This window comes from Halomonas terrestris, assembly GCF_049166755.1.
GTDB lineage: Bacteria > Pseudomonadota > Gammaproteobacteria > Pseudomonadales > Halomonadaceae > Halomonas.
Genome location: NZ_JBMHFZ010000024.1, coordinates 1 through 57,671 on the forward strand (window position 1 = coordinate 1; position 57,671 = coordinate 57,671).

Below are 57,671 nucleotides of genomic sequence, written 5' to 3' on the forward strand. Positions count from 1 at the left end.
GGCAGCCGCCACCCGGGGGCTGACCCCATTCCCGGCTGAAGCCGGCGACACCGGCCCCTCGCCGACCCCGGCATCCCGGGGGTCAGACCCCCGCGGGGGAAGGACACCAACCCCGGCAGCCGCCACCCAGGGGTCTGACCCCGTGCCCGGCTGAAGCCGCCGACACCGCCCCCTCGCCGACCCCGGCGTCCCGGGGGTCAGACCCCCGTGGGGGAAGGACACCCCCGGCCGGGCCCGCGTTCAGCTCGTACGAAACCGCTCGGCCAGCCCCCGCATGGCGTTGGCCAGCAGCATCGTATCGATGCCCAGCCCGACGAAGGTGCAACCCGCCTCGAGATAGCGCCGCGCCTCGCCCTCGTCGACGGTGACGATGCCGGCCGCCTTGCCGGTGCCGCGGATCCGCTCGATGGCCTCGTCGATGGCCGCCCGCACCAGCGGATGGCCGGGATCGCCGAGATGCCCCATCGCCGCGGAGAGATCCGCAGGCCCCACGAAGACCGCATCGACGCCATCGGTGGCGGCGATGGCCTCCAGGTTCTCCAGCGCCGTCGGGCTCTCCACCTGCACCAGCAGGCACAGTTCCTCGTCGGCACGGGTCAGGTAATCCTCCACGTCCCCCCAGCGCGAGGCGCGCGCCAGCACATGCCCCACCCCGCGCATGCCGCGGGGCGGGTAGCGCATGGCGGCGACCAGCCCGGCGGCCTGCTCGGCGGTCTCCACCATGGGCACCAGCAGGTTCTGCACGCCGATATCCAGGTAGCGCTTGATCAGCACCGGATCCCCCGTCGGCGGGCGCACGACGGGCTGGCTGGCATGGGGAGCGATGGCCTGCAGCTGGCCGAGCAGGCTCGCCAGGTCATTGGGCGCATGCTCGGCGTCCAGCAGCAGCCAGTCGAAGCCCGCGGTGGCGGCGAGCTCCGTCGAGTAGGGGCTGGCCAGCCCGAGCCAGATGCCGGTCTGGGGCTCGCCGGCCAGCAGGCGTTGCTTGAAGGCGTTGTGCGGCATCTGCATGTCGTGACCTCGTCTCAGTGGGAGTGCCGGGGTACCTCGGCGCCTCGCCGGCCGACCAGGAAGTCGAAGTCGCACCCCTCGTCGGCCTGCAGCACGTGCTCGATATAGAGCTGGCGGTAGCCGCCCTGGCGGGCGATCAGCCGGGACTCCTCGGTCGGGTCGCGCTCGGCGAGACGCGCGGCGATCTCGTCGTCGCTCACCTCCAGGTGCAGCCGTCCCGACTCGCAGTCCAGCTCGATCCAGTCGCCGTCGCGAACCGCGGCCAGGGGCCCACCGGCAGCGGCCTCCGGGGCCACGTGCAGCACCACGGTACCGTAGGCCGTGCCACTCATGCGCGCATCCGAGATGCGCACCATGTCGGTGACCCCCTGCTCGAGCAGCTTGGACGGCAAGCCCATGTTGCCCACTTCGGCCATCCCCTGGTAGCCCCGCGGGCCGCAGTTGCGCAGCACCAGGATGCTGTCGGCGGTCACCTCCAGGTCGGGGTCGTCGATACGCGCCTTGTAGTCGTCGAAGTCCTGGAACACCACCGCCTGGCCACGGTGCCTCATCAGCTCGGGGGTCGCCGCCGAAGGCTTGAGCACGGCGCCGTCGGGGGCCAGGTTGCCACGCAGGATGCTCATGCTGCCATCGGCACAGAGCGGCGTGTCGAGAGGGCGCACCACCTCGTCATTGTAGATCGGCGCCTCCCGGACGTTGTCCCACAGCGAACGGCCGTTGACGGTCAGTGCCCCGGGATGCGGCAGGCGCCCCGCCTCGCCGAGCCGGCGCAGCACGGCCGGCAGCCCGCCCGCATAGTAGAAGTCCTCCATCAGGAAACGCCCGGAGGGCTGGAGATCGACGAGGGTCGGCGTCCCGCGGCCGATGCGCGTCCAGTCCTCGAGGTCCAGCTCGACCCCGATGCGCCCGGCGATCGCCTTGAGGTGGATCACCGCGTTGGTGGAGCCGCCGATGGCCGCATTGACGCGGATGGCATTCTCGAACGCCTCGCGCGTCAGCACCCGCGACAGGTCGAGCCCCTCCTCCACCATCTCGACGATGCGCATGCCCGAGAGATGGGCCAGCACGTAGCGGCGGGAGTCCACCGCCGGAATCGCCGCATTGTGCGGCAGGGAGGTCCCCAGGGCCTCGGCCATGGAGGCCATGGTGGAGGCCGTCCCCATGGTGTTGCAGGTGCCCGCGGAGCGCGACATGCCGGCCTCGGCGGCCATGAAGTCGTGCAGCGAGATCTTCCCGGCCTTGACGTCCTCGGAGAGCTGCCAGACCACGGTGCCGGAACCGATGTCCTTGCCCTGGTGCTTGCCGTTGAGCATCGGCCCGCCGCTGACCACGATGGTGGGAATGTCGCAGGACGCCGCCCCCATCAGCAGTGCCGGGGTGGTCTTGTCGCAGCCGACCAGCAGCACCACCGCATCCACGGGATTGCCGCGGATCGCCTCCTCCACGTCCATGCTCGCCAGGTTGCGGGTGAACATGGCCGTGGGCCTCAGGTTGGACTCGCCGTTGGAGAACACCGGGAACTCCACGGGAAAGCCCCCCGCCTCCAGCACCCCCTTCTTGACGTGCTCCGCCAGCTTGCGGAAATGGGCGTTGCAGGGGGTCAGTTCCGACCAGGTGTTGCAGATGCCGATGATCGGCTTGCCCTGGAACTCGTGGTCGGGAATGCCCTGGTTGCGCATCCAGCTGCGGTACATGAAGCCGTTCTTGTCGGTGGTACCGAACCACTGGGCGGAGCGCAGCGGGCGACGACCGTCCTTGTTGTTGTGTGACATGGGAGTTGCTCCTGTTCGTGCCGCCGGGGGAGTCCCGGGTGCCGGCCTCGGGTTCCAGACCCGTTCGACAGTAAGGCCTGGGACGGCAACTAGTCGACACATACGAAAGTATATGTTGAACAAATGCACGCCATGTTCGACATTTCACTGGCACCCCGTCCCGGTCACGAGGCAGTCCCATGACACAGCGCGTCAAGGTCGCCATCATCGGCTCCGGCAATATCGGCACCGACCTGATGATCAAGATCCTCCGCCACGGCGAGCACCTGGAGATGGGCGCCATGGTCGGCATCGACCCGGCCTCCGACGGCCTGTCCCGCGCCGCGGCGCTCGGCGTGCCCGCCACCGCCGAGGGCATCGACGGCCTGCTGGCCATGCCCGGCTTCGACGAGATCGGGATCGCCTTCGACGCCACCTCGGCGGCGAGTCACCCGCATCACAGCGCGCGGCTCGAGGCCCACGGCGTGAAGGTCATCGACCTGACCCCGGCGGCCATCGGCCCCTATGTGGTGCCGCCGATCAACCTGGACGCGCATCTCGATGCCCCCAACCTCAACATGGTCACCTGCGGCGGCCAGGCCACCATCCCCATGGTCGCCGCGGTCTCCCGGGTGACCCCCGTGCACTACGCGGAGATCGTCGCCTCCATCGCCAGCCGGTCGGCCGGCCCCGGCACCCGGGCCAACATCGACGAGTTCACCGAGACCACCGCCAGGGCCATCGAGGCGTGCGGCGGGGCGCAACGCGGCAAGGCGATCATCATCCTCAACCCGGCCGAGCCACCGCTGCTGATGCGCGACTCCATCTTCGTGCTCTCCCGCCCCGCCGACCGGGGCGCCATCGAGGCCTCCGTGGAGGCGATGGCCCGCACGGTGCAAAAGTACGTTCCCGGCTACCGCCTGAAGCAACGGGTCCAGTTCGAGGAGATTCCCGCGGAAGCGCCGCTGACGATAGACGGCATCGGCCGCGTCAGCGGGCTCAAGACCTCCATCTACCTGGAAGTCGAGGGGGCCGCCCACTACCTGCCCGCCTACGCCGGCAACCTGGACATCATGACCTCCGCCGCCAAGGCCTGCGCCGAGCGCCTCGCCGAGACCCGCCTGCTGGGCACCACCGTCTGAGGTGAACCGCCATGACATCCCCTGACCGGATCGACAAGACGCTCTATATCTCCGATGTCACCCTGCGTGACGGCAGCCATGCGGTTCGCCACCAGTACAGCCTCGATGACGTCAGGTGCATCGCCCGCGCCCTGGACGAGGCCCGGGTCGACTCCATCGAGGTCGCCCACGGCGATGGCCTCCAGGGATCGAGCTTCAACTACGGCTTCGGTGCCCATACCGATCTCGCCTGGATCGAGGCGGCGGCCGAGGCGGTCGAGCACGCCCTCATCACCACCCTGCTGCTGCCGGGGATCGGCACCGTGCATGACCTGGACGCCGCCTACGGCGCCGGGGCCCGGGGCGCGCGCATCGCCACCCACTGCACCGAGGCCGACGTCTCCCGCCAGCATATCGAGCACGCCCGCAAGCTCGGCATGGACACCGTGGGCTTCCTGATGATGAGCCACATGCAGACGCCCGAAGGCCTGGCCGAACAGGCCAGGCTGATGGAGCGGTACGGGGCCCAGACCATCTACGTGGTCGACTCCGGCGGTGCCCTGACCATGGACGGCGTGCGCGACCGCTTCCGGGCGCTCAAGGACGCCCTCGACCCGGCGACCCGCACCGGCATGCATGCCCACCACAACCTGGGCCTGGGGGTCGCCAACTCCATCGTCGCCGTGGAGGAGGGCTGCGACAGGGTCGACGCCAGCCTGGCCGGCATGGGCGCCGGCGCCGGCAATGCCCCGCTGGAGGTGTTCATCGCCAACGCCGACCGCCTCGGCTGGCGCCACGGCTGCGACCTCTACACCCTGATGGACGCCGCCGACGACATCGTGCGGCCGCTGCAGGACCGCCCCGTGCGGGTCGACCGCGAGACCCTGGCACTGGGCTATGCCGGCGTCTACTCCAGCTTCCTCCGCCATGCCGAGGCGGCCGCCGAGCGCTACGGTCTCAGGACCGTCGACATCCTGGTGGAGCTCGGCCGGCGCAGGATGGTCGGCGGCCAGGAGGACATGATCGTCGACGTCGCCCTGGACATGACCCGGGGATGAATCACCACCAGGCTTTCCTGGCTGCCGTCCACCGGACGACAGCCGGTCCACCGAGGCCCAGGCCTCTCCACCGCTGAACGTCGCAACGACCGTCACACCAACCAGCGTCACAACAACAATCGAGGACATTGCCATGACCCAACGCTTCGCACGCCGCGCCCTCACCGCCGCCATCGGCGGCCTCGTCGCCACCGCGCTGATCCTCCCGGCCCAGGCCGCCACCGAGGTCAACGTCGGCTACGCCATTCCCAGCGAATCCCACTACGGCGAGGGCTATCGCGCCTTCAAGGAGGCCCTCGAGCGCCTCTCCGGCGGCGAGTTCACCGCCGCCGAGCACCCCAGCGGCTCGCTGGGCGGCGAGCGCGCCATGATCGAGGGCCTGCAGATCGGCACCGTGGACGTGGTCATCACCTCCACCGGCCCGCTGGGCAACTTCGTGCCCGACACCTATGTGCTCGACCTGCCGTTCCTGTTCGCGGACTACGACCAGGCGCGCTGCGTCCTCGACGGCGAGATCGGCCAGGAGCTGCTCGACCAGATGGGCGAGCACGACCTGGTCGGCCTGGCCTGGGCCGAGAACGGCTTTCGCCACATCACCAACAGCCGCCGCGAGATCACCAGCCCCGACGACGTCAGCGGCCTGAAGATCCGCACCATGGAGAACCGCATCCACCAGGACGCCTTCGAGACCCTGGGGGCCAGCCCCACCCCGATGGCCATGCCGGAGCTGTTCACCGCCCTGCAGCAGGGCACCGTGGACGGCCAGGAGAACCCGCTGACGGTGATCACGGCGGCCAAGCTCTACGAGGTGCAGGACCAGCTGTCGCTGACCGGGCATGTCTACTCGCCGGCGGTGATGCTCGGCTCGCCGGTGCTGCTCGACGGCCTCAGCGACGAGCAGCGCGGCTGGTTCGTGGAGGCCGCCCGGGCCGGCGCCGAGGCGACCCGTGCCGAGGTCTCGCGCCTGGAGGACGAGGGCGTGGAGTTCCTGCGCGGCGAGGGCATGACCGTCAACACCGAGGTCGACGCGACGCCGTTCCAGGACGCCGTGGGCGAGGTGCACGAGCGCTTCGTCGAGCAGTATGGCGACGCCATGCTCGAGCGCATCCGCAACAGCGACTGCTGAGCCGCCTGCCCATGGGCCGGTCATTCGTGACCGGCCCCGACCGACTTGGGGACTCACACTATGGTGTCCTGGTTTCTACGCTTCGAGCACTGGTTGACCCGGCTGGCGATGGCGATCGCGATACTGATGCTGATCGTCTCGGTGACGCTGGGCTTCTACCAGGTGCTGACCCGGTTCATCTTCAATGCGCCTTCGACCTGGTCGGAGGTGCTGTCCCGCGCGACCATGATCTGGTGCGTGTTCCTGGGCGCCGCGGCGACCTTCCGCGGTGGCTACATGATGGCGGTGGAGGTGATCTACAAGCTGGTACCGCGGCGCATGATGCTGGGGCTCGAACTGGTCATCGGCCTCTGCTGCCTGCTGGTGCTCGGCGTGCTCTTCTATCAGGGCATCCTGATGACCGATCGTGTCAGCCGCCAGACCCTCTCGGCGCTGGAGGTGTCGATCTCCTGGGCCTATGCGGCGATTCCCGTGGGCAGTGCGGTAGCCATGGTGGCGGTGGTGGGGCGCCTGCTGGCTCAGGCCACGGCCCGCGAGGGGCTGGGGCCCCAGCATGACGAGGCCGCCGAACAGGAGACGCTGACCGATACCGACCGAGCCATTTCCGCTCCGGGGGCCGACGCGGTGACCTCGACGCTCCGGGGGGCGGCCTCCGGGGAGGCCGACGCCGACGTGCACCATCACACCCAGGGAGGGCCTCGCCCATGAACCTCGCCATCGGCCTCTCGCTGGTCATCCTGTTCGCGGTCGGCGTACCGATTGCCGTCTCCATCCTGCTCGCCTCGATCATCGGTATCGAGTACTTCTCGAGCCTGCCGCTGCTGATGGTGCCGCAGCAGATGTTCGTCGGCCTCGATCACTTCCCGCTGATGGCCATTCCGTTCTTCATCCTGGCCGGCAACCTGATGGCGGGGGGCGGCATCTCCAGCCGCCTGGTCGACCTGGCCAAGTCCATCGTCGGCGGCGTGCAGGGCGGCCTGGCCATGTCCTGCGTGTTGACCTGCATGATGTTCGCCGCGGTGTCGGGCTCCAGCGTGGCCACCACCTTCGCCATCGGCGCCATCCTGATTCCGGCCATGGTGCGGCACGGCTACCCGAAGCCGCTGGCCGCCTCCATCCAGGCCTCGTCGGCGGAGCTGGGGGTGCTGATCCCGCCGTCGATCCCGTTGATCCTGTTCGGCGTCAGCACCAATACCTCCATCGGCCAGCTGTTCATCGCCGGCATCGGCCCGGGGCTGCTGATCGGCGGCGCCCTGCTGGCGTTCCTCTACCTGTTCTGCAAGCTGCGCGGCTACGGCCTGCAGGATCGCGAGGACCGCAGCGAGTTCCGCGTCGCCTTCCGCCGCGCCTGGGCCGCCATGCTGATGCCGGTGGTGGTGATCGGCGGCATCTACGGGGGCATCTTCACCCCCACCGAGGCCGCGGCGGTGGCGGTGTTCTATGCCCTGGTGGTGGGCGGGCTGGTCTACCGCGAGCTGACGCTGGCCGACCTGGGCCCGATCCTGCGCCAGAGCGTGCTCTCCACCGCGGCGGTGATGCTGATCATCGCGGCCGCGGCACTCTTCAGCTTCCTGATCAGCCGTTCGGGGCTGCCTCGCGAGGTGGCCGGCTGGGTGACCACGGTGTTCGACAGCCCCTGGACCTTCCTGCTGGCGGTCAACGTGCTGCTGCTGGGGGTGGGGATGTTCATCGAGACGGGGGCGGCGATCCTGGTGCTGGCGCCGATCCTGACGCCGATCGCGGTGCAGTTCGGGGTCCAGCCGGTGCACTTCGGGCTGATCATGGTGGTCAACCTGGCGCTGGGCATGATCACCCCGCCGCTGGGGGTGAACCTGTTTGCCGCCTGTGCGGTGGCGAGGATCTCGATCGACCAGATGCTGCCCCACCTGGTGCGCTTCGTGCTGGTGGTGCTGACCTGCCTGATGGCGATCACCTACATGCCGTGGATCTCCATGGGGCTGGTCAACCTGCTCTATTGACCCGCCACAAGACAACGACAAGGAGTGCGACCATGTCACCACGACTCGCAATGCCGCCCCGGGGCGCCCTGATCGGCGGCGCCTGGGTCGAAACCCGCGACACCCTGGAGGTGGAGGCCCCGGCCCGTGGCGAGACCATCACCCGCATCGCCCGCTGCCGCCCCGAGGAGGTCGACGAGGCCGTCGCCGCCGCCGACCGCGCCTTCTCCGGCCGGCTGGGCGACTGGTCGGCGTGGAGCGCGCGCCGGCGCAGCGAGTGGCTGCTGGCGTTCGCCACCGCCATCGAGGCCGACCACGAGCGCCTGGCGGCGCTGGAGTGCGCGGACACCGGCAAGCCGCTGACCCAGGCGCGCGGCGACATCGCCGCCTGTGCCCGCTACTTTCGCTTCTATGGCGGGGCGGCGGACAAGCTGCACGGCGAGACGATCCCCTTCGACAACGACTTCGCGGTGATGACCCTGCGCGAGCCCTACGGCGTCTGCGCCCAGATCATCCCGTGGAACTACCCGGCGCAGATCTTCGGCCGCTGCGTGGCGGCGGCACTGGCGGCCGGCAACACCGTGGTGCTCAAGCCCGCCGAGGATGCCTGCCTGAGCGTGCTGCGCCTGGCCGAGCTGGCCGTCGAGAACGGTCTGCCGCCCGGTGCCCTGAACGTGGTGCCGGGGCTGGGCCGCGAGGCGGGGGCGGCGCTGGCGGCCCACCCCGGCATCCAGCATCTCTCCTTCACCGGTTCGCCCGAGACCGGCACCCTGGTGGCCCAGGCGGCGGCGGAGCAGCATGTGCCGGTGACCATGGAACTGGGCGGCAAGTCGCCCCAGCTGCTGTTCGCCGATGCCGACATGGAGGCCGCGCTGGAGGCGGTGGTGCGCGGCATCATCCAGAACGCCGGCCAGACCTGCTCCGCCGGCAGCCGCCTGCTGGTGCAGCAGGAGTGCGCCGAGGCGGTGCTGGCACGGCTCGCCGAGCGCTTCTCGGCGCTGCGCTGCGATGCCGGCGAGGCGGATGCGGATTGCGGGCCCCTGATCAATGCCCGTCAGCGGGACAAGCTCGAGGCACGGCTGGAGCGGGCCCTGGCCGACGGCATCCGGGTGGTGGCCCGGGGCCGGCTGGCCGAGGGGGCGCCGGCGGCGGGGCACTTCGTGGTGCCGCAGGTGCTGGCCGATATTCCCGCCGGCCATGAGGTGCTGCGCGAGGAGCTGTTCGGCCCGGTGCTGGCGGTGCAGTGCTTCACCGACGAGGCCGAGGCGCTGGAACTGGCCAATGCCACCGACTTCGGCCTGTGCGCCGGGGTCTGGACCCGCGATGGCGGGCGGCAGTTGCGCCTGGCCAAGGGCATCCGCAGCGGTCAGGTGTTCGTCAACAACTACGGCGCCGCCGGGGGCGTCGAGCTGCCCTTCGGGGGTGTCGGTCGCTCGGGCCATGGCCGCGAGAAGGGCTTCGAGGGCCTGAGGAGCTACACCCGTATCAAGACGGTGGCCATCCGCCATGGCTGAGCCACTCCTTCTTCAACCTGATAGTGGAGTCCTGCAATGAGTCACCCCCTTCGTGTCGGCATGGTCGGCGTGGGCCTGATGGGCCACGGGATCGCCAGCAACATCCTGCGTGCCGGTCACCGGCTCTGTTTCCTGGACCACCCCGGCAACCAGCCGGTGGAGGACCTGCTGGCCGCCGGCGCGGAGGCCAGGGCCTCGGGGCGGGAGGTGGCCGAAGCCGCCGAGGTGATCATCCTCTGCGTGACCGGCTCGCCCCAGGTCGAGGCGGTGCTGTTCGAGCCCGGTGGCGTGCTCGAGGGGCTGCGCGAGGGCAGCGTGGTGGTCGACTGTTCCACGGCGCTGCCGAGCTCCACCGAGCGGGTCGCCGCGCGGGTGCAGGAGGCGGGAGGACGCTTCATGGACGCGGCCATGACGCGAACCCCCAAGGAGGCGGCCGAGGGGCGGCTGAACCTGATCGTGGGCGCGCCCGAGGCACTGTTCACCGAGCTGCATCCGCTGCTCGAGAGCTTCGCCGAGAACATCACCCATGCCGGGCCGGTGGGCGCCGGGCATACCCTCAAGCTGGTCCACAACTACGTCTCCCTGGGGTTCTCGGCGGTGCTGGCCGAGGCCACGGTGGCCTCGCGCCATGCCGGCATCGACGATGCGGCCTTGCTCGAGGTGCTGGGCAAGGGCGGCGGTGGCGGGGTGATCCTCGAGCGACTGCGGCCCTTCATCGAGGCCGGCGACGCCTCCAGCTTCCGCTTCAGCGTGGCCAATGCCAGCAAGGATATCGGCTACTATCATGCCATGACCGACGAGCTTGGCGTGGCTCGCGGCGTGGCGGCCGCGGTTCGCGACCTCTACGGCACGATCGAGGACCAGGCATTGGCGGTGCCGGAGGTCATACGGGTGCTGGAGGAGGAGAAGGGGGGTCGATGAAGGCGACGCTGGCGTCCCGCCGCGGGCCGGGAGGATGAGGTGAACGCATTCCAGGCACTTCCCCACCGGCAGCAGGGGCTGCTGCTGACCGGGGGCGGGGCACTGATCATGTCCCCCGACGCCCTGCTGATCAAGCTGGCGGGCCTGCCGGACGCCGAGATCCTGATGTGGCGGGGCCTGCTCTCGGCACTGGGCTTCCTGCTGATCGTGGTGGCGCGCAACGGCCGCGGCACCTTCCATGCCTATCGGCGCTGCGGCTGGACCGGCATCGGCGTGGCCCTGCTGTTCAGCCTGACCACCTGCGGCTTCGTGCTGGGCAACCAGTACACCAAGGGCGGCAACGTGCTGATGATCCTGGCCGGCTCGCCGTTGATCGCCGCGGCGCTCTCCTGGCTCTTCCTCAAGGAGCGCCTGCCGCGGCGCACCTGGCTGGCCATCCTGCTGTGCATGGCCGGAATCTCGCTGATCGTGGTCGACGACGCCGGTGCCGGGTCCTGGGTGGGCAATGGCTTCGCGCTGATGGCGGCGACCACGCTGGCGATCAACTTCACCCTGTGTCGTACCCGACCGGGTGTCGACATGAGCCCCATGCTGACCTTCTCCGGGCTGATCGTTGCCGTGGGGGGCGGGCTGGTGGTGGGCGCGACCAGCGGCTTCTCGCTGCCGCCGCCCGACCGGCTGCTGCTGGTGGTGCTGCTCTGCCTGTTCATCGTGCCGGCCGGGGTGACGCTGCTCCAGCGGGGGCCGCTCTACCTGCCGGCGGCGGAGGTCGGGTTGCTGCTGCTGCTCGAGGTGGTGGTGGGCACGCTCTGGGTCTGGTGGATCCTGGCCGAGCGACCGGCGCCGCTGGCCTTCGTCGGCGGCGGCCTGGTGCTGGGGACGCTGGTCGCCAAGGGGCTCTACGAGCGGCGCCTGGAGCGCCGTGTGCTGCCGGCAATGGCGACCGATTAGTGCCCCAGGGGAGTCTTCAGCCCAGGGCCAGGTGCTTGCCCAGGGCGCTGTCGCCGGCTTCGATGCCGAGCGCCTTGGCGGTGCCGTCGAGGACCGCCTGGGCGGCGCGGAAGGCCTCCTGGGGCTGGCGGGCGCGGATGTGCTCCATCAGCAGCCGGTGCCGCTCCAGGCTCTCCTCGGGCTCCTCGGTGCTGACGTTGGACATCGAGATCAGCAGGTAGATGGAGGGGCGCAGGATATGCGAGAGCTGTGACCAGACGATGTTGTGGGTCGCCTTGAAGATGGCGGCGTGGAAGGCGACGTCGTGGTCGCTGTGCAGGCGCCGCTCCTCCTCGCTGTCACCATGCTGGAGATGGCACTTCATGCCCTCGAAGGCCTCCTCCAGGGCGACCAGGTCGCGGGCCGTGGCGCGGCGGGCGGCGGTCATCGCCACATAGGGCTCGACATCCAGGCGAAAGGAGAGGATCTCGCGCTGGATCATTGGGTTGGGGGCGGCGTAGCGGGTCATCCACTCGGTGACGGTGGGATCGAGGATGCGCCAGTCGGCGTACTCCCGGACCTTGGAGCCGTGGCCCGAGATCCGCTCGATGATGCCGGCGTCCACCAGCTGGCGCAGGTCGCTGCGAACCGCCGAGCGGTTGAGCCTGAACTGCTCGCAGAGGTCGAGCTCCCTGGGCACGAAGTCCCCCGGCCGATAGTGCCCCGAGAAGATGGCCTCGGCCAGGTACTCGCTGATGCTGGGACGGGGGTCGCGCTTGGGGGTCGCTTTCACGGGAGGCTCTCGACAGGATTCCGGGCAAGCTGCCACGGACGAGTTGGCAGGTCAACAGGGCAGGGCGTTGCGGCGCCGCAGTTCGCGGATCAGGGCGCTGTGGTCCAGTTCGCCGTCGCCGTTGGCGACCATGTCCTCGAACAGCCGGTTGACCAGCGTCGCCACGGGCAGGTCCAGGCCGAGCGAGTCGGCCTGCGACAGGGCGGTGCGGGTGTCCTTGAGCTGCCACTTGGCCGGCCCGCCGGGGGCGAAGTCCTGCTCGATCATCCGCTGCCCGTGGGCGCGCAGGATCGTCGAGTCGGCGAAGCCGCCCAGCAGGGCCTCGCGCACCCGGGCCGGGTCGGCTCCGCCGCGTTCGGCCAGCAGCATGGCTTCGGAGACGGTGGCGATGGTGCTGGCCACCACCAGCTGGTTGACCAGCTTGGCGAGCTGCCCGCTTCCCGCCGGGCCGATCCGCACCGGGCGCCCGAGTGACTCGAGGACGGGACGGGCCCACTCGAAGCTTGCCTCGTCACCCCCGGCCATGATCGCCAGGCTGCCGTCGATGGCACCTCGTTCGCCGCCGGAGACCGGGGCGTCCAGGTAGTGGATGTGGCGCTCGCCGGCGGCACTGGCCTGGTGGCGCGCGGTCTCCACCGGAATGGAGCTCATCACGATCAGCAGGCTGTCCGGCGGCATGGCGTCGAGCAGGCCGTGCTCGCCGAGGATCACCTCGTCACAGACCGGCCCCGAGCTCAGCATCACGATGACGATCTCGGCGCCATCGGCCGCCGCTGCCGGGGTTTTCGCGGGCGTGGCGCCCAGGGCCGCCGCCTTGGCGGCGGTGCGGTTCCACACGCGGACGTCATGCCCCGCGTCGATCAGGCGCCGCGCCATGGGCCCGCCCATGATGCCGGTGCCGATGAAGCCGATGGTACGGGGTTCGTGCATGTTGCCTCCTGGAATCCTGTCGCCTCGGGGTCGGGCGCCGGCCCCCGGGTGTCCGGTACCGACGTCTCGAAGCGTAGCGGGTTGCGTAGCGGGCGACCGTAGGCGGGCAGGCTGATCTCGCAGCGGCCGCCGTCTGCATGATCCGGCTCACGCCCTGCAGGTGCTGGTCGCGCTCGACCGGGGCAGCACGTGCCGGTCACACGGGATCGGTCGGGGCCGGTCACGAATGACCGGCCCATGGGCAGGCGGCTCAGCAGTCGCTGTTGCGGATGCGCTCGAGCATGGCGTCGCCATACTGCTCGACGAAGCGCTCGTGCACCTCGCCCACGGCGTCCTGGAACGGCGTCGCGTCGACCTCGGTGTTGACGGTCATGCCCTCGCCGCGCAGGAACTCCACGCCCTCGTCCTCCAGCCGCGAGACCTCGGCACGGGTCGCCTCGGCGCCGGCCCGGGCGGCCTCCACGAACCAGCCGCGCTGCTCGTCGCTGAGGCCGTCGAGCAGCACCGGCGAGCCGAGCATCACCGCCGGAGAGTAGACATGCCCGGTCAGCGACAGCTGGTCCTGCACCTCGTAGAGCTTGGCCGCCGTGATCACCGTCAGCGGGTTCTCCTGGCCGTCCACGGTGCCCTGCTGCAGGGCGGTGAACAGCTCCGGCATGGCCATCGGGGTGGGGCTGGCCCCCAGGGTCTCGAAGGCGTCCTGGTGGATGCGGTTCTCCATGGTGCGGATCTTCAGGCCGCTGACGTCGTCGGGGCTGGTGATCTCGCGGCGGCTGTTGGTGATGTGGCGAAAGCCGTTCTCGGCCCAGGCCAGGCCGACCAGGTCGTGCTCGCCCATCTGGTCGAGCAGCTCCTGGCCGATCTCGCCGTCGAGGACGCAGCGCGCCTGGTCGTAGTCCGCGAACAGGAACGGCAGGTCGAGCACATAGGTGTCGGGCACGAAGTTGCCCAGCGGGCCGGTGGAGGTGATGACCACGTCCACGGTGCCGATCTGCAGGCCCTCGATCATGGCGCGCTCGCCGCCCAGCGAGCCGCTGGGGTGCTCGGCGGCGGTGAACTCGCCGCCGGAGAGCTGTTCGAGGGCCTCCTTGAAGGCGCGATAGCCTTCGCCGTAGTGGGATTCGCTGGGAATGGCGTAGCCGACGTTGACCTCGGTGGCGGCCTGGGCCGGGAGGATCAGCGCGGTGGCGACGAGGCCGCCGATGGCGGCGGTGAGGGCGCGGCGTGCGAAGCGTTGGGTCATGGCAATGTCCTCGATTGTTGTTGTGACGCTGGTTGTGATGCGTGGGTGATGGGCCGTTCACCCGCCTCGGGCGGCACGGCCCCGGCTGCATGCCCGCCGGTCAGGGCGGGCGGCAAGTTCAGGAACGCTCGGCGAGGTAGGCATCGACGATCTCGCCGAAGTCGGCATCGCGCCGGAACCCCAGCCGGTCGGCCCTGGCGGTATCGAAGCGCGCCGGCCAGCTGGCGACGAGGGTGCGGATGCGTTCGTCCGGCTCGTGGCGAACCCTGGCCACCGCCTCGTCGCCGGCGACCTCACGCAGGGTCTCGAGCATCTCCGCCACGCTGACGGTGATGCCGGGCAGCATCAGGGCCCGGAAGGCGCCCAGGGCCTCGCCGGGCACCTCGGCCGCGAGGATGAGCGCCTCGATCACCCGGGTCGGCGACAGCACGAACAGCTCCTGGTCGAGCGGCACCGGGCAGATCGCCTCCTCGCCGTTCAGGGGCTCGCGCAGGATGCTCGAGGCAAAGCTCGACGCCGCGGCGTTGGGGCGCCCGGGGCGGATGACGATGGTGGGCAGGCGCAGCACGCGGCCGTCGACCAGCCCGCGCCGGCTGTAGTCGTTGATCAGCAGCTCGCACATCGCCTTCTGGGTCCCGTAGGAGTTCTGCGGCTGGACGGCGGTCATATCATCGAGCACCTCGGGCAGTTCGCCGCCGTAGGCCGCCACCGAACTGGCCATCACCAGCCGTGTCTCGGCGAGCCCGTGCCGGCGGCACCCCTCGAGCAGCGAGCGGGTGGCATCGAAGTTGACCTTCATGCCCAGGTCCAGGTCCGCCTCGGCCGCCGAGCTGACCACCGCCGCCAGGTGGTGGATCACGTCGGGCCGCTCGGCCAGCACCCTATCGAGGCCCCCGGGCGTGGTGATGTCCAGAGCCCGCGAGACGATCTCGATCCCGCCGGCATCGGGTGCGGGCGGCTCCACCTGGTCGATCAGCGTCAGGCGGCGAATCGCCCGGCCATCGAGCTCTCCGCGCTCGACCAGCTGCCTGACCAGGCGCTGCCCGAGGAAACCGGCGGCACCGGTGATGGCGATATGCATGGTTGTCTCGCTCCTGTTGTCCTTGTTGCGTTGTGTACCGCCCATGGGCCCGAGCCCGATCCTGGCGCGATGTCCGTCCTTGCCCCGCGGGGGTCTGACCCCGTGCCCGACAAGAGTCCGTGACACCGGCTCTCCTCGGTGACCTCGACAACCCGGGGGTCAGACCCCTGGGTGACTCGACTCGCATCCCGGCGGCTACCGCCTTGGGGTCAGACCCCTGGGTGGCTCGACTCGTATCCCGGCGGCCACCGCCTTGGGGTCCGCCCCCTGGGTGACTCGACTCGCATCCCGGCGGCTGCCGCCCTGGGGTCTGACCCCGTTCCCGATCGAAGCCGGCGACACCGGCCCCCTCACCGGCCCTGGCGCCCCGGGGGTCAGACCCCCGTGGGGGAAAGACTCCACCCCTGGCGGCTGCCGCCCCGGGGCTGACCCTTACGCCCTTGCCCCGCGGGGGTCTGACCCCGTGCCCGACGAGGGTCCGAGACATCGGCTCTCCTCGGCGACCTCGACACCCCGGGGCTCAGACCCCCGTGGGGGAAAGACTCCACCCTTGGCGGCTGCCGCCCCGGGGCTGACCCCCTGGGTGACTCGACTCGCATCCCGGCGGCCACCGCCCCGGGGTCTGACCCCATTCCCGATCGAAGCCGGCGACACCGGCTGCCGCCCCGGCCCTGGCGCCCTGGGGGTCAGACCCCCGTGGGGGAAAGACTCCACCCCTGGCAGCTGCCGCCTTGGGGTCAGCCCCCCTGGGTGACTCCGGGAGAATCCCTCAACCCGTACGCCCTTCCCCACCCCAGCCCCTCACGGGTGCCGCCGGCCGGGCGATACTCGCAGCCCACCCAGCCGCGGTAGCCCAGGGCCTCGAGCCGTTCGAACACCGCCGGGTAGTGCACCTCGCCGACGTCCGGTTCGTGGCGCTCCGGCACCCCGGCGATCTGCACATGGCCGATCCGATCGAACTGCCGCTCGAGGTGGCGGATCAGGTCCCCCTCCATCACCTGGCAGTGGTAGAGGTCGAACTGCAGCCTGAGGTTGTCGGCGCCCACCGCCTCCAGCACGGCCATGGCATGGGCCTGACGGGAGAGGAAATAGCGCGGGATGTCGCGGGTGTTGATCGGTTCGACCAGCACCTCGCGCCCCGCCTTCGCCGCCTCGCCGGCGGCGAAGCGCAGGTTGTCCAGGTAGGTCGCCTGGTGCGCCGCCCGGGTCTCGGCATCGGCGTCCGCCGGCAGCAACCCGGCCATGGCGTGGACCCGCGGGCAGTCGAGCGCCTCGGCATAGCGCAGCGCCTCGACCACCGAGTCGCGGAACTCCGCCTCGCGGCCCGGCAGGCTGGCCAGCCCGCGCTCGCCGGCCTCCCAGTCGCCGGGGGGCAGGTTGAACAGCACCTGCTCCAGCCCAGCATCGCGCAGGGCGGCGCCGATCGCCTCGGGGGAATGGGCATAGGGGAAGAGGTACTCGACGCCGCGGAAGCCGGCATCGGCCGCGGCCGCGAAGCGGTCGAGGAAGTCGTGTTCGGTGAACAGCATGCTGAGGTTGGCGGCCAGTCGGATCATGATCGTGTCCTGTTCGCGTGTCGTCAGTCGCGCGGAAAACGCGCCTCGAGCTCGGCGACCTGCTCGGGCGTCAGGCAGCGCGGATTCTGGCCGCGCAGCAGCAGGTAGAGCCGCGCGGTCTCCTCGAGCTCCTCGGTGGCATAGACCGCCGCCTCGAGCGACTTGCCGGCCACCACCGGGCCGTGGTTGGCCAGCAGCACGGCGCTGTGCCGGCCCGCCAGGCCGCGCACCGCCTCGCCCAGGCTCGGGTCGCCGGGCACGTGGTATGGCACCAGCGGCAGCCGGCCCACCCGCATCACGTAGTAGGCGGTCAGCGGCGGGATACAGTCGCAGGGGTCCACCTCGGGCAGGCAGGAGACGGCGACGGAGTGGGTCGAATGCAGGTGCACGATCGCCCCGGACTGCGGCCGCTCGCCATACATCGCCATGTGCAGGAAGCTCTCCTTGGTCGGCGCGTCGCCGTCGAGCCGTCGCCCGTCGCGATCGAGCCGCGAGATCCGTGCCGGGTCCAGCCGCCCCAGGCAGGCGTTGGTCGGCGTCATCAGCCAGCCGCCGTCGTCCAGCCGCACGCTGATATTGCCGCTCGAGCCCAGGGTCAATCCGCGGTCGAACAGCGACTTGCCCAGGGTGGCAATCTGCTCGCGCAGGCCGTTCTCGTCGTGTGCACTCATGGTGTCTCCTCCGTCGGCAGCACCTGAAAGGCGCGAGTGAAGAAGTCCTCGCCGCCGAAGTTGCCGGACTTGAGCGCCAGCGACAGCGGTGCCGCCCGGCCCGGCAGCGGCGCCTGGGTCCAGGGCACGCCGGGGTCGATCTGCTCGCCGATGCGCAGCTGGCGGACGCCGAGCGCCGAGACCACCGCCCCGGAGCTCTCGCCGCCGGCCACCACCAGCCGCCCCACGCCCTCGTCGACCAGCGTCCTCGCCAGTTGCCCCAGGGCCTCCTCGACCAGCCGCCCGGCGCGCTCGACCCCCAGCGCCGCCTGGGCCGCCCTCACCCGCTCGGGGTCGGCGGAGGCATAGACCAGCACCGGCCCGCCGCCGGCCAGGTGGCCGCGGGCGAAGGCCAGCGCCGCCTCCAGGTGCTCGCCACCCTCGGCCAGGGCCAGGGGATCCAGGGCGAAGCCGGGATGATCTTCGAGGAAATGCGCCACCTGGCCGAGGGTGGCCCGGGAGCAGCTGCCCGACAGCACCAGGGCACCGCCGACGGCCGGTTCGAGCCGGCCCGGCTCGGCGACGTCGGCCAGCCAGCCGCGGCGCCGGTAGTGAGCGGGCAGCGCCTGGCCCAGGCCGGAGCCGCCGGTGACCAGGGGGAAGTCCACCACCGCCTCGGCCAGCACCTCGAGGTCATGCTCGTCGAGGGTGTCGCAGATCACGTGGCGCACCCCCTGCTCCGCCAGGGCATCGAGATGCCGGCGCGTGGACTCGGCGCCACGCTCCAGCACCGGACGCGCCGCCAGCCCCACCGGGTGCGGCGTCTGCCGCGACAGCACCCGCACCAGGTCGGCATCGCGCATGGGGTTGAGCGGGTGATCCTGCATGCCGCTGTCGTTGAGCAGCCGGTCGCCGACGAACAGGTGACCCTGGTAGACGGTGCGGCCGTTGACCGGAAAGGCCGGCACCATCACCGTCCGGGATCCCCCCAGGCGCTCCAGCAAGGCGTCGCTGACCGGGCCGATATTGCCGGCGTCGGTGGAGTCGAAGGTCGAGCAGTACTTGAAGAAGATCTGCCGGGCGCCGCGGGCCTGCAGCCAGTCGAGGGCCGCCAGGGAATCGGCCACCGCCTCGCCGGCCGGGCAGGAGCGCGACTTCAGCGCCACCACGATGGCATCGACGTGCTCCAGCGCCTCGGCCTCCTGCGGCGACAGCGGGAGATCGGGTATGCCGATTGTCTGCACGCAGCGCATGCCGCCGCGCACCAGGTTGTTGGCCAGGTCGGTGGCGCCGGTGAAGTCGTCGGCGATGGCCCCGAGCACGATGGGCATGTCACGCCTCCCCGTCGTCGTTGGCCGCCTCGGGCAGGTCGATGCCGGAGAGCCGCTGGTAGACCTTGATCACCGCGGCGTCGTCCTCGCGGCCGAAGCCGGCGCCCCGGGCCGCGGTGAACTGCTGCAGGGCGCTGGCCGCCACCGGCGTCGGCAGGGCGAGCTCGCGCCCGGTCTCGTGCACGAGGTTGAGATCCTTGACGAAGATGTCCACGGCGGAGAGCGGGGTGTAGTCGCCGGCGAGGATATGCGGCACGCGGTTCTCGAACATCCAGGAGTTGCCGGCCGAATGGGTGATCACCTCATAGACGGTCTCGGGGTCGAGCCCCATGCGGATCCCCAACGCCATCGCCTCGGCGGCACTCGCGATATGCACGCCGGCGAGCAGCTGGTTGACCAGCTTCATGCTCGAGCCGACGCCCGGTGCATCCCCCAGGCGGTAGACGGTGCCGGCCATGGCGTCGAGCACCGGCGCCGCCCGCGCGAACGCCGCCTCGGCACCGGAGGCCATCACCGAGAGCTCGCCGCTGCGGGCCTTGGCCGCGCCGCCGCTGATCGGTGCGTCGAGCATCAGCAGGTCGCTGGCCGCCAGGCGCTCCCCCAGCCGCCGGGCGAAGCTCGGCGCCACGGTGGCGCACTGCATCACCAGCCCGCCGGGAGGCATCCGGCCGACCAGGCCCTGCTCGCCGAACAGCACCGCCTCGACCTGGTCGGCACTCACCACCACCAGCAGCACCACCTCGCACTGGTCGGCCAATTCCTCGGGGGCCGCGACGCAACGCCCGCCGCGGGCCTCGAACGCCTGGCGCGCCTCCGGCGAGATGTCGCAACCGACCACCTCCAGCCCCGCCTCCCGCAGCGCGGTGGCCGTACCCAGCCCCATGGCGCCCAGGCCGATCACGCCCACCCGGAGCCTGCCCCCCGTCGAATTGCTCACTCGTCCGTCTCCGCTGCTTGCATGGAACCGTTCGATGCATCGAAACGCTCGCTGCAACGACACATGCGATTCTGGATTGGTAGCGCTAACATGTTAGCGCTATCATTTGCCTCAGGACTGTTTTAGATGATCGCCCGACGGGCAGCAAGCATCGGACAGGGAGATGCGACCAATGTCTAACCGGACACCGCTGGAACCGCGACGCCGCCGCGGCTCGGCCCACCCCACGCTCAAGGAGGTCGCCGAGGCGGCCGGCGTCTCGACGATCACCGCTTCGCGTGCCCTCAACGCCCCGGAGCGCGTCAGCGAGGCCGCCCGTGCCCGGGTGCTGCAGGCCGTGGAGCAGATCGGCTATGTGCCCAACCTGGTGGCCGGCAGCCTCGCCTCGGCCCGCTCGCGCTTCATCGCGGTAATCGTGCCGTCGCTGGCCAACGCGGTGTTCATCGAGGTGATCCAGGGGCTGCAGGAGACCTTCGAGGCCCAGGGCTACCAGATCCTGCTCGGCAACACCGACTACGACCTGCAGCGGGAGTACCAGATGGTCCGCACCTTCTTCGGCTGGTCATGCTCGGCGCTGGTGACCGCGGGGCTGCGCCACAGCCCTCCCTGCCGCACCCTGCTCGAGGGCTGGGACCAGCCGATCATGGAGGTGATGGAGTTGGGCGAGGCGCTGGACCTCAATGTCGGCCTCGACCACCAGGAGGCCGGCCGCTGCATGGCCCGCCACCTGCTGGAGCGCGGGCACCGCGCCGTGGCCTATGTCGGCGCCGGCATGGCCGACGACTACCGTGCCGGGCTGCGCTTCGATGGCCACCGCGAGGTGCTCGAGGGCCGGGGGCTCGACGCTCCCTGCCTGGACATCGGCCGGCCGGGCGGGCTCGACGGCGGGGCCCGGGGGCTGGATCTCGCCCTGGAACGCCACCCCGGCATCACCGCCATCCACTTCGCCAACGACGACCTCGCCGCCGGCGCCCTCCTCCATGCCCGGCGCCTGGGCCTGGACGTGCCCGGCCAGATCGCCATCGCCGGCTTCAACGGCCTGCCGCTGGGCCGGCACATCACCCCGCGGCTGACCACCATCCTCTCCCCCCGCGCCACCATCGGTCGGCTCGCCGCCGAGGAGGTGCTCCGGCGCCTGGCCGGCAAGTCGGTACGCCGCCGCCAGCACGACGTCGGCTTCACCCTGCTCGAGGGCGAGAGTACCTGAGCCAGCGTCACCGCAGGCCATGGAACGCACGACGCCGCGGCAATGCCGCGGCGTCGTGGGGTGGCCCGATGTTCGGGGGCGATGGGTCAGCCGGTGGCCTCGTGCAGCACCGCCTCGACGGCGTCGGCCACGCGATGCATCGTGTCGATCGACAGGGTGTGATCCACCAGGAACATCAGGCTGGTCTCGCCGAGCCGGCGCGCCACCGGCAGCCGCTCGGCGGGCCTGAAGCCGGTGCCGTCGAAGGCGCGCTCCCGGTAGATCTCGCTGCAACCACCATGCAGGCAGGTCGCCCCCCGGGCCTGGATCGCCGCCACGATGGCGTCACGATCCCGGCCCGGCCCCAGCGCCCCGGGTTCGACGAAGGCATGGAACCGGTAGCAGGCGGACTCCGCCTCGGGCGGCGGCCGCGGTACCCGCAGTCCCGGCAGGCCGCCGAGCCGCTCGGCCAGCACGGCGGCGTTCTCGCGCCGGCGCGCCAGCCAGGCCGGCAGCTTGCGCAGCTGCACCCGGCCGATGGCCGACTGCATCTCGGTGAGCCTCCAGTTGGTGCCGAAACTCTCGTGCAGCCAGCGGAAACCCGGCGGATGCTCGGCATGCACCGCGTCCCAGCTCTTGCCATGGTCCTTGTAGCTCCAGGACCGGCGCCAGTGTTCCTCATCGCGCAGCAGCAGCATGCCCCCCTCGCCGCCGGTGGAGAGGATCTTGTCGGTACAGAAGGAGAAGGCCGCGACATCACCGACGCTCCCCACCCGGCGGCCGCGCCAGGTGGCGCCATGGGCCTGGGCGCAGTCCTCGACCAGCCACAGGCCATGGTCGTCGGCCAGCGCCCTCAGGCCGTCCAGGTCACAGGGCCAGCCGGCCAGATGCACGGCGATGATCGCCCGGGTGCGCGGGGTGAGCACCTGGCGCACGCTCTCGACGGTCAGGTTGCCGGAATCCGGGTCGACATCGGCGAACACCGGCCGCGCCCCCCGGGCCACCACGCAGGAGACCGAGGCCATGAAGCTGCGCGGCGTCACCACCACCTCGTCGCCGGGGCCGACGCCCAGGGCGTGCAGCGCCAGCTCCAGGGCCACGGTGCCGTTGGCCAGGGCGACGGCATGGGGCACGTCGTGGAAGGCGGCGAACTCGCGCTCGAAGGAGGTCCCCTCCTCGCCGCTCCAGTAGTTGACCCAGCCGGACCGCAGCACCCGGCTCACCGCCACCAGTTCGTCCTCCTCGAAACGCGGCCAGCCTTCCATTCCCTCCTCCCGGCGCCTGGGGCGCCCTTCCAGTCGCGACGCCTCAGGCATCCGTCTTCTCGCGATACGGCGCCGGGAAGACCGTGCGCCACAGATAGGCCAGGTCCTTGGTGAAGGACCAGTAGAGGACATACTCGCAGTTGAGCCTCACCTTGTCGGGGAAGATCACCTCGCAATTGTAGCGTTCCGGGTCGGCCACGCCGGCCAGCAGCGTCTCCTCGTTGCGGTACTTCAGCGTCGCCGGTCCGGTGATGCCGGGCCGTACCGAGAGGATGACCCGCTCCTCGCCGCCCAAGGCATCGGCAAACCCCGGCACGTCGGGTCGTGGCTCACGATCCGCACGGCATTGGCCCGCCGCACCCATTTCCAGGCCGACAGGGGGCGAGCTGCAGCCGGCCGATGGCGGCCCGCATCTCGGTCAGCCGCCAGTTGCTGCCGAAGCCCTCGTGCAACCAGCGAAAGCCGGAGGTCTGCTCACGCTCGTACACGGCGGCCTAGCTCACCGGTCCAGTAGTTGACCCGGTTGGAGAGCAGCACGGCACACACCGGCTCAGCCTCCCCCCTCTGAGTAGCAGGGCCAGGGGGAAAGGGGCCATCCAGCAGGCTCGACCTCTCGGAAACTTGCCGTTCAGTCCAGGCACCGCATCGGGCGTGCCGGCACACCCACCACAGTGGCGCCATCGGCCACGTCACGAACCACCGCGGCACCCGCGCCTACCGTCACGCCTTCGCCCAGGCACACCCCCTGGCGAACGGCGGCGCCAACCCCCACCCAGGTGAAGCACCCCACCGAGACGCCGCCGGCCAGGTTGGCACCGGATGCCACATGCACGCCGCGCGCCAGCTGGCAATCGTGGCCCACTGTGGCCGCAGTGTTGATGATGCAGCCCCTGGCCACCAGGGCGAAGGCGTTGATTACCGCTCCAGCGACCACCACGCAGCCGGGCGTGATGGTGGCGAAGGGACTGACGATGGCCCGAGGGTGGATCAGAGTCGCCAGGTTCCCGCCATGCTCCAGCAAGGTTTCCAGCCGCTCGTCGCGGACGCGGTTATCGCCGATGGCGACCGTCACTCCGGCGAAGCCGGCCAGGTTGCGCAACAAGTCCTCAAAGGTACCCGCCACCGGCCACTGTTCCACCCTGCCGAGAGCGGGATAGGCGTCGTCATAGAAGCACACCTCCTCCCAGCCATTCTGCAGGGCGATGTCGGCCACCACCTTGCCGTGACCGCTCGCACCCAGGATGGCCAGCCGCCCCGGCTTACTCATGGGGGCCGCCCCGGAAGCGCGGCATGGCAACGTCTCCCGCGTGGGCGATGCCCTCGCGCCGCAGGACCTTGCGCAGGGTCAGCATGAGGATACGCAGGTCCAGCCACAGCGAGCGGTGATCCACGTACCAGACGTCCAGCTCGAACTTCTCCTCCCAGGAGATGGCATTGCGCCCGTTGACCTGAGCCCAGCCGGTCACCCCTGGCTTGACCTCATGGCGCCGCGCCTGGCGGGGGGTATAGAGCGACAGGTACTCCATCAGCAGCGGACGGGGGCCCACCAGGCTCATGTCGCCCTTGAGCACGTTCCACAGCTCTGGGAGTTCGTCCAGGCTGGTGGCCCGCAGCCAGCGACCGAAGGGAGTCATCCGTTCTGCGTTGGGCAAGGAGACGCCCCGGGCATCGCACGCCTCGCGCATGGTGCGAAACTTGAGCATCTCGAAGGGACGCCCCTCCAGGCCCGGGCGAGTCTGGGGGAACAATACCGGTGAACCGAGATGCCAGCGCACCAGCAGCGCTACGCCCAGCAATAGCGGCGACAGCAGCAGCAGGGCCATTCCCGACACCAGGAGGTCGAGGCAGCGCTTGGCGCTCATAGTTCCATTCCCTCTAGCATGTCGGCATTCACCAGGTGTACGTCGTACTTGTGTTCGGCGATCTGCCGCGAACGGTCCCCCATGCGTCGAGCCAGCCCCGGCTCATCCAGAAAGCGCTGCATGGCCAGGGCCAGCGCCTCGGGCTCGCGCACCGGTACCAGGTAGCCGTTCTCCCCATCCTGGACGGTTTCACGGCAGCCCGGGGCGTCACTGGTGATGATGGCCCGTCCCATCGCCATGGCTTCCAGGACGGTGCGAGGCGTGCCCTCACGATAGTAGGTGGGCAATACGAAGACACTGGCCCGAGCCATGGCCGGCCTGACGTCGTCAAGCCGGCCAAGGTACTCGATCACACCTTCGCGACACCAGGCCTCCAACTCGTCACGGCGAATCGACTCGGGGTTATCATCCAGCCCGCCGACCAACAGAAAATATGCCTTGCCATGCAGCCGTTTGACCCGGCGTGCCGCCTCCACGTACTGACGGATGCCCTTGTCGGCGATCAGCCTGGCGATCAACAGGAAAACGGGCGCTCCCTCCGGCAGGGGTACGGGGGCAAAGTGGTCGAGGTCCACACCGGATCCGTTCACGACCTGTGACGGCACTCGCTTCGGCAGCAGTTCCAATTCGCGGCAGTGGGCCTCATCGTCGGGATTCTGGAAGAACACCCGGTGGGTACGCCGGAGCGATAGACCATAGAGAAACACCACCAGGCGTTGGACCCAAGCGCGTCGCCCGCCCGGCTCGTCGGTGAACGCATAGCCCATCCCCGTGATCAGCGCGAAGCGGCGTGGCACCCTGACTATCCAGCCCGCCAGGCTGGCATAGATCACTGGCTTGATGGTGTATGCCAGCAGCGTATCCGGCGCCACGCGCCGCAACAGCTGGCACAACGTCACGAGGCCTCGCAGGTCCTGGAACGGACTCAGGCCGGCGCGCTGCAACGGAATGTCGTGGCAGGTCACGCCCCAGTCGGCCAGGATCCGGAATAACGCAGGATCGGCGCTCAACTGCGGTGCCGCCACGTGCACCACCAGCCCCCTGTCCCGCAACGCACACAGCAGTGGACCGCGGAAATTCACCAGCGAGCGGGCATGGCCGGCCACAACCAGAACACGACTCGCTCGAGACCGAGCGAGCGTGAGTTCCTGCCGCCCGGCACGGCTCGCAGACACGGATTCCTCATAGATAGACATGGGCTTCCCTCATGCGGACTGATCAGGCAGGGTAAAGAGACGCCCGACGTCTCGATCGAAGCTGTCCGGCTCGAAGGCGGCATAGCCACTAGCGCTATAGAAGGTCAGCTCTCCAAAGTAGATTTTTCCAGACACGTTGTAGAGATCGACCCGGACATGCGGAAAGCCGTGGGACAGCCTGTTGGCAATCTCTACCATCTCCTCGAAGTGCTTCGGCCGCTCTGCCTCCTCCAGCGGCCTTATCCCCCTTCGCGAAACATTCATCCTGCGAAAATTCGAGTCGTATACGCCCAAGCGTATCCCATCTTCGGAAAACCTCCCCTGTATGACATACAGGAAAGAGGTCTTTCCATTGAAACAGAAAAACTTGTAATCCTCCGGCACCTGCCCCCCTTCCGATTCCAGGAGGGACTCGACGAGAAGGCGGGGCCTCACCCCATAGTAACTCCACTCCCGACCCAGCCGCCCTACCGGCTCCCGGAACCATGACCTGATCTCTTTCATAGCATGGGGCCAATCTAGACGACTCTTGTCATGACAGATGATATTCCACTTCGCCCCATTACTGAACTTAAGGGCAAACTTATTCGGCAAAGAATCAAGATCAATGTCGTCAGGGGTATCATAAACAGCATGGACGGGTATGAGGTGAGATGCCAAGCCTCGGTCTGCAACGAACTCCCTTACGGAGACCTTATCCACACACTGAGTCATCAAGTCAACTCTGTAGTTAAGCTTGTACCATTGCAGCTTCTCCGAAAACCTCACGGGATTATCCAAACTCATGGGGCGATAGAATTTCATAAAGTATTGACAATGAAGCATCACTGGATCAGGTATAAAATCAAGCGCATTAAGAATCTTCTTTCGAACGGACCTGAAGGGAATCAATGTCTTGTACATTACCGTCTCCCGCCCCCCTATAGAATTATCGAAACATGCGACGCCTGACACTTCTTGGCATATTGTTATAAACAAACTTGACAATGGGAAAAGGAAAATAGTAGAAGGGCGCCCCCAATTGCCGGAGCTTCCTTAGACTCAGCCTCATAGCATTGAATGTATACCCCAACCGCCTCCCTACCTCATAGCTCTGGCCATCATGGAGTCGCTTTACAGTGAGCGGAAGATCAACCCTATAGAACACATACCCTGTGCTAAGTGCACGGACCCAGAGGTCGATATCAACCTGCCGGGTCAATGTTTCATCATAGCCCCCTACCTGATCATGGAATCGCCGAGAAAAAAGGACGGAGCTATGGTTAATCGGGTTGCGAACATAAAAGCTATCAGGTCCCAGTGGTGTGACCGAGAAGGCTCCCTTGGCATCTAACTCCCCTTCCACTTCTCCGTAGACGATGTGGCTGGCAGTGACGACCAGTTCTGCATCTGGAAACAGCCTGACCGCAACGGCCTGCTGTTCCAGCTTTTCGGGTAACCAGATGTCATCCGCATCAATATTGGCCAGCCACGAATACTGTCCATGGCTGACGGCAAGGTTCAGTGCCCTCGAGCGACCGACCCCTTGCGTATTCAATAGCTGTACCGGCATAGGCGCCATGAGACGTAATTTCTGGAGTACTTCCCAAGTATCATCATCGGACCCATCGTCCACCACCACGACCTCTCTCGGAGGACGAGTCTGGGAAAAAACTGAAAAAAGGCTTTCCTCGAGGTACTTGGCCCCATTCTTTACAGTCATTATTGCTGAGACTTCAACCGGATCCATCGATCTTCTCCATGGCGTCAGAAAAGCTTACCGATGAAAATTCCCATGGTAGCCACATTGAAGAGGACGGCAACCACGAAAAGAAAAGTTCTATCGCAATTCATCAGAATCTTTGCAGCACAGCACGCAGCCACTGCCGAAACCATAAACCATGTAAAGACCAAAAGCCTGTCCGAGTAAGAAATATAACCAAACAGCAAGAAGGGAATTGAGGAAACAATCAAGATACGTGGCAATGCCTCCGTCACGACATTCCACCATGCTGCAACTAGCGACATCCCTACAAAAAACGTGGTAAACAACCAGAAATCAAACCGTACGCCGGACCGATAATAGCTGGTTGAAGCCCCATACTCGGATATCGACTCGAATGATGGAGTCAGATTAAGGATAGAAAACACCGGGCCCAAGACAATGCCTGACAAACTTGTCAGATAAATAGCCGACAAGGCCAAAAAAAGGAGGACCAGAAACCTAACATTAAAAACAAGCAAGGGTGCAAGCAACACATTAATCAAGGAGGATTGGTGAAACCCGAGGGAAGCAAAAAGGAGGGCCGTAGCCGCAAGATATCGCTTTTCCATTACCATAATATATCCCAGCAACAGGAAGGGAACAGCCATTCCATGACGAAGGATATTGACATGCATGTTGAAATAAAACGGCGAATAAAGAAGCAAACCAAAGGCGAGATAGGTAATATACCTGCCTCTATAGGGATCCATGACGACACGATCTATCAATCTATGGTTCGCATAGAGGCTGAATAACAACAAAATCATGGCACATACAAAAAGGAAAAACTTGTAATTCTCAGTCAGACTACCAACGGCCAAGGCAATCCCAACAAATAAGGGTTCCGATATCCTGGTCAAATGGCCGTAGTTAAGGCTATTAAACACATTGACATATGAATAAGTATCCGTACCTACGTGGAGCGGACGATTAGCCACGAATGAGCTCACCACTATGCTGATCAACAAGATAGCGGCAATCAGGAAAAGCCGGGAAGGTGGCAAAATTGGTGTTTCCTGCCTGACCGGTGCTCTCTCGATTCGCCAGTCATCGCGGGACAGTAGCATGGACCACCCGCTATTATCATTTGTATGCATAGTTGTAATAACCATAGCCATAGCGCGTCGCCGCCTTGCGCTCCATGGCATTGAGGATCACACCCTTGATGTTGACGCCAGAGATTTCCAGTCGACGATGAGCAATGCGCACTTCTCGCAGCGGATTTTGCTGGAAGCGCACTACCATCAGGGTGGTACCGCACAGCTTGGCGATCACTGCTGCATCGGTCACTGCCAAGACCGGCGGCGTATCGATCAGGACCAGGTCGTACCGCTCACTCAGCTCTTTCAGGTAGTGCCCCAAACGCTCATGCATCAGGAGCTCAGAGGGGTTGGGCGGAACCGATCCCCGACTGATGTAGTCCAGTGACGACACACTGGTGGACCGGATCACCTCATCCAATTCCCGTCGGTTCGAGAGCAGCTCGGACAACCCCATGGCGCCTCGCCCCCCGAAGGCCAGGTGCACATGTCCCTTGCGCATGTCAGCGTCCACCACCAGCACCCGCTGGCCAGCCTGTGCACACACGGCTGCCAGATTGAGGCTGATGAAACTCTTGCCTGTACCGGGACTGGGGCCGGTGATGGCCATGCGGTTGCAACGGCTGTCCATCATCGCGAAGTGCAGGCTGGTGCGCAGCGCACGTACTGCCTCCATCGCAACCTCATCCGGCTTGCGTTCGGCGAGAAGGCCCGCCGTGACCTCCTGATTATGGCGTTCACTCTTAAATCGTATACGCCTGTTAAGGCTCTTCTGCGCCTCGGAAAGGGGTACCGTGGCATACACCGACAGCCCAAGGGCCTCGATCTGTTCGGGGGTTTCAACTCCGCGCTGGAGAAGGCCGCGGAGCAGCACATAACCGGTTGCAACCACCGCCCCGAGCAAAGTGGCAATGACCAGACCAGCCTTCTTGGCTGGCTGGATCGGATTTTTCGGGACCAGCGCTTGATCGATGATACGAACATTGCCGACTGTCCCCGCCTTGGCCATCTCCAACTCCTGCATCTTGTTGAGGACATTGACATAGATGGCCTGGGTGACCTCGACGTCCCGGGTCAATCGGACGACTTCCTGTTGAGCGGCCGGCAACTCGTTGACCCGCATATCCAGCTCAGCCCGCTCACTCTGCAACTGCTGTCTCTTGCGCAGCAACGTCTGGTAGCTAGGGTGGTTAGGGGTATAGCGTTCGGCCAATTCGCTTTCAGCCAGGTTAAGATCGTTGAGTTGGCGATCTATTACGACGTACTGATTAATGGCCGCCTTAGATTCACTAGATAGGTCCACGCTGTTCATCTCGGAGCGGTAGTTATTCAAGCGCTCTTCAGCAGTAGATAACTGGTTCTTCAGCTCGGGCGACTGCTGCCGCAGAAACTCTAGGCCTTTTTCAGCCTCGGCCGATTGCCGCTGCACGTTCTGGGAGAGGAAAATCTCGATCACCGCATCCAGGGTGCTGCGAATCTCACCGGGATCGGTGCCGGTCAGTGTAAGGTTAAGGATACCCGTACTGGGTCCACGACGACCACCAACCTCTACCACGCCAAGCCGACTCTCAAGGGAACGGATGGCCGCCAGCCGACTTCGACGTACCAACCTGAACTCCACACCGGGTGCCGCCTCCAAAGCGGAGATACGTATAATAATGTCCTCCCCTATCTGCAGCAGGTTTCCCACCGAGCCCCTGCCCAATGGTTGCTTGTCGAGTAGAAGCTCATAATGGCCATTTCCTAGGGAGCGGAGTGTAAAGGTGGATTCCCTTAGGTGATCGGCCACTAGAAAGACCCCGACCGACAGTGACTCACCACCGAAGGCATACGGCTTACCCTGCATGAAGTCGGGACGCGGGATGTCATGGCGAAGGATGAACCCTCCGATCACCGGCAAAGTACGCGGGCTGATGGAAACATCGAGTTCCAGTCGGTCCACCACCTGTCCCAGCACCATGCGTGACTTGAGGATCTGGATCTCTGCCGAGGTAATTACCTCGGAGTCCTGGGCCATCTGACCAAAGAACTGCCCGACATCCCCCAGGGGACTGAGAGTCGAGCGGCGCTCTACCTGAACCAGTGCATCCCCCTGGTAGATGGGGGTAGCAAGCAGCACATATCCGAGGCCACACAGGCTGAAAAGCATCGTAATGAAAAAGATGCTCCACCGACGGTCGACCAGGATACCGTAGAGTCGACGAAAATCGATCTCTTCGTCTCGCGTCTGGGTGACAATAGAAGCTTTATTCATTACGGAAATTGAACCTCTACTTTAGAACCTCGATCTTGGGCTCCATGGCCATTCCCGGCCACCAATGCACCTTTACGTGCCCTTGAGTACGGTCACCGACCGGGATTACAAAAAACTACGTTAGCAACACTATTAGGCTACATCGTTACCAAACGGACACACTCTGTTTTTCCTAACAACCTAAAGATGAGAAACATAATCCTAAAGTGTGATGGCAATCACCCGACGCAGATCGGCGTGCCCCAGCTTGGGTACTAACTCCTTCAGGTACGCCTCAAAGTGGTCGCGAAGCTTGGAACGCGGTGTAGATCTCAACCGGTATCCCAAATGTCGAATGCCATCCCATCGCAACAAGCTAAATTATGACACAGTAGCACTCGCATACAAATCAATCCATCAACTTCAACATGAGATTTATCTCTGCACATGACCCACAAAACCCCCAGTCCGCATCAATTGAGAGACTTGTTTTAAATCCTTCATTTCGATTTTCAGCGAGAAGATACCAGTCTACGATAGAAAGACTCGAGTTCACGAGCTACCTGAGCGGAGTCAAACCGAGACACCACAGTTTTCCTAGCTGCATCACGCAATATTGGCCATTCGCCTAAAGAATCCAGAGCCTTGCCAAGAACATCCAGGAAAGACTCTTGCTTCCCCTCTGGAAACAAATATCCATTGACACCATCTTCAACAATTTCCGGCGCCCCAGAATGGTTACTTGCAACCACAATGGTTCCGAGCGCCATGGCTTCCTTAATCACGTTAGGAATTCCTTCTGAATCACCGTTTCTCCCCATCAGGCTGGGCACCAGAAGAAGATCGGCGGCCTGAATCCTTCGAAGAACGTCCTTTTGTGGTAGAGCTCCCAAGAACGCCACTCTGTCGGCAACACCTAACGATTCGGCCAGATTTTTTAGAAACTTGCGCTCAGGGCCATCACCGGCGATCTCGAGTCGTATCGTCGTATCAGGCAGGCTGGCGAGAGCCATTACCGACATTCGCCCACCTTTCTTCTCTACTAGACGCCCCACCTGTATCATTCGAAAACCTTTCCGGGGATAGCAGGGCTCAGTCCTCCATGACATAAGATGGGTGTTCAGCGGTGAATAGAGAGTAGCTACGTTTTTATCATTTAATCCTCGTGCTATGGCCATCTTCCTCAGGCTGTCGGAGGACGCGAGGAAGTACTTGGGAGATCGTGAAGAAGCCTTAAGGTAGGTAAACTCCTTGGCACTGACCGCACTGTCTGATGAGATGTCCGATCCGCGAATATGGCAGACCACGCCCCATTCCTTTACGCCCCTCCTGGCATTGATAAGGTCGCTGGCAACTGAACAAGAAATACCAAGACTCAGAAATTGTGGCTGGACGATAAGCTCCTCCTTTTTCTTGAAGTTTGCTAATCGTCCAGCAAGATAGCCACCTTTTATCGCATGCTTAAATCTGATTCCTTCCTTGAAGGACAAGCTTATAACGTAATGAGAGGTTTGGCATGTGGCGATTGGATAGCGAAGTAGAGAACCGACAAAGGATCGAAGAGCCAGAAACGGTGTCTGGAATGGTCCCGACACAACTTCAACCTTTCCGGATTCCAGTTGGCGCATGAATTCAGGAGCGCTTTCTTCCAACTGACTGGCATTGTAACCGGATAGTGCAATAATAGTAATCTTGGCGTCCAGATAATCAACTATCATCTCCGCCGTCCGCTGAATGAAGGACTCTGAAGTCACCGGAAAATGGTTCACTACCAACACCACCCTCATGGTTGACAACGCTCCGTCCGTGGTTGACTTGCCTCTCATGATCTGCACACTACCTTGCAGCCGGGATCCAACGACTCGATAGACGAATCGACAGCCTGGGGGGTAGGTGAAAAACCGATGCTCTCCCATACACCCTTTAATACCACCATGGCCAGCCTTGGCTTCTTGTTGGCTAGTAGCCTTCCACTCCTCCAGACCCCTCTGAGCACAGAGACCGGGAAGCGGTAGGAGGCGTAATACTTCCTGGCGATATAGATATTATTCCGATAGTAATTCTTGAAATACCCAGTCCGGCGAGGGTTCGTCTCTTCCATGATCCTCAATGGCCCCGCCTCCTGGCGGAGATGAACGACACGGCTACGACCGATCAGGTAGCCAGGGTGTTGCCGTGTGATCCTCAAGGTGAATTCGGCATCTTCTCCCCAGATGAACATCTCGGAGATCGGTAGACCATGTTCGGCCAAGACCTCGCGTGGAACGAGGATAGACACGAAAGTGGCACGATCCACCGGCACCAGGCCATGGGCAAGCAACCCCGGCCACTCCCGGTAACCGATTCGATTGGGTGTCAGGCTGAGTATGGGAGTGTTGGTAACTTGACCACTCTCCGAGAAGGCTGTAGAGATCAGGAATGAGTGGCAAACATTCAGGGTACGCAGCAGGCCTCTTGCGTCGAGCAGGTGCTCCAAGGCATCGGGCTCGGGGATGACATCGTCATCCATCATCCAGACCAAGTCCGCCCCATGTTGGTAGGCAAGACGGAAACCAGCATTGAACCCCCCGGCAGCGCCTCGATTACGTGAGAGTCGATAAGTGGTGACACCGGGATAATGACACTCCGCCAACATCTCTGATGTCCCATCCTGACTGGCATTATCCACTACCAGCACCTGGTCGCAGGCTCGGGTCTGGGCCATTACCGCCGCCAGGGAGCGCTCCAGCAGGTCCTTGCGGTTAAAGGTAAGGATCACCGCAATGACCACCGTCTCGCCGCGTTCAACTTTGGCATTCATCATCAACCCTCAGCACAAGGTACGGTAACGTCCGCGAAGAAGAACCCAGTTTGCATGCCTGCACGAAACCTCCTCTATTGGAGTGCAGTGCAGATAGGTCATTCATTAGTCTTCGTCAGCTCCTCCAGCAGACCAACTATTTCGGTAACGACGAAGGGATCATCGATATTTTCGCCCTGCATGAAGGTGCCAGGCGCCCAGCCTTGAGGATCGGCCAGGAAGGCTTCAAGGTTCTCAGACGTCCACCGCCCGCCCTTCCCGGATAAAGCAGATGAATAGAACCGGTAATCACTCGAAGCAATCGACTTCCCAAACACCTGACTCAAGTTAAGTGTTTCACCGTCGCCGGTAATGCCGGCAACACTGGGCTCGAACGAGTGACACTGTGCGCAGCCATCCAAGGCTTCGCGCACCTTTTTAGACTGCTCAGCATTATACCCCTTCTCCTCGAAATATCGATCGATAAATTCCTTAAATAACCCACTTTCAATGGCCGATACGAATATCAAATAATGATCATCTGTCCATAACACGATTCTTCCATCGGTGTGCTGATGCACATACCTGAGCCGCTTACCAATGTGGATAGGCTCAACAAACTGGACATGGTCGTCACGTATCCTTATACGATGCAAGCTCAAGCCTCTCAATGACCCCATCAACAAATCACCATCCCAGCTATCATCGAACCCTTCGATTCGCGTCATACCGGAGATCGCCACCGACGGAAGCCAAGCAAAGGCAGGTGCGGTAAAAGTATCATGATGGCCGTATGAGATTGCCAACGGCCAAGGCGAACCATCATATGAGGTGCCCAAGACCTCCAATGGCCAACCATAGTTATTGCCTTCGCTTATCCGATTGAGCTCATCTCCTCCTCTAGGACCATGCTCAACCGTCCATAGCTGACCTCCACGATCCAGAGCGACGCCCTGTATGTTACGATGCCCTGAGGAGATATTGCGTGCCTCACCCGTTTTCAGGTCGATGCTCACCACTTTCCCATAATCCATGTCAGGACGTTGGGCCACGGCCTCGGGGCCCCGCACTCCATCCCAGTGGTAATCTCCATTGGCAGTATAGATAGTGGATGGCGGCAAGAACGCCATGCGGCCACCAGCAATATGAGACTCGATGGCACGTCGTTCAAGCTTTAGGGGCAGACATGGCTCGGAACGGTAAAGGATCTCCCAGTCTTCAGGTTCTGCTACGATCTGGTCAACGTCCGAAATTTCCTCATCGATCGGCAGTTTGGCAATGGCGTTTCGATAGCAGACGGCGTCACCATCGAATTCGGTGTAGGATACTGCCAACCCCCGGCCACCAGGTGTCTCGAAATAAAGGATATCATTGTATCGATAACGCCGGAACACATCGGCATGACTGTAATCCTGATATTCAAACATCTCGGAGGTTCTGACGTACTCGTCATAACCATTATCTGGAGTCTTGATACTTGTTTCATGAATATCATTGCTCGAATGGGCAGCGAAAACCCTTCCTTCATGGGTAACCAGCAACACCGTATCACCATAAGATGTCATCCCCCCTCCATTACCTTCACGCGCTACTGGCACACGAGCTCCTTCACCACGAAGCCGCAAGAAGATAGTCTGGACCTCGGCCGCATAAGGACCTTTCACATCAAGGTCCATATTCCTTTCTGCCTTTTTAACGAGTTTCACCAAATCACGACCGCGGTCGCTCAGGAACTGATGCGTAGGCAATTCATAAGTACTAACAACATGCCCAGCGAACAGCGACAATGCCATCATGACAGCAATGACAAGCGTCAAGCAGATTATTATAATAGTTCTGGCCATCCCCCCTCTCCCTTGATATCAGTTCAACCGCTTGAAAACATCAGGTTCCGCATGACGACCGCCTTTCGCGTATGGGGCGTCACATATTCATGACCATATCTCAGAAAAGCTGGGAGCGGTTGCGAATCAGTGGCCAACTCTCGTCCTTGCTCGAGATCACCTGGACGGGAATAGGCCAGTGGATGTCGAGAGCCGCATCGTCATAGCGAAGGCCATCCTCCGCCTCCGGCGCATAGTCCGCTGATACCAGGTAGCTGACCTCGACATCATCACAGAGGGTGATAAAGGAATGGGCAAACCCCGGCGGCACATAGAGCTGGCGACGATTGCTACCGGTCAGCTCGAACCCCTGATGGCGCAGGTAGGTGGGAGAGTCTCGGCGGATATCCACGATGACATCCAGGATCTTGCCGCGAAGGCACCTGACCAGCTTGGCCTCGGCATGGGGGGGCTTCTGGAAGTGCAGTCCCCGCAAGGTACCGCTCGAGCTGGAATAGGAGGTGTTCTGCTGCACGTAGCGAGATTCCAGCCCATGGCGCCGAAAGGTTTCTTCGCACATCGTCCGTGCGAAGAAGCCACGCTGGTCCCCATGGGGCTCGATCTCGATGAGCCAGGCATCCGCCAGCTCGGTTTCGAGGAATTTCACCGTCACCTCCTTTGATATTCACGCGGTAGGACGGAACAGGCGTTCCTGTTCACGATAAAGCTCATCCACCAGGCGTCCCTCGGGCAGGTTCACATCATCGAAGGTCAAGGCCTGGTCACGGCTAACCGCCCGTTTGACGGTGGCCTCCAGCGCCAGTCCGATGGGCAGCAGGCGCTCCCGCCGGATTGCTCCCATGTTCTCTGCCACGCCGTAGACCTCGAAGCCGCCGAAGTCCTCGATCCGCTCTCCCGGCGTCAGGGTTTTCTTGGCCACGGCGATCACCCCCACCCGGGGGCCACCGGCCGGCGCAAGCACGATATCCGAACACAGCACGACCCGCGCCACGCTGTTGGGCACTTCGAAATGGCACAGGTGATAGGGCGTATAAAAGCAGTAGTAGGGCCCCTTGCCCATCTTGTAGAGGTCCAGGTAGTGGCGCTTCCGAGGATGCTCCGTATGTCCGATCACGAAGACGCCAGGGCCAGGCCTCGCCCCGACCACATAGTCCACCAGCCCTGGCACCTGGGGATCCAGGTAGGGCTCGAAGCTGGGCAGAACCTTCTCGATCTGCACGGGCTCGGCATCCGGGTTTCCGCCCGAGAAGTCCGGGCCAAGCATTCCCCTGCGCGCTACACGCATGCCGGTGGCATTGGCCACGATCGCCTGTTCGAAGGAGATCTTCGTACCATCGGCGAATGAAGCTACCATATGCGGCTTCTGCCCCCATTTGCGAGCGAAGGTGGCCTGGGTCTCGGGGTTGCGATAGGGGTCGTGGAGCCCCTTGATGTTGCCACACAGCACCGGGGTGACACCGATGCCGGAGACGAACCGGTAGAGGTTCATCTGCACCCCGGGCTGATCGCCATCGGCGAAGGTGTAGGCCACCCCTTGAGCCTCGGCACGCACCTTGAGGATTGGGCCCACTGTGCCATCGAGCTCGGCGTTCATGTGTACAACGTGCTTGCCGGCATCGATGGCCGTTACGATCACATGCGCCGCATGCTCGATCGAGCCGGTGACCTCCAGCACTACGTCGATGCCTTCTGCCGACGCCAGGGCCAATGCATCTTCCGTCACGGCCGGCCGCCCCGCCGCAATCGCCGCTTCCAATGCCTGCCGTGTCTCACACGCCACGGCCGTTACCCCGGCCTGGGCGTAGGCGGCATGCGCCTTGGCCAGGTGGCGATTAGCCACGGCGCTGAGCACCATGCCCGGCGTCGCGGTCAGGAACTGCTGGGCGATGCCGCTGGCCTGAAACCCCGCCCCCACCATGCCGACCCGGATGACCTTGCCCTCATCCCGGTAGCGTGCCAGGGCCCTGTCGATGATGATCATGGCGACTCCCCGATTACCCCGCTGCCCCTGATATGGCCACGGCACGCGTGCATGCCGTGGTGCTCTCCTTCCCTACTCGTCCTTACCATACCTTCCACGCCGGCTCGGTATTCCAGAGCTCCTCCAGCAGCATCTTGTCCCTGAGGGAATCCATGCTCTGCCAGAACCCCTGGTGGTGGTAATAGCCAAGCTTGCCCATCTTCACCATGCGCTCCATGGGGTCGTTCTCCCATACCGTCTGGTCGCCCTCGATTAGCTCGAACACCTCCGGGTTGCAGACGAAGAAGCCACCATTGATCAGCCCACCATCGGTCGCCCCCTTCTCCCTGAAGCCGTTGACATGGCGACCGTCCCGGCTGACGCGCAGGGAACCGTAACGCCCGGGCTGCACGACGGCGGTGAGGGTACACCAGCTGTCCGACTCTTGGTGCTGGCGCACCAGGGCGGTGACATCCACATTGCTGACACCATCCCCGTAGGTGAGGCAGAAGGGCGCGTCACACAGGTAGCGCATGGCCCGCTTTAAGCGCCCTCCGGTCATGGCATCCGGGCCGGTATCGAGCACCGTGACACGCCAGTCCTCATGGGTCGGCTGCAGCCACTCGATGTCTCCGGTTTCCAGATCGATGGTGTAGTCCGTGCAGTCGCCGCGGTAATTGATGAAGTATTTCTTGATGGACTCCACCTTGTAGCCACCCAGGATGATGAACTCCCGGAAGCCATGATGGGCGTACATCTTCATGATGTGCCAGAGAATGGGCTTGCCCCCGATCTCCACCATCGGCTTGGGCCTGATGGATGTCTCCTCGCTCAGGCGAGTCCCGAACCCTCCCGCCAAGATCGCTACCTTCATCTCACACCTCCCCGGCTCGCTGGTTTGCCACATCCGGCTGCCTGACCCACTCCAGCTGTTCGGTCAGCCAGCCCCACTCGATATGCCCCTGAAGGACATTGAGTCGCATCAGGTCTGAGGACCTGAATGCCTTGTCATCGAATCCCATTTCCCGCAGGCCAGTGACCAACCCAAGAATGGAGTCGGCCAGGGTCATGGCGGGAAGATGGTCGGGCGCCAGGCACTCGAAGAGCCCGAAATCCACCCGATAGGAGCGACTATCCACGGGCGCCTCATGGTTGATGCTCACCGCCACGCCGGGCAGCACATCGGCAACGGCATGGGCAAGCTCCCTGACCTGGTAATTACTGGCGTTGGCCCCGGCATTGATGTTCAGCACCCTGCCGCCATCCCGTTCGGAACGCTGCATGGCCCAGTCGATTGCCCGGGCCATGTCCCGAACGTCGATGAGCGGACGCCAGGGTGTGCCATCGCTGAGCACCCGGATCTCGCCGGTGGCCAGGGCATTGGCCACGAAGTCGTTGAGCACCAGGTCGAGACGCAGCCGCGGCGACATCCCACACGCCGTGGCAAAGCGCAGGCAGGTGATCACCATCTCGCTGTCGAGGACGGAGAGGCCACGCTCGGCCTCCACCTTGGAAATGGCATAGTCGGTGATCGGCGCCACGGGGTCGCTCTCGCGCCTGGGGGGGCCGGAAGCCACCCCATACAGGCTGCAGCTGGACGCCAGGACGAAGTGCCCAACGCCGGCGATAGACGCCTTTCGGGCAAGTTCCACCGCGGCCTGGGCATTGATCTGGGCCGTCACTTCGGCGAAGCGGTGTCCCATCGGATCGTTGGATACCGCTGCCAGATCCACCACCGCCGAATAGCCCTCGAGCTGCCCCGGCTCGATGCTGCGAACGTCCCCGAAATACTGGGCCCTCAGGTGCCGCTCGGGAAGGCCGGGCGCCCCGGTCAGGCAGTGGGCAAAATAGGCATTGTCGAAGCCATCCAGCACAGCATCGGGATAGCGCTCGGCCAGGGTTTCAACGAGCACCGGGCCCACATAGCCCATGTTTCCTACGATCAAGACGTTCATGTCACCCCCTAGTCCCCTATGGGCATAGCCTCAGCGATCCGGCCCTTGGCCAGCCGGACACCAAGCGACCACCCCCTCGCTTGCATGCGTGTCAGGATATTGCGTACCAACAGCTTCGATCCGAGGCTACTGAGATGGCTGTCATCGTAATAGAGCAGTTCCCCATCCAACTCGGCCACACAACGCGCCTCGAGATGGGTATTGCAGAACAGCGATTCGGGTTTCACCCGCACCAAAGCCTTATTTTCACCCAGTGAATCAAGAAACTCATAGCTGGTTCCCACGCGCTGAAGGAATATCTCTTGACTGGTGGAGACCGGACGTTCGATGGGTGTCTCGTAGAGCTTTGACTTGGCGATATACTTCGGCACGTCCCAACCCATCTCCGGCACAGGATAAACCAGCACCACCTTCTTTCCGCTATCGATCAGCGCCTGAATGGTGCTTATAGCTCCCTCTCGAAGCAGCGCGATACGATCCTGATCACCATCGAAGGAATCGAGAGGAAGTGCCTTAACAGGCTGGCCAAGTTCGACACCTCCTTCATTATTATCGAACATTTCCCCCGTCAGTTGCATGGGAAACCGACCCATCATCACGACATATTCTATTTCATCGTCATATATCAAATAATCCAGAACCATCTCATTGAATTGAGTGCAACTCAGCCTACCATCACTACGCTGATAACCCACAAAGGGAAGACAATTGGTGTGAACCAATTGTTTGACACCATATCCATGCCTCACCAACTCTTTTGCCAACCCCCTTACCAGGGGAGTCGCATGACTATCTCCCCAAACGGCAACCAACTGATCACTATCCCCATGGAAGGCGCAGAGCGTATCAATGGATAGCCTTTGACCAGGATTGACCTGACAACCCCTGGCCCGGTCATACGTCTTATGTTTTTCGGCGGCTATTGCCACAACCTCAGGCGCCATCCTGCCCGGAATCCCATGGGTCATACTCGAATAGAAACCGAAGGTCACCAACGCCAGGGTAGCCACTACACTACCCTGTACCACCTGACGAAGTCCGACCAGCTGACGGTTACGCACCGGCTGCTCGACGAAGCGCCAGGATAGTACCGACAGCACCAGGATCAGCAGGCAAAGCCCCACAGTGGTCCAGGGGGTCAAGGGCTGCATCAGGCGTTCCCGGGCAAAGACCAGCACCGGTTGGTGGAACAGGTAGGCGCTGTAACTGATCAGGCCGATTCCCACTACTGGTCTCAGGCTCAGCAACCGCCCGGCAGGGTCATCACGCCCAGCGAAGAGAATGACCAAGCAGGTCCCCAGTACGGGCACCAGGGTCAACACCCCGGGAGTACGCACTTCCTCGTTGAAAGCCAGCACGGCGATCAAGATCATGGCCACGCCCAGCAGCGCAGCGACTCCATTCCACCGGCCCAGGGATGGCCGGCGCCCCTCGTGCAGCAGCAGGGCCGCCATGGCTCCGGCCATGAACTCCCAAGCACGTGTCGGCAATAGGTAAAAGCTGGCCATGACATGGTGGTTCGCGATGCCCCACTCCGCCAGCGCCAGGCTGGCCAGAAACACCAGCAGCATGATGCCAAATAGCACGTAGCGACTCAGCCGGTGCAACATCATGAGCCCCAACGGAAACAACAGGTAGAACTGCTCCTCCACCGCCAGGCTCCAGGTATGCAGCAGGACCGTCATCTCGGCCGGGGCCGTGAAGTAGCCGATGGAGCGCCAAAAGTAGATGTTCGATACGAAGAGGTTGGTCGCTATCAGGCTCTGGCTGAACACCTCGAAATCGTCGGGAAGTAACCACCACCAGGCAAAAGGAATGCAGAGCGCACAGACTATCAGCAGGGCGGGCAGGATGCGTCGAGCACGTCGTTCATAGAAACGCAGTAAAGAGAAGCGGCCTGTCATCATTTCTCGGTAGATCAGTGCCGTTATCAAGTAGCCGCTGATCACAAAAAAGACGTCCACCCCCACGTAGCCACCCGGGAACGCATCGACCCCTGCATGGAAGAGGATCACCGGCACCACCGCCACGGCTCGCAGGCCATCGATTTCAGGTCGATATGCAAGACTCATGTTCTTTATTTCCTACCTTCCCGGCATGATGACTTCATTAGGCATTGGCCAACAGGGCTCGAAAGGCATCGTTCCTGGCCTCAAGTTGGTCATAGGTGCCTTGGCCGATGACACGCCCTTTCTCGACCAGATAGATGCAGTCGCAATTACGCACCGTCGACAATCGATGGGCGATCATGATGATGGTTCGAGTTCCCGATAAGTCCTGGATGGCCTCCATGACCTTGCGCTCGGTGGTTCCGTCCAGGGCGCTGGTGGCCTCGTCCAGCACCAGGACGGGGGCGGCGTGATAGAGGGCCCGGGCAATACCGATACGCTGACGCTGGCCACCGGAAAGCTGTACGCCACGCTCCCCGACTCGCGTGTCGAGCCCGTCGGGAAGGCCCTTCATCACCAAGGTTTCCATCTGGGCGGCCCGCAGTGCCTCCAATACGCGCGCATCGTCGATCTCGGCCGGCTCGATGCCGAAGGCAACGTTCTCGCGAATGCTGGCGGAGGTCAGATAGATATGCTGTGGCACATAGCTGATACAAGCCTGCCAGCGAGCCAGGTTGTCCTCGCCTATCGACACGCCATCCACCGTCACGCTGCCACTCTCGGGTATCATCAGCCCCATGAGGAGATCGACCGCCGTGCTCTTGCCGCCACCGGAGGCCCCTACCATGCCTACCATGCTGCGCGCAGGCAGGCACAGGCTCAGCCCGTCCAGAGCCGGCTCCTCCTTGCCCGGATAGCGGAAGACCACGTCCTGAAGACGAATCTCGCGAGTGGGTAGCAGCAGGGAATCCATCTCGGCCTGGTTCTTCTCGGGGCGCCCAACCCGGCTCGCGATCAGATCCTCCCTGACCTCCTCGAAGGCGGCCAGGTTGCCCCGTATGCTGGAGATGCCGGAATATATCTTCTGGAAGGCAGGCAGCAACTTGAAGCCGGCCAGGGCATAAATCGACAGGACCGGGAGGATGCTTCCCAGGTTGCCCTGGTGGAGATTCAGCAGATACAGCACCAGCAGGATGACCGACCCGAAGGCCACCAGCTCGATGGCATAGCGCGGGGCCTCTCCGAGCCCCTGGGTCACGCCCTGCCCTCTCGCCCACTTCCGGCTGGCCTTGTCGAACTGCCTGGCGAAGGCCTCCTGGCGATGCATCAGCAGCACATCCTTGATGCCCCCGAATCCCTCGGACATCAGCTTCAACCGCTCGGCCTGGGTCCGGGAAATACGAAGCCCATGGGTAATGAGAAAGCGCCGAACCGTCTTGTAGAGCAGCATGTAGGACGCAAGGAAGATCAGCAGGCCAACGCCTGCTACTACCGGGTTATAGGTGAAGATCGCCACACTCATCAGTGTCACCAGCACCAGTCGAGCATTTGCATGCATGGCAGGACTGATGATCTTCTGGGTGATGCGTTGCACTTCCTGGGAAGCCTTGTTGATCAGCCGGCTGCTGTTCTCCTGGCAGTGGAACAACCAGGATTGGTAGAGATAGTGCCGATAGAGGCGGCAGGAGAGTTCGGCGCCGACGCTGTAGCTGAACAGCGATAGCCGCCAGGTCGTCAGTGTCGAGACCACCGCCGCCAGGATCAGCACCATCAGCACCCCCAGCCCCATCAGCGACAGGAAAGTACGCGGGCTGCTGGCCCCGCTCATCTGGTAGGCAGTGGCCAACCATCCCTCTCCCTGAAGCTGGCTCATGTCGCCCACCACCGCCATGAACGGGCCAATGGAAAGTACGGCGGCAATCTCGGCCAGTGCCATCACGATGATCAGCCCCTGCAAGCGCAACAGCCGCGCTCGCTGGGCGGGTGTCAGCAGCGAATAAAGCGCCCTGAGATCATTGACCATGGTGTCCCTGCTCCTTGATGGTCGGTTTGCTACATCCGTGACCTGGCGGCATGGCCTACGCCACGCCATGCCTCGTCGCCGCCTTCCGACGCACCGGAAGCCGGTACCGCATCCACCTGCACGGGCTCGTGATCGGAAGCCAGGGCATGAAGTGGTCCAATTGGAGCGGGACGATAGTCCAGTGGCGCCTGCTTCAGGAGGGTGATGATCCTCTTTTCATCACTGCCCTCGACTGCCTCCTCCAGCATGCCCAGGAAGGGCTCCAATCGATTCCAGGCCCAGTAGCGCTCGCGCGTAGTGAGGATCCGGGGATGGCGCGTGTGGCTGGCATCGTCGCCGATGATCAGTTCCTCGAATAGCTTCTCGCCAGGCCTGAGGCCTGTGTAGCGAATCTCGATATCGCCCCCCGGATTCTCTGCACTCTTCAGCTCCAACCCGGAGAGCCGGATCATGCTCATGGCCAGGTCCGCGATGCGCACGGGCTCACCCATGTCCAGCACGAACACCTCACCGGCCTCCCCCATGGCCCCGGCCTGGATCACCAGTTGTGCCGCCTCAGGAATGGTCATGAAGTAGCGCGAGATGTCTGCATGGGTCACCTCCACCGGGCCTCCCCGGGCGATCTGCTCCTGGAAGCGCGGTACCACCGAACCGCTGGAGCCCAACACGTTACCGAAACGAACCATGCAGAAGCGGGTTGCCACTGTATCCGGATAGCGGCTGGCGAAGGCCTGGCAGATCAGTTCGGTGAGTCGCTTGGTCGCTCCCATGACGTTGCTGGGGCGCACTGCCTTGTCGGTGGAGACCATCACGAAACTCTCCACGCCGGCAGATACGGCGGCTTTCACCAGGCCCAGAGTACCGAACACGTTGTTGCGGATGCCCTCGGTGAGATTGCTCTCCACCAGCGGAACGTGCTTGTAGGCGGCAGCATGGTAGAGCGTCTGCACCCCCTCGCGACGCATCAGCGCCTCAAGGGGCACCTGCTGGTGGATCGACATCAGCACTGCACGGCACACAGGCAAGCCATCGCCAATCGTCGCCGACAGCAATTCCTGCTCGATGGAGTAGAGGGCAAACTCGCAGCTGTCGACCAGCACCAGTCGATGTGGCCCCTGCCACAGGATCTGCCGGCACAACTCCGAGCCGATCGATCCTCCGGCGCCGGTCACCAGGACGACCTTGCCCCGGATGTCCTGAGCCATGAGGTCCGGGAAAGGCGGCACGGGTTCACGGCCCAACAGATCCTCAACGGCGACGTCACGGGTTTCATTGACGAGCGCGCGCCCGGAGACCAGGTCCTCCGTCCCTGGAATGGTCTGCACCGGAATGGAGAGCTCGGCCAGGTCCTCGAGGATCTTTCTGCGCCGACAGCGTGGCGCACTGGGAATCGCCAACAGTACCAGCTCCACTTTCAGCCGAACCACCAACCCGGCCAACTCCTGGGGCGAATAAACGCGCAACCCCTCGACGAGTGAGCCTTGGAGCCCACGCCAGTCATCCACGAAGACGCGTGGCCAGTAGTGCCCACCCTGCTGCAGTGCCCGCGCCAGCTCGCAACCAGCCGCCCCAGCACCATAGATGACCACGGGTCTGCGCTGACTCCGGCAGCTCAATTGGTAGAGTTCGCGAAGCACGAGCCGAAGGCCCCCGATTCCCACCAGCGCTAGGATGGCGAATACCAGCACTACACGCATGGCTAGGGGCTGTCCCATGATCAGATTCATCAGGACCAAAGCAGCCGTAACGAATGCCACCCCGGCCGTAATGGCCTGGATCACGCGCCGGTTCATGTAGCGCAACACTACCCGATAGATTCCCAACAGCTCGAAACAGAGCGGCGCAGCCAGCACCACCGGCACCATCACCGCACCGATCTGCCCATCCTGCAGGGTCTGGGCATCGCCCACCAGCAGGATGGCCATGAGCATGGCAATAGCCACCAGCAGCGTATCCGCGACCCTGAGCAGCCGGCGCTTCGTGCAGCGCGGTAGCCGCACCAGTGTCTCGAGCCATCCGGTTGCCAGCATGATCACAGGCTGCCTGCACGGTCAACAGACCTGCCCACGTCACCCGGCAGCGTGACCGTCGGCAACAGCAGCGAGATCACATTGTTCCAGCGGGCCAGCGGTGCTGAGGTGACGTAGACGACATCCTGTGGCTGGAGCGGGAACCGTGTACCCAGCATCAGCCGTGTGGCATCGCTGATATCGAGCTGATAGACCGTGGCCAGCTTATCGCTTTCCGGTGCATTACCACGCACGACAAAGATACCGGATGGCTGAGCCCGGCTCTCGTTTACCCCGCCAGCACGCGCCAGGGCGTCGGTCAGGGTGAGTCGCTCATTGCCCAGCGGAATGGCACCAGGTTTCAACACTTGGCCCAGCACAACGACGTTCTGATTCTCGGAGGTTGGCACATGCAAAAGGTCGCCATCGCGCAGGAGGCGATTCTGAGTCATGTCTCCCTGACGCAGCATGGCGTAAAGTGAGATTCTTTCCTCACGACCATCGCGAGTGAGAATGATATTGTGCCAATCTGCCTTGTCCGTGGCTCCACCCGCCTGGCTCACGGCGTCCAGTATCGTCATGGGCACGATGGTCAACGGATAGGTACCCGGAGACTCCACTGCCCCGCTCACATGAACCTTCTGCGAATGGAAGGCCCCCATGCCGATTTCCACCTGGGGGTCGGTGATCACATTCGAAAGTCGACGAGTCAGCAGGCCACGCACCTCTTCCAGTGTCATGCCTGCGACTCGCACCCTGCCAACATAGGGATAGAAGATCGTGCCATCGGGCCGCACCCTGTTGCCGGTCTCTGAAGCGGGTCGCTCGCTCCCGGCGGGTATGGTCAGTTCTGGATGGTCATAGACAATCACGCTGAGAATGTCTCCCGGGCCGATGCGATACTCGTAATCCAGCAGTTGGCTGCGAAGTGGCTCCGGTGTCGGTCGTGCGAGCGACTCCTCCTCCGTGCGCATTCCCATCACCATCTCCGGCGTCAACTCCATGATATCGACCTGAGAGTCCAGGGATTCCTCGAGCTTTTTCTCGTTGATATGCCCACCCGGCGCCATCGCACAACCGGCGGTGACCGACATCACCAATACCAGCGAGAGCAACATCACCAGGCGCAACGGCCTTGCGACACTGTCGACATGGCCATCAGTCCCGGTATCGGCTCTGTAGGCCTGAGTATCTGTTAGCGGCACCATCTCGTTTCTCCCACAGATTGTTCCCTTGACACGCTACCGCCCCGGATTTCACTGGCATCTATCCGAGGCCCTTATCATCTTTCTCTGTACGACTCCATCGACCAATAGCCGCCGACTTCTCGTTAGGTGCAGAGCTCCCCTTTACCTTCACGAGAAGATCAACATTTTTCAGGTCATAGGGATCTGGTCGATACATTCAGCTTACATAGTTACAGAAAATACACATTCCTATTTTGCTGGCCGCACCATGCTGAGATATGGGATTAAGGAACAATGTTTTTTAATGGCCATTCCCTGAATCTCCAAGCTGAGGAATCTCATCTCCTGGGCTGAGACATGACCAAACGACAGCGCCGCGGCATAGCCGCGGCGCTGTCGCTTGATCATCGGATTCGGTAATCAACGGAAGCTAATGGAAGAGCGGCATGCCCCAGGCAGGGAGAAATGCTCATTTCCCCAGCGCCTGAAACAGCATCCCATTGGCCGGCACGAGGGGCTCTCGCCCGAGCGGCGCCTCGGCAGGAACTTCATAGAAGGCCCGGTACCACTCCACGAAGCGACTCACGCCCACCTCGATGGTGGTCGAGGGGCGGTACCCCACCGCCTGCTGAAGGGCAAGGACATCGGCGTGGGTATCCAGGGCATCACCGGGCTGGCGCGGCAGCAGGCGCTTCTCGGCCTTGCGACCCAGGCACTCCTCGAGCACCTCGATATAGCGGATCAGCGCCACCGGGGTCTGGTTGCCGATGTTGTAGAGCCGCCACGGCGCCGAGCTGCTGGCCGCCGGGGTATCGCCCTCCGCCGCCCTCGCCTGCCATGCCGGGTCACCGACCGGCGCCTGGTCATGTACCCGCAGCACCCCCTCGACGATATCGTCGATATAGGTGAAATCCCGCCGATGGTGGCCATGGTTGAACACCTCGATGGGCTCGCCGGCGAGGATCTTGCGGGTGAAGGTGAACAGCGCCATGTCCGGCCGCCCCCAGGGCCCGTAGACGGTAAAGAAGCGCAGCCCCGTGGTCGGCAGGTCATAGAGGTGGCTGTAGGAGTGCGCCATCAGTTCGTTGGCTTTCTTGGTGGCGGCATAGAGGCTCAGCGGATGGTCGACCCTGTCCTCCAGCGCGAAGGGGGTGCGCACGTTGCCGCCGTACACCGAGCTCGAGGAGGCGTAGGTCAGGTGCGCCACCCGGTGGGCACGGCACCCTTCCAGCACATTCAGGAAGCCCACCAGGTTGCTGTCGATATAGGCGTGGGGGTTCTCCAGCGAGTAGCGCACCCCGGCCTGAGCCCCTAGGTGGATGACCCGCTCAGGACGCCAGGCGGCAAAGAGCGCCTCCATGCCCTTGCGATCTGCCAGGTCCTGCCGCTCGAAGCGAAACCCCGGGTAATCGGCCAGCACCGCCAGCCGCGCCTCCTTGAGGCTCGGATCGTAGTAATCGTTGAGATTGTCGAGGCCCACCACCGCCTCGCCACGCCGGCAGAGCGCCCGCGACACATGAAAGCCGATGAAGCCGGCGGCACCGGTCACGAGGGTGGTCATCGTACACACTCCATTGCAACGGAATGTATTCGAAGGTAACTCCCATGAATGCAGCCTGTAGGACCATTTCCCCTGATCAGGCGAATGCTTTGCATCATCCCCCGGGTGCAGAAACGACAATGCCGCGGGATGGGAGCATCCCTACGAAGCTGAGTGTCCCGAACCGTGCTTCACCCGCGAGAAGAAGTCCTCGTCGCCGATCTGTCCCCCCTTGAGCACCACTTCCAGCCCATCGACCGTGGAATCGGTGGCGACCAGCCGGCACAGGTGGCCGCCCTGGGCCTCGTCGAAGGCCACCAGTTCCAGGGCACCGGCACCGAGCCGGCGCATGGCGTGGCTCGAGGTGTCGCCACCGGCGAACGCCAGGCGGTGGATGTCGCCGCCGTCCCGCAGCTCGCGCGCCAGGCCGGCGAACACCTGCCCCACGGCCTGCGCCAGGCGATCGGCCGACATGCCGGCGACGATGTCCGCTTCCCCGCGCGTGGTCGCCACGGCGACATCGCACCCCGCCTCGAAGCGCGTCAGCACCTGGCCGGCCAGCCGTCGGGCCAGGGCCGCCGGATCGCGCAGCGCATCATCCGGCGACAGCGCCAGGACCTCCCCTCCCTGCGCCTCGAAATGGGCCAGTTGGCCGCGTGTCTGAGGCGAACAGCTTCCGGAGAGCACCAGCAGTCGTGACACCCCCGGGTAGCCGGTGGGCAGCGGCCGGCGCCCCGCCTCGTCGCGCACGGCGATCTCCCCCAGGGCGTCGGCCAGCCCCTGGGCGGCCACCGCCAGCGTGGTGCGTTCCCCGGCGAGCCTGAGGATCAACTCGGCGGCGTGCCGGAGCTCTTCCCGGTCCGTCGCATCCAGCACCACGAAGCGCCCCTCCTCGGCGGCCGCCGCCAGCGCCTGCCAGCCACCATCCGCCGCGCGATAGTCGAGCAGTGTCACCGCCGCCGGCGGGATGGACGTCTGCACCGCCAGGTGTCGTCGCAGGTCGGCCTCCCGCATCGGGGTCGAGGGGTGATGGGCCATGGCGGGGTTCTGGTCCAGCCGGCAGATCTCGCCCCCGTAGCGCGTGAACAGATGGGAAAAGGCCGTGTAACGACCGAAGGCCGGTGTCGACGGCAGTACCGGCAGGGCGCACCCAGGCCAGCGTCGCCGGGCCAGTTCCATGACATGACCGATGCTGCCCACCGTCGGCGACGAGTCGAAGGTCGAGCACACCTTGAACTGCCTGACGCGCGGATCCAGGGCCTCGATCACCTCCAGGGCCGGCTCGACCTCGTCGCCCATCGCCGGCGGCGCCAGCCCGCGGGCCGTACCCGCCAGTCCCACCACGTCCAGCCCCGGCGCCATGGCCTGGATCGCGTCCCGATCGGCGCTGGAGAAGAACAGTCGGCCGCGCAGACCATGGCGGCAGAATTGCGCCAGGTTCTCCGTGGAGCCGGTGAAATCGTCGCCATAGAAGGCTGCCAGCAGTCGTGTCATGGTTCGCTCTCCTCCTGACACTGGGGGACCGGGGGCATCAGGTGCTCTCGCGCACGGTCAACTCGAAACCGATGTCGATCCGCGGCGAGGGCGGCATCCGGCCTTCCAGTCGCGCCATCAGCAACTTGGCCGCCTCGACGCCCATCTCGAAGCGCGGCACCGCCACCGTGGTGAGGCGCGGGGTCAGGTGCTCCCCGAGCGACAGCCCCAGATACCCGCCCATGGCGATCTGATCCGGGATCCGGATGCCACGCCGGTTGGCTTCCAGGATCGCCCCGGCGGCCAGGTTGTCGTTGGCGAAATGGAGCGCCTCGAGATCGGGGCGCGCCGCCAGCGCCTCGAGGAAGATACGCCGCCCCACCTCGTACGACGAGGGCTCCTCGCGATGGAACAGCAACTCGCTCTCCACCCCGGCCGCCGCCAGCACTTGGCAGTGCCCCTCGTAGCGCTGGCGGGCCCGGTAATCGCGGGTCATCCCGGCGCCCAGGAAGGCGATACGACGATAGCCGCGCGCCAGCAGGTGCCGGGCCATGCAGGCGCCTGCCTCGGTGTTGTCCACGCCCACGTTCATGTCGATGCAGGCGTCGCCCAGCTCCATGATCTCGACCACCGGGCGCTGCCAGGCCTTGAGCCGCTCCACGGCGCTGTCGCGATGCCGCAGGCCGGTCATGATCACCCCAGATGGCGAATAGCCCAGAACCGAGTCGATCAGTGCCGCCTCGCGGTCCAGGTCGAAGTCGGTCGACCCCAGCAGCACCTGGTAGCCGGCCGCCTCCAGGGTCTGCTGGATCCCGTGTATCACCTCGATGAACGTCAGGATCGACAGCGACGGTACCACCACGGGCACCATCCGCGTACCCGCCGACGCCAGTCCCCCGGCGATCAGGTTCGGCACGTAACCCAGCCCGTTCACCGCACGCTCGATGCGCTCGCGCAGCCTGGCCGACACCTTCTCAGGGGTATTCAAGGCCCGTGACACCGTGATCGGCGCCACCTGGGCCTGCCTCGCCACGTCCTCGATGGTCACCCGATCATCGCCGCGATGACGGCGCCGCTCCCGAATGCCCGACTTCTCTGTCGTCATGGCATGCTCCTCACCCGCTCCTCGCTGTGTCGCCGTCAGTCTACACGCAATGCCTATGATGGTAGCGCTACCAAACAACCCGTGCTAGCTTTCCTCAAACAACAACGTCGACCGGGTTCACCCCGGCAGGAGCACGCACATGGCCTCCACCCGGCCCCCGCTGGGCATGGCCCGGCTCAGTGCCCGCTACCGCATCGAGACGCCGCTCGACCCCGACCTGGCCGCCGCGGCCATGGCCGGCGAGCAGTCCTCCGGCACCTTCCTCAAGGTCGCCGGCGAGACCGACGCCCTGCACGAGCGCCATGCCGCCCGGGTCGAATCGGTGACGCGCCTCGACACCGCCGCGGCCCCGTCACTGCCGGGCGCCCTGCCCGGCGAGTCCTACACCCGTGCCGAGGTCACCCTCTCCTGGCCGCTCGAGAACATCGGCCCCAGCCTGCCCAACCTGCTGGCCACGGTCCTCGGCAACCTCACAGAGCTGCGCGAACTCTCCGGCATCCGCCTGACGGACGTCGCCCTGCCCCGCGAGTTCATCGAGGCGTGCCCCGGGCCGCAGTTTTCCGTTCCCGGCACCCGGCGGCTGGCCGGGGTCGAGCGCGGCCCGCTGATCGGCACCATCATCAAGCCCAGCGTGGGGCTCACCCCCGAGCAGACCGCGGACCTGGTCGCGCAACTGGTCGAGGCGGGCATCGACTTCATCAAGGACGACGAACTGATCGCCGACCCGCCCTACTCGCCGCTGGCCGAACGCGTTCCCGCCGTCATGCGGGTCATCGAGGCGCACGCCCAGCGCACCGGCCGCAAGCCCATGTACGCCTTCAACATCACCGGCGACCTCGACGAGATGCGCCGGCGACACGACCTGGTCCGCGACCACGGCGGCACCTGCGTCATGGCCAGTGTCAACTGGATCGGCCTGGCCTCGCTGGCGGCCCTGCGGCGCCACTCGCAGCTGCCGATCCACGGTCACCGCAACGGCTGGGGGCTGTTCTACCGTCACCCGCAGATCGGCATCGACTATCGCGCCTACCAGTCCCTGCTGCGCCTGGCAGGAGCCGACCACCTGCACGTCAACGGGCTCGGCAGCAAGTTCGCCGAGGCCGACGCCTCGGTGATCGACTCCGCCCGCGCCTGTCTCACCCCCCTGCTCGACGCGCCCGGGCGGGACGACCGCGCCATGCCGGTCTTCTCCTCGGCACAGACCATCCACCAGGCCCCCGCCACCTACGCCGCCCTGCAGTCGACCGACCTCATCTACACCTGCGGCGGCGGCATCATGGGGCACCCCGACGGCGTCGCCGCCGGGTGCCGCAGCCTTCGCGCCGCCTGGGAGGCCACGGCCAGCGGCGTGACGCTGGAGGAACACGCCAGACAGGAACCCGACCTCGCCGTCGCGCTGCGGGCCTTTCGAAGCCCGTTTTCAGGATGAACGCCAACCCAGCCCTACCCGTCCAGGAGACGCTGACATGAAGACAACAACAGCAAGTGGCATCGTACTCGCCGGCCTCGTCACCCTCGGCACCGCAACGAATGCCGCGGCCGAGGAACTGGCCATCGCCATCCACGTGGAGCCCTCGCACGCCATGTTCAAGGTCGGCGAGCGACTCAAGGAGAGCATCGAGGAACAGACCGACGGCGCGTATACCGTCACCCTGCTGGGCACCGAGGTCGGCGGGGAGCGCGACCACCTGGAAGGGGCCAGCTACGGCGAATATGCCATCGCCCTGGGCGGCTCCATGCCCATGACCCTCTATGCCGAGGCGTTCGCCGCCGCCGACCTGCCCTTCGTCTACGGCGCCAGCGAGGAGGCCCGGCAGGTCTACGAAGGGGAAACCGGCGAACTGCTCAACGAGCAGCTGATCGCCAACGGCAACATGCGCCTGGTCGGGCTCTCCGCCCGCAACCCGCGCAACCTGACCTCCAACTTCCCGGTCGAGACGCCGGCGGACGTGGAAGGCGTGCGCATGCGCGTTCCCGAGATCGCGCCCTGGATCCAGATCTGGGAGGAGATCGGCGCCCTGCCCAGCCCCATCGCCTGGCCCGAGGTCTACACCTCGCTGCAGACCGGGGTGATCGAGATGCAGGAAAACCCGGTCGACCTCATCCACGCCGGCAAGATCTACGAGGTGCAGAGCCACGTCAACCGCACCGAGCACGTCTACTCCTTCTTCCACTGGCTGATGAACGAGGACTTCTACCAGCGGCTCTCCGACGACGACCGCGAGATCATCCTCGGCGCCATCGAGGAGGCCACCACCTGGGGCAACGAGATGGTCGCCGATGGCCAGGACAACATGTACGAGCAGCTCCAGGAACTCGGCATGACCGTCATCGAGCCGGACGTCGACGCCTTCCGCAGCGCCGCCGAACCCGCCATTCGCCGCATCGCCGAGGGCTACCACCCCGCCGTGCGCGAATACGTCCTGTCGCTCGTCGAGTGATCGAGCGGGCGATCTGCCGGGATGCCGGCGGATCGCCCAGACCCACTCGTTCCGAACCACCTTCTCCGGAGGCGCCCGTGAACACCGCGGAACGCGTTACCCGTGCGGTCGAACTCTTCTGGAAACTGCTGACCGGCATCGTCATGGCAGCCTTCGCGCTGATGCTGGCCATCATGGCCATCCAGGTCATCTCGCGCTACGCCCTGGGCATCGCGGTGCCCTGGACCGACGAGGCCGCTCGTTACCTGTTCCTGGCCGAGATCTTCCTGGGCGCCGTGCTCGCGCTGCGCTACCAGGCGCATATCCGCATCACCGTCGTCACCGACGCCCTTGGCCCCCGGCTGCGCAACCTCGCCGCCAGCCTGGCCGACGTGATCTGCATCCTGGTGCTGCTGATGCTGGTGATCGGCGCCTGGAACATGATGGGGCGCACGGCCGGTGTGCTCGCCAGCACCTTCCGCATGAGCTTCTCCTACATCTACCTCATCCAGCTGATATCCGCGCTGCTGATGATCGGGCTGCTGCTCGGCGATCTCTACCGGCGAATCGCCGGCGGCCCCCCCACCCCCGAAGCAGGCAGGAGTGCTTGACCATGGAAGTCTTCGTCATCATGTTCGTCGGCCTGATCGTCCTGCTGATGCTGGGGGTGCCCGTGGCCTTCGCCATGATCGCCTCCTCGGCCCTGGTGCTGGGCTACACCCGCGGTTTCGATGCCATCCCCATGGAGATGATCTCCCAGCGGACCCTCTACGGGGTCAACAGCTTCACCCTGCTGGCCATTCCCGCCTTCCTGCTCATCGGCCGGCTGATGAACAGCGCCGGCATCTCGGATCGCGTCTTCGATGTCGCCCGCACCATGGTCGGCCACCTCAAGGGGGGCCTGGGGCACGTCAACGTCGTCGCCAGCATGCTGTTCGCCGGGATGTCGGGCTCGGCGGTCGCCGATGCCGGCGGGCTGGGGGCGCTCGAGATCAAGGCGATGGAAGACGACGGCTACCCGACCGGCTTCAGCGCCGCGGTCACGGCCAGCTCGGCGACCATCGGCCCGATCATTCCGCCCAGCATTCCCGCGGTCATCTACGGGGCCCTGGCCAATGCCTCGATCGCCGCGATCTTCCTGGCCTCGATCATCCCCGGGCTGTTCATGGGGCTGGGCCTGATGGTGATGGTCGCCATCATCTCCCATCGCCGCGGCTTCCCCACCCGGGCCAGGGCGCGCCTGAGCGACTTCACCCGCGCCATCACCCGCGGCCTGCTGCCGATGCTCACCCCCCTGATCATCATCGTCGGCATCCTGTCGGGCGTGTTCACCCCCACCGAGGCCTCGGTGGTCGCCCTGCTCTACTGCATGATCATCTCGTTTCTGGTCTATCGCTCGATCAGCTTCCGCGAGTTCCTCGACATCCTGCGCGCCACCGCCATCGACACCGCCGCTCTGTTGTTCATCATCGCCGGCAGTGCCCTCTACAGCTGGGTGCTGGCCCGCTACCAGGTCACCTCCCTGGTCGCCGACGCCCTGCTCGCCACGGTGACCGACCCGCTCGCCCTGCTGCTGCTGCTGGCCTTGTTCATCCTGCTGATCGGACTGTTCATCGACTCGGTGCCGGCGCTGTTCCTGCTCACCCCGCTGCTGGTGCCCGTGGTCATCCAGTACGGCATCGACCCCGTGCACTTCGGGGTGGTGATGATCTTCACCCTGATGATCGGCCTGATCACGCCCCCCGTCGGCACCGTGCTGTTCACGATACAGAAGATCACCGGCATGTCCTTCGCCGGCCTCGTCCGCGAGACCCTGCCGTTCTACATCCCGCTGGTCGCGGTGCTGCTGATCATCATCAGCTTCCCGGCGATCGTCATGTTCCTGCCCAACCTGGTCCTCAACTAGGGCTGGCATCGCCTGCCCGTGACAACCAAGGAGATTCCCACCATGTCCGTACTGATCACCGGAGGGCTCGGCCACGTCGGCTCCTGGGTGGCCCACCAACTGGCCGAGCAGGGCAAGCGCGTCATCCTCTGCGACATGGCCGCCGGCCACTTCGACCGCCTGGGGCTCGACTACCTGGAAGAGGTGCGTGACCGGCTGGTGCTGGAAAGCGTCGACGTGCTCGACTATCACAGCATGTTCGAGCTCCTGCTGCGTCATCGCGACGACCTCGAAGGGGTGATTCACGGCGTCTCGGTGATCGCCGGCCCGCACTTCCAGCAGCGCCCCTTCAAGCACATCTCGATCAATGCCACCGGCACCCTGAACGTGCTCGAGATCTGCCGCATCCTGGGCATCGACAAGGTCGTCAACATGAGCTCCGGCGCCGTCTACGGCGACGCCCCCGGCCCCCAGGCCGAAACGACCCCCTACAAGGCGACCGACCTCTATGGCGCCACCAAGATCGCCGGCGAACTCTACGGCCTGCAGTACAGCGACACCTACGGCATGGACGTGCGCAACGCGCGGCTGTTCTTCGTCTACGGACCCGGCAAGCGCCCCTCGCACATGCACCAGGTCTACCAGGCGCTGTTCGGTCCACTCGAAGGGCTCGACGACATCCAGGCCCCCAACGGCTCAGAGCAGGCCCTGGACTGGACCCACGTCCACGACACCGCCGCCGGGATCGTCAAGCTGTTCGAGAAGGAGAGTGTCACCCACCGCAACTTCAACATCTCCAGCGGCGTGACCGTCGACCACCTGCAGATCGTCGACCACGTCGCCGACATCATCGGCCACCGCGCCAACGTGCGGCTCGGCCCGGGCCCGTTCGTGGTCAGGGGGGCACCGCTGGATATCTCGCTGGCCCGGCGAGAGCTCGGCTTCACCCCCCGCTTCACGGATATCCGCGAGGGCCTCCAGGACTACTGGCAATGGCTGACCGCCAACCGCCAATGATCGGAGCCCCCACGCAAAGCGGCGTACCACCAGCGCTGGGAGGCCCTATGGGGTCAGACCCCGGCGGTGTCGAATCCGCTCGCAAGGCGCACCATGACGGGCATCGTGACTTGGCTGGGGTCTGACCCCATAGGGGCAGGCCTCGGCGCCTTTCGTGGCTGGCCAACACCGCCTCCCTTGCATGCTATGCTAGGCGCTCGACAGGCCAGCGCCCTGCCTCGGGAGGTCATCTTGACAACCGCTCATCGCCGCAAGCTGCCCATCGGTATTCAGACCTTTGCCGATATCCGCGAAGATGGCTATTACTACGTCGACAAGACATTGCACATCCATCGACTCATCGAGGCAGGCAAGTATTACTTCCTGTCTCGCCCCCGTCGCTTCGGCAAGAGCTTGCTGGTGGATACCCTGCGCTGCCTGTTCGAAGGGCGAGAAGCCCTGTTCGAGGGGCTCTACATACACGACAAGTGGGACTGGCAGATCCAACATCCTGTCGTTCGCCTCAGCTTTGCGGGTGGTCACCTGGGAACTCGTGACGCCCTGGACCAGCGGATTCGTGACCTGCTGCACCAGAATCGGGAGCGGCTGGGCATCAGCCTTTCGCGAGAAACAGATATTCCCGGCGAATTCGAGGAACTGATCCAGCAAGCCCATGCACGGCATGGCCAGCGCGTGGTGGTGCTCATCGACGAGTACGACAAACCGCTGCTCGACAACATCACGGATGTCGGGCGAGCCAGGACGTTGCGTGATGGCTTGCGCAACCTGTATTCGGTGCTGAAGGACGCCGATCCTCACCTATGCTTCTGCCTGCTCACGGGTGTCTCCAAGTTCAGCAAGGTCAGCCTGTTCTCGGGGCTGAACAACCTCAATGACGTCACCCTGGATGCGCCCTACGCCACCATCTGCGGCTATACCGACGAGGACCTGGACACGGTGTTCGCCCCCGAATTGCCCGGTCTGGACCGCGCCGAGATCCGCCGCTGGTACAACGGCTACCGCTGGGGTGGCCAAGACGTCACCGCTGTCTATAACCCCTTCGACGTCCTACTGCTCCTGCAGAAGCGTCAGTTCGGCCCTTACTGGTTCGAATCGGCCACCCCCACCTTCCTGGTAGACCTGCTGCGGCAGCGCGGCCTCTACACCCCAAGACTGGAACAGTGGGAAACCGAGCCTGAACTCCTCAGTCGTTTTGACGTAGACGAGATCGCCACGGAGGGCCTGTTGTTCCAGTCGGGCTACCTGACCATCAAGCAAGCGGAAGAGCCCATGACGGGATACCGGCTCTACACCCTGGGCTTTCCCAACCAGGAAGTGGAAACCAGCCTCAACCAGGCCTTGCTGCCGTCACTTGGGGTAGACAATGCGCCCCGTCACCGCAAGACGTTGTTCACGCACCTTCGCGCCAACGATCTTGCAGGCATGGAGGCGCATCTCAAGGCCCTCTACGCCGGGCTGCCACACGACTGGTACCGCAACAACCCAATTGCCAAGTACGAAGGACACTATGCCAGCGTGTTCTACAGCCACTTTGCCGCGCTCGGCGTGGACGTGACCGTGGAAGACGCCAGCAATACCGGCAAGGTCGACATGACCGTGGACTTCGGCGGCCACCTGTATCTTTTCGAGTTCAAGGTGGTGGAGCAGGTACCGGAGGGCAAGGCGCTTCAGCAGTTGAAAGACCAGGGCTACGCCGACAAGTACCGCGCTCAGGGTAAACCCATTCACCTGATCGGCGTCGAGTTCTCCCGCGAGAAGCGCCAGATCGTGGCATTCGATACCGAATCAGCCTGACCGTCGCGGGGAACGCCCCCCAAGCCCCCCCGGTCATCGAGGCCGTTCAGGGCCCGGGGCTTGACCCGACAGGGGCCGCCTCGGCACCCGAACCTGCCCCGCCTTGACGTTCATGGCCTCGGACGAGCAGGCGCCCCAGCGTCGTCGGCAGCCTGCCACACTCATCCTGATACCGGGGCCAAGTTGGAAGTGACCGGACAAGGGCAGTATCGAGAAGACTTGCCGGGGTCATGTCACATCGAGTGCACCAAGCCGCATCTCGAACGCGTTGAGGGTCATGGCCACCAGCGAGTAGTAGCCGATGATGCCCACCACCTCGACAAGCGCCTGGGTCCCCAGGGCCTGCCGGCCGGC

The 57,671-nt window shown here is 64.6% G+C and carries 49 protein-coding genes (1 of these 49 running past the window's edge); 15 read left to right on the forward strand and 34 right to left on the reverse strand.

Annotation, left to right across the window (positions count from 1 at the left end):
* Positions 1–240: 240 nt before the first annotated feature.
* Positions 241–1,011 (reverse strand): 4-hydroxy-2-oxoheptanedioate aldolase, encoded by a 771-nt coding sequence (gene hpaI / locus ACOMD9_RS18240; protein ID WP_421417406.1) that lies wholly within the window; start codon positions 1,009–1,011, stop codon positions 241–243.
* 14 nt (positions 1,012–1,025) lie between these two features.
* Positions 1,026–2,783, reverse strand: coding sequence for an IlvD/Edd family dehydratase (locus ACOMD9_RS18245; RefSeq protein ID WP_421417407.1), 1,758 nt, complete (start codon positions 2,781–2,783; stop codon positions 1,026–1,028).
* Positions 2,784–2,962: 179 nt separating this feature from the next.
* On the opposite strand from ACOMD9_RS18245, the gene ACOMD9_RS18250 reads away from it, so the two are divergent.
* The 8 genes from ACOMD9_RS18250 to ACOMD9_RS18285 all read left to right on the forward strand — a co-directional run bounded on the left by ACOMD9_RS18250 (position 2,963) and on the right by ACOMD9_RS18285 (position 11,411).
* Positions 2,963–3,904, forward strand: a complete 942-nt coding sequence (locus ACOMD9_RS18250; protein WP_421417408.1) for an acetaldehyde dehydrogenase (acetylating) — start codon at positions 2,963–2,965, stop codon at positions 3,902–3,904.
* A gap of 11 nt (positions 3,905–3,915) precedes the next feature.
* Entirely contained in the window at positions 3,916–4,941 is a 1,026-nt protein-coding gene (dmpG, locus tag ACOMD9_RS18255) for a 4-hydroxy-2-oxovalerate aldolase (RefSeq protein WP_421417409.1), read from the forward strand.
* Between the two features lie 133 nt (positions 4,942–5,074).
* Positions 5,075–6,067, forward strand: coding sequence for a TRAP transporter substrate-binding protein (locus ACOMD9_RS18260; RefSeq protein ID WP_421417410.1), 993 nt, complete (start codon positions 5,075–5,077; stop codon positions 6,065–6,067).
* A gap of 60 nt (positions 6,068–6,127) precedes the next feature.
* Entirely contained in the window at positions 6,128–6,775 is a 648-nt protein-coding gene (locus ACOMD9_RS18265; protein WP_421417411.1) for a TRAP transporter small permease, read from the forward strand.
* Entirely contained in the window at positions 6,772–8,046 is a 1,275-nt protein-coding gene (locus tag ACOMD9_RS18270) for a TRAP transporter large permease (RefSeq protein ID WP_197565389.1), read from the forward strand. The genes ACOMD9_RS18265 and ACOMD9_RS18270 overlap by 4 nt, the downstream gene beginning before the upstream one ends.
* A gap of 32 nt (positions 8,047–8,078) precedes the next feature.
* Positions 8,079–9,539, forward strand: coding sequence for an aldehyde dehydrogenase family protein (locus ACOMD9_RS18275; RefSeq protein ID WP_421417412.1), 1,461 nt, complete (start codon positions 8,079–8,081; stop codon positions 9,537–9,539).
* A 36-nt stretch (positions 9,540–9,575) separates the two neighbouring features.
* Positions 9,576–10,460, forward strand: coding sequence for an NAD(P)-dependent oxidoreductase (locus ACOMD9_RS18280; protein WP_421417413.1), 885 nt, complete (start codon positions 9,576–9,578; stop codon positions 10,458–10,460).
* A gap of 39 nt (positions 10,461–10,499) precedes the next feature.
* Positions 10,500–11,411 (forward strand): DMT family transporter, encoded by a 912-nt coding sequence (locus tag ACOMD9_RS18285; protein WP_421417414.1) that lies wholly within the window; start codon positions 10,500–10,502, stop codon positions 11,409–11,411.
* Positions 11,412–11,427: 16 nt separating this feature from the next.
* On the opposite strand, the gene ACOMD9_RS18290 is transcribed toward ACOMD9_RS18285, so the two are convergent.
* From ACOMD9_RS18290 to ltnD, 8 genes are all read right to left on the reverse strand, one after another.
* A complete protein-coding gene (locus ACOMD9_RS18290; protein WP_421417415.1) occupies positions 11,428–12,183 on the reverse strand; it encodes a FadR/GntR family transcriptional regulator in 756 nt (251 codons plus the stop codon).
* A 51-nt stretch (positions 12,184–12,234) separates the two neighbouring features.
* On the reverse strand, positions 12,235–13,113 hold the full coding sequence (locus ACOMD9_RS18295) for an NAD(P)-dependent oxidoreductase (protein ID WP_421417416.1): 879 nt from the start codon (positions 13,111–13,113) through the stop codon (positions 12,235–12,237).
* A gap of 250 nt (positions 13,114–13,363) precedes the next feature.
* The gene (locus tag ACOMD9_RS18300; protein ID WP_421417417.1) at positions 13,364–14,356 is read right to left on the reverse strand and encodes a TRAP transporter substrate-binding protein; all 993 of its coding nucleotides are present in this window, start codon (positions 14,354–14,356) and stop codon (positions 13,364–13,366) included.
* Positions 14,357–14,474: 118 nt separating this feature from the next.
* Positions 14,475–15,437 carry a D-erythronate dehydrogenase gene (gene denD, locus ACOMD9_RS18305; protein ID WP_421417418.1) on the reverse strand — a complete coding sequence of 321 codons (963 nt, stop codon included), beginning with the start codon at positions 15,435–15,437 and terminating at the stop codon, positions 14,475–14,477.
* A 737-nt stretch (positions 15,438–16,174) separates the two neighbouring features.
* Positions 16,175–16,993: a 2-oxo-tetronate isomerase gene (gene otnI / locus ACOMD9_RS18310; RefSeq protein WP_421417419.1), complete on the reverse strand. Its 819-nt coding sequence runs from the start codon at positions 16,991–16,993 to the stop codon at positions 16,175–16,177.
* Positions 16,994–17,016: 23 nt separating this feature from the next.
* The gene (gene otnC / locus ACOMD9_RS18315; RefSeq protein ID WP_421417420.1) at positions 17,017–17,664 is read right to left on the reverse strand and encodes a 3-oxo-tetronate 4-phosphate decarboxylase; all 648 of its coding nucleotides are present in this window, start codon (positions 17,662–17,664) and stop codon (positions 17,017–17,019) included.
* Entirely contained in the window at positions 17,661–18,974 is a 1,314-nt protein-coding gene (gene otnK, locus ACOMD9_RS18320; protein ID WP_421417421.1) for a 3-oxo-tetronate kinase, read from the reverse strand. The genes otnC and otnK overlap by 4 nt, the downstream gene beginning before the upstream one ends.
* Before the next feature lies 1 nt (position 18,975).
* Positions 18,976–19,911 carry an L-threonate dehydrogenase gene (gene ltnD / locus ACOMD9_RS18325; protein WP_421417422.1) on the reverse strand — a complete coding sequence of 312 codons (936 nt, stop codon included), beginning with the start codon at positions 19,909–19,911 and terminating at the stop codon, positions 18,976–18,978.
* A 172-nt stretch (positions 19,912–20,083) separates the two neighbouring features.
* Between ltnD and ACOMD9_RS18330 the strand changes: the two genes are divergently transcribed.
* The gene (locus ACOMD9_RS18330; protein WP_421417423.1) at positions 20,084–21,118 is read left to right on the forward strand and encodes a LacI family DNA-binding transcriptional regulator; all 1,035 of its coding nucleotides are present in this window, start codon (positions 20,084–20,086) and stop codon (positions 21,116–21,118) included.
* Positions 21,119–21,204: 86 nt separating this feature from the next.
* Here ACOMD9_RS18330 and ACOMD9_RS18335 read toward each other — a convergent pair whose 3' ends face one another.
* The 23 genes from ACOMD9_RS18335 to ACOMD9_RS18445 all read right to left on the reverse strand — a co-directional run bounded on the left by ACOMD9_RS18335 (position 21,205) and on the right by ACOMD9_RS18445 (position 50,201).
* Positions 21,205–22,413 carry a DegT/DnrJ/EryC1/StrS family aminotransferase gene (locus ACOMD9_RS18335; RefSeq protein ID WP_421417424.1) on the reverse strand — a complete coding sequence of 403 codons (1,209 nt, stop codon included), beginning with the start codon at positions 22,411–22,413 and terminating at the stop codon, positions 21,205–21,207.
* Positions 22,406–22,678 (reverse strand): sugar transferase, encoded by a 273-nt coding sequence (locus ACOMD9_RS18340; RefSeq protein WP_421417425.1) that lies wholly within the window; start codon positions 22,676–22,678, stop codon positions 22,406–22,408. Before ACOMD9_RS18340 ends, ACOMD9_RS18335 begins: the two co-directional genes overlap by 8 nt.
* Before the next feature lie 312 nt (positions 22,679–22,990).
* Positions 22,991–23,629 (reverse strand): acetyltransferase, encoded by a 639-nt coding sequence (locus tag ACOMD9_RS18345; protein WP_421417426.1) that lies wholly within the window; start codon positions 23,627–23,629, stop codon positions 22,991–22,993.
* Entirely contained in the window at positions 23,622–24,224 is a 603-nt protein-coding gene (locus ACOMD9_RS18350) for a sugar transferase (protein ID WP_421417427.1), read from the reverse strand. The genes ACOMD9_RS18345 and ACOMD9_RS18350 overlap by 8 nt, the downstream gene beginning before the upstream one ends.
* Positions 24,221–25,420: a glycosyltransferase family 4 protein gene (locus ACOMD9_RS18355; protein WP_421417428.1), complete on the reverse strand. Its 1,200-nt coding sequence runs from the start codon at positions 25,418–25,420 to the stop codon at positions 24,221–24,223. The genes ACOMD9_RS18350 and ACOMD9_RS18355 overlap by 4 nt, the downstream gene beginning before the upstream one ends.
* A gap of 9 nt (positions 25,421–25,429) precedes the next feature.
* Entirely contained in the window at positions 25,430–26,323 is an 894-nt protein-coding gene (locus tag ACOMD9_RS18360; RefSeq protein ID WP_421417429.1) for an ATP-grasp fold amidoligase family protein, read from the reverse strand.
* 25 nt (positions 26,324–26,348) lie between these two features.
* Positions 26,349–27,149: a glycosyltransferase gene (locus ACOMD9_RS18365; protein WP_421417430.1), complete on the reverse strand. Its 801-nt coding sequence runs from the start codon at positions 27,147–27,149 to the stop codon at positions 26,349–26,351.
* A gap of 17 nt (positions 27,150–27,166) precedes the next feature.
* Positions 27,167–28,231 (reverse strand): EpsG family protein, encoded by a 1,065-nt coding sequence (locus ACOMD9_RS18370; RefSeq protein WP_421417431.1) that lies wholly within the window; start codon positions 28,229–28,231, stop codon positions 27,167–27,169.
* A gap of 16 nt (positions 28,232–28,247) precedes the next feature.
* Positions 28,248–30,458, reverse strand: coding sequence for a polysaccharide biosynthesis tyrosine autokinase (locus ACOMD9_RS18375; protein ID WP_421417432.1), 2,211 nt, complete (start codon positions 30,456–30,458; stop codon positions 28,248–28,250).
* Positions 30,459–30,949: 491 nt separating this feature from the next.
* Positions 30,950–32,206, reverse strand: coding sequence for a glycosyltransferase (locus ACOMD9_RS18380; protein WP_421417433.1), 1,257 nt, complete (start codon positions 32,204–32,206; stop codon positions 30,950–30,952).
* A gap of 53 nt (positions 32,207–32,259) precedes the next feature.
* Positions 32,260–33,240 carry a glycosyltransferase family 2 protein gene (locus tag ACOMD9_RS18385; protein WP_421417434.1) on the reverse strand — a complete coding sequence of 327 codons (981 nt, stop codon included), beginning with the start codon at positions 33,238–33,240 and terminating at the stop codon, positions 32,260–32,262.
* A 95-nt stretch (positions 33,241–33,335) separates the two neighbouring features.
* Entirely contained in the window at positions 33,336–35,060 is a 1,725-nt protein-coding gene (locus ACOMD9_RS18390; protein ID WP_421417435.1) for a PQQ-dependent sugar dehydrogenase, read from the reverse strand.
* Between the two features lie 100 nt (positions 35,061–35,160).
* Positions 35,161–35,706 carry a dTDP-4-dehydrorhamnose 3,5-epimerase gene (gene rfbC / locus ACOMD9_RS18395; RefSeq protein ID WP_421417436.1) on the reverse strand — a complete coding sequence of 182 codons (546 nt, stop codon included), beginning with the start codon at positions 35,704–35,706 and terminating at the stop codon, positions 35,161–35,163.
* Positions 35,707–35,724: 18 nt separating this feature from the next.
* Entirely contained in the window at positions 35,725–37,041 is a 1,317-nt protein-coding gene (locus tag ACOMD9_RS18400; RefSeq protein ID WP_421417437.1) for an NAD(P)H-dependent oxidoreductase, read from the reverse strand.
* An 82-nt stretch (positions 37,042–37,123) separates the two neighbouring features.
* The gene (gene rfbF / locus ACOMD9_RS18405; RefSeq protein ID WP_421417438.1) at positions 37,124–37,894 is read right to left on the reverse strand and encodes a glucose-1-phosphate cytidylyltransferase; all 771 of its coding nucleotides are present in this window, start codon (positions 37,892–37,894) and stop codon (positions 37,124–37,126) included.
* A 1-nt stretch (position 37,895) separates the two neighbouring features.
* Positions 37,896–38,975, reverse strand: coding sequence for an NAD-dependent epimerase/dehydratase family protein (locus ACOMD9_RS18410; RefSeq protein ID WP_421417439.1), 1,080 nt, complete (start codon positions 38,973–38,975; stop codon positions 37,896–37,898).
* Between the two features lie 8 nt (positions 38,976–38,983).
* Positions 38,984–41,047: an acyltransferase family protein gene (locus ACOMD9_RS18415; protein ID WP_421417440.1), complete on the reverse strand. Its 2,064-nt coding sequence runs from the start codon at positions 41,045–41,047 to the stop codon at positions 38,984–38,986.
* Between the two features lie 37 nt (positions 41,048–41,084).
* Positions 41,085–42,887, reverse strand: a complete 1,803-nt coding sequence (locus ACOMD9_RS18420) for an ABC transporter ATP-binding protein (protein ID WP_421417441.1) — start codon at positions 42,885–42,887, stop codon at positions 41,085–41,087.
* Positions 42,888–42,916: 29 nt separating this feature from the next.
* Positions 42,917–44,917 carry a polysaccharide biosynthesis protein gene (locus ACOMD9_RS18425; protein WP_421417442.1) on the reverse strand — a complete coding sequence of 667 codons (2,001 nt, stop codon included), beginning with the start codon at positions 44,915–44,917 and terminating at the stop codon, positions 42,917–42,919.
* 2 nt (positions 44,918–44,919) lie between these two features.
* Positions 44,920–46,014, reverse strand: a complete 1,095-nt coding sequence (locus tag ACOMD9_RS18430) for a polysaccharide export protein (protein WP_465249817.1) — start codon at positions 46,012–46,014, stop codon at positions 44,920–44,922.
* Positions 46,015–46,552: 538 nt separating this feature from the next.
* Positions 46,553–47,644, reverse strand: a complete 1,092-nt coding sequence (locus ACOMD9_RS18435) for an NAD-dependent epimerase (RefSeq protein ID WP_421417444.1) — start codon at positions 47,642–47,644, stop codon at positions 46,553–46,555.
* Positions 47,645–47,785: 141 nt separating this feature from the next.
* Positions 47,786–49,117, reverse strand: coding sequence for a four-carbon acid sugar kinase family protein (locus tag ACOMD9_RS18440; protein WP_421417445.1), 1,332 nt, complete (start codon positions 49,115–49,117; stop codon positions 47,786–47,788).
* Between the two features lie 37 nt (positions 49,118–49,154).
* A complete protein-coding gene (locus ACOMD9_RS18445) occupies positions 49,155–50,201 on the reverse strand; it encodes a LacI family DNA-binding transcriptional regulator (protein ID WP_421417446.1) in 1,047 nt (348 codons plus the stop codon).
* Between the two features lie 139 nt (positions 50,202–50,340).
* On the opposite strand from ACOMD9_RS18445, the gene ACOMD9_RS18450 reads away from it, so the two are divergent.
* The 6 genes from ACOMD9_RS18450 to ACOMD9_RS18475 all read left to right on the forward strand — a co-directional run bounded on the left by ACOMD9_RS18450 (position 50,341) and on the right by ACOMD9_RS18475 (position 57,317).
* Complete coding sequence (locus tag ACOMD9_RS18450; protein ID WP_421417447.1) at positions 50,341–51,630, forward strand: ribulose-bisphosphate carboxylase large subunit family protein; 1,290 nt, start codon at positions 50,341–50,343, stop codon at positions 51,628–51,630.
* Positions 51,631–51,667: 37 nt separating this feature from the next.
* The gene (locus ACOMD9_RS18455; RefSeq protein ID WP_421417448.1) at positions 51,668–52,642 is read left to right on the forward strand and encodes a TRAP transporter substrate-binding protein; all 975 of its coding nucleotides are present in this window, start codon (positions 51,668–51,670) and stop codon (positions 52,640–52,642) included.
* A gap of 77 nt (positions 52,643–52,719) precedes the next feature.
* The gene (locus ACOMD9_RS18460; RefSeq protein ID WP_421417449.1) at positions 52,720–53,232 is read left to right on the forward strand and encodes a TRAP transporter small permease; all 513 of its coding nucleotides are present in this window, start codon (positions 52,720–52,722) and stop codon (positions 53,230–53,232) included.
* 2 nt (positions 53,233–53,234) lie between these two features.
* On the forward strand, positions 53,235–54,527 hold the full coding sequence (locus ACOMD9_RS18465; protein WP_421417450.1) for a TRAP transporter large permease: 1,293 nt from the start codon (positions 53,235–53,237) through the stop codon (positions 54,525–54,527).
* A gap of 42 nt (positions 54,528–54,569) precedes the next feature.
* Positions 54,570–55,523 carry an NAD-dependent epimerase/dehydratase family protein gene (locus ACOMD9_RS18470; RefSeq protein WP_421417451.1) on the forward strand — a complete coding sequence of 318 codons (954 nt, stop codon included), beginning with the start codon at positions 54,570–54,572 and terminating at the stop codon, positions 55,521–55,523.
* 186 nt (positions 55,524–55,709) lie between these two features.
* Positions 55,710–57,317, forward strand: a complete 1,608-nt coding sequence (locus tag ACOMD9_RS18475) for an ATP-binding protein (protein WP_421417464.1) — start codon at positions 55,710–55,712, stop codon at positions 57,315–57,317.
* A gap of 228 nt (positions 57,318–57,545) precedes the next feature.
* Here ACOMD9_RS18475 and ACOMD9_RS18480 read toward each other — a convergent pair whose 3' ends face one another.
* Positions 57,546–57,671: the 3' portion of a carboxymuconolactone decarboxylase family protein gene (locus ACOMD9_RS18480; RefSeq protein WP_421417452.1), read on the reverse strand. 414 nt of this gene lie beyond the right edge of the window; 126 of the gene's 540 nt are visible here — the last part of the coding sequence; its start codon lies beyond the right edge, outside the window; its stop codon occupies positions 57,546–57,548.

What these genes read in the sequence shown, in the direction of transcription:
- rfbF (WP_421417438.1), bottom strand. Translation starts at nt 37,894, where the DNA reads ATGAAGGTAGCGATCTTGGCGGGAGGGTTCGGGACTCGCCTGAGCGAG.
- ACOMD9_RS18420 (WP_421417441.1), bottom strand. Translation starts at nt 42,887, where the DNA reads ATGGTCAATGATCTCAGGGCGCTTTATTCGCTGCTGACACCCGCCCAG.
- ACOMD9_RS18275 (WP_421417412.1), top strand. Translation starts at nt 8,079, where the DNA reads ATGTCACCACGACTCGCAATGCCGCCCCGGGGCGCCCTGATCGGCGGC.
- ACOMD9_RS18400 (WP_421417437.1), bottom strand. Translation starts at nt 37,041, where the DNA reads ATGATCATCATCGACAGGGCCCTGGCACGCTACCGGGATGAGGGCAAG.
- ACOMD9_RS18295 (WP_421417416.1), bottom strand. Translation starts at nt 13,113, where the DNA reads ATGCACGAACCCCGTACCATCGGCTTCATCGGCACCGGCATCATGGGC.
- ACOMD9_RS18435 (WP_421417444.1), bottom strand. Translation starts at nt 47,644, where the DNA reads ATGACCACCCTCGTGACCGGTGCCGCCGGCTTCATCGGCTTTCATGTG.
- ACOMD9_RS18385 (WP_421417434.1), bottom strand. Translation starts at nt 33,240, where the DNA reads ATGATGAATGCCAAAGTTGAACGCGGCGAGACGGTGGTCATTGCGGTG.
- ACOMD9_RS18390 (WP_421417435.1), bottom strand. Translation starts at nt 35,060, where the DNA reads ATGGCCAGAACTATTATAATAATCTGCTTGACGCTTGTCATTGCTGTC.
- ACOMD9_RS18300 (WP_421417417.1), bottom strand. Translation starts at nt 14,356, where the DNA reads ATGACCCAACGCTTCGCACGCCGCGCCCTCACCGCCGCCATCGGCGGC.
- ACOMD9_RS18410 (WP_421417439.1), bottom strand. Translation starts at nt 38,975, where the DNA reads ATGAACGTCTTGATCGTAGGAAACATGGGCTATGTGGGCCCGGTGCTC.
- hpaI (WP_421417406.1), bottom strand. Translation starts at nt 1,011, where the DNA reads ATGCAGATGCCGCACAACGCCTTCAAGCAACGCCTGCTGGCCGGCGAG.
- ACOMD9_RS18245 (WP_421417407.1), bottom strand. Translation starts at nt 2,783, where the DNA reads ATGTCACACAACAACAAGGACGGTCGTCGCCCGCTGCGCTCCGCCCAG.
- ACOMD9_RS18425 (WP_421417442.1), bottom strand. Translation starts at nt 44,917, where the DNA reads ATGCTGGCAACCGGATGGCTCGAGACACTGGTGCGGCTACCGCGCTGC.
- ACOMD9_RS18465 (WP_421417450.1), top strand. Translation starts at nt 53,235, where the DNA reads ATGGAAGTCTTCGTCATCATGTTCGTCGGCCTGATCGTCCTGCTGATG.
- ACOMD9_RS18365 (WP_421417430.1), bottom strand. Translation starts at nt 27,149, where the DNA reads ATGGATCCGGTTGAAGTCTCAGCAATAATGACTGTAAAGAATGGGGCC.
- ACOMD9_RS18330 (WP_421417423.1), top strand. Translation starts at nt 20,084, where the DNA reads ATGTCTAACCGGACACCGCTGGAACCGCGACGCCGCCGCGGCTCGGCC.
- ACOMD9_RS18470 (WP_421417451.1), top strand. Translation starts at nt 54,570, where the DNA reads ATGTCCGTACTGATCACCGGAGGGCTCGGCCACGTCGGCTCCTGGGTG.
- ACOMD9_RS18370 (WP_421417431.1), bottom strand. Translation starts at nt 28,231, where the DNA reads ATGCTACTGTCCCGCGATGACTGGCGAATCGAGAGAGCACCGGTCAGG.
- ACOMD9_RS18440 (WP_421417445.1), bottom strand. Translation starts at nt 49,117, where the DNA reads ATGACACGACTGCTGGCAGCCTTCTATGGCGACGATTTCACCGGCTCC.
- ACOMD9_RS18450 (WP_421417447.1), top strand. Translation starts at nt 50,341, where the DNA reads ATGGCCTCCACCCGGCCCCCGCTGGGCATGGCCCGGCTCAGTGCCCGC.
- otnC (WP_421417420.1), bottom strand. Translation starts at nt 17,664, where the DNA reads ATGAGTGCACACGACGAGAACGGCCTGCGCGAGCAGATTGCCACCCTG.
- ACOMD9_RS18335 (WP_421417424.1), bottom strand. Translation starts at nt 22,413, where the DNA reads ATGCCTGAGGCGTCGCGACTGGAAGGGCGCCCCAGGCGCCGGGAGGAG.
- ACOMD9_RS18445 (WP_421417446.1), bottom strand. Translation starts at nt 50,201, where the DNA reads ATGACGACAGAGAAGTCGGGCATTCGGGAGCGGCGCCGTCATCGCGGC.
- ACOMD9_RS18375 (WP_421417432.1), bottom strand. Translation starts at nt 30,458, where the DNA reads ATGAATAAAGCTTCTATTGTCACCCAGACGCGAGACGAAGAGATCGAT.
- ACOMD9_RS18415 (WP_421417440.1), bottom strand. Translation starts at nt 41,047, where the DNA reads ATGAGTCTTGCATATCGACCTGAAATCGATGGCCTGCGAGCCGTGGCG.
- ACOMD9_RS18430 (WP_465249817.1), bottom strand. Translation starts at nt 46,014, where the DNA reads ATGTTGCTCTCGCTGGTATTGGTGATGTCGGTCACCGCCGGTTGTGCG.
- ACOMD9_RS18350 (WP_421417427.1), bottom strand. Translation starts at nt 24,224, where the DNA reads ATGAGCGCCAAGCGCTGCCTCGACCTCCTGGTGTCGGGAATGGCCCTG.
- dmpG (WP_421417409.1), top strand. Translation starts at nt 3,916, where the DNA reads ATGACATCCCCTGACCGGATCGACAAGACGCTCTATATCTCCGATGTC.
- otnI (WP_421417419.1), bottom strand. Translation starts at nt 16,993, where the DNA reads ATGATCCGACTGGCCGCCAACCTCAGCATGCTGTTCACCGAACACGAC.
- ACOMD9_RS18345 (WP_421417426.1), bottom strand. Translation starts at nt 23,629, where the DNA reads ATGAGTAAGCCGGGGCGGCTGGCCATCCTGGGTGCGAGCGGTCACGGC.
- ACOMD9_RS18260 (WP_421417410.1), top strand. Translation starts at nt 5,075, where the DNA reads ATGACCCAACGCTTCGCACGCCGCGCCCTCACCGCCGCCATCGGCGGC.
- ACOMD9_RS18360 (WP_421417429.1), bottom strand. Translation starts at nt 26,323, where the DNA reads ATGTACAAGACATTGATTCCCTTCAGGTCCGTTCGAAAGAAGATTCTT.
- ACOMD9_RS18455 (WP_421417448.1), top strand. Translation starts at nt 51,668, where the DNA reads ATGAAGACAACAACAGCAAGTGGCATCGTACTCGCCGGCCTCGTCACC.
- ACOMD9_RS18280 (WP_421417413.1), top strand. Translation starts at nt 9,576, where the DNA reads ATGAGTCACCCCCTTCGTGTCGGCATGGTCGGCGTGGGCCTGATGGGC.
- otnK (WP_421417421.1), bottom strand. Translation starts at nt 18,974, where the DNA reads ATGCCCATCGTGCTCGGGGCCATCGCCGACGACTTCACCGGCGCCACC.
- ACOMD9_RS18265 (WP_421417411.1), top strand. Translation starts at nt 6,128, where the DNA reads ATGGTGTCCTGGTTTCTACGCTTCGAGCACTGGTTGACCCGGCTGGCG.
- ACOMD9_RS18270 (WP_197565389.1), top strand. Translation starts at nt 6,772, where the DNA reads ATGAACCTCGCCATCGGCCTCTCGCTGGTCATCCTGTTCGCGGTCGGC.
- denD (WP_421417418.1), bottom strand. Translation starts at nt 15,437, where the DNA reads ATGCATATCGCCATCACCGGTGCCGCCGGTTTCCTCGGGCAGCGCCTG.
- ACOMD9_RS18355 (WP_421417428.1), bottom strand. Translation starts at nt 25,420, where the DNA reads ATGTCTATCTATGAGGAATCCGTGTCTGCGAGCCGTGCCGGGCGGCAG.
- ACOMD9_RS18250 (WP_421417408.1), top strand. Translation starts at nt 2,963, where the DNA reads ATGACACAGCGCGTCAAGGTCGCCATCATCGGCTCCGGCAATATCGGC.
- ACOMD9_RS18475 (WP_421417464.1), top strand. Translation starts at nt 55,710, where the DNA reads ATGCTAGGCGCTCGACAGGCCAGCGCCCTGCCTCGGGAGGTCATCTTG.